At 62.6% G+C, this 57,671-nt stretch carries 49 protein-coding genes and 3 tRNA genes (1 of these 52 running past the window's edge); 19 read left to right on the top strand and 33 right to left on the bottom strand.

Translation table 11 applies throughout. The features are described 5' to 3' along the window. Window positions 1–409 precede the first annotated feature (409 nt). Genes SB659_RS09555 through SB659_RS09565 form a run of 3 tightly spaced genes read right to left on the bottom strand, consistent with a single transcriptional unit; the run spans window position 410 to window position 7,988 of the window. Window positions 410–4,105, bottom strand: a complete 3,696-nt coding sequence (locus SB659_RS09555; protein WP_284977279.1) for a 1,4-alpha-glucan branching enzyme — start codon at window positions 4,103–4,105, stop codon at window positions 410–412. Between the two features lies 1 nt (window position 4,106). After that, window positions 4,107–5,903 carry a maltose alpha-D-glucosyltransferase gene (gene treS / locus SB659_RS09560; RefSeq protein ID WP_284977278.1) on the bottom strand — a complete coding sequence of 599 codons (1,797 nt, stop codon included), beginning with the start codon at window positions 5,901–5,903 and terminating at the stop codon, window positions 4,107–4,109. After that, complete coding sequence (locus SB659_RS09565; RefSeq protein ID WP_410550240.1) at window positions 5,904–7,988, bottom strand: alpha-1,4-glucan--maltose-1-phosphate maltosyltransferase; 2,085 nt, start codon at window positions 7,986–7,988, stop codon at window positions 5,904–5,906. It abuts the gene before it with no gap. 135 nt (window positions 7,989–8,123) lie between these two features. Between SB659_RS09565 and glgP the strand changes: the two genes are divergently transcribed. After that, window positions 8,124–10,748, top strand: coding sequence for an alpha-glucan family phosphorylase (gene glgP, locus SB659_RS09570; RefSeq protein ID WP_410550241.1), 2,625 nt, complete (start codon window positions 8,124–8,126; stop codon window positions 10,746–10,748). 22 nt (window positions 10,749–10,770) lie between these two features. Here the strand turns inward: glgP and SB659_RS09575 are convergent, their stop codons facing one another. From SB659_RS09575 to glgX, 3 genes are read right to left on the bottom strand one after another with little or no spacing between them, the layout of a single operon-like run. Beyond that, window positions 10,771–11,130 carry a barstar family protein gene (locus tag SB659_RS09575; RefSeq protein WP_284979052.1) on the bottom strand — a complete coding sequence of 120 codons (360 nt, stop codon included), beginning with the start codon at window positions 11,128–11,130 and terminating at the stop codon, window positions 10,771–10,773. A 6-nt stretch (window positions 11,131–11,136) separates the two neighbouring features. After that, complete coding sequence (locus tag SB659_RS09580) at window positions 11,137–11,601, bottom strand: ribonuclease domain-containing protein (protein WP_284977274.1); 465 nt, start codon at window positions 11,599–11,601, stop codon at window positions 11,137–11,139. 44 nt (window positions 11,602–11,645) lie between these two features. Next, the gene (gene glgX, locus SB659_RS09585) at window positions 11,646–13,760 is read right to left on the bottom strand and encodes a glycogen debranching protein GlgX (protein WP_410550242.1); all 2,115 of its coding nucleotides are present in this window, start codon (window positions 13,758–13,760) and stop codon (window positions 11,646–11,648) included. A 120-nt stretch (window positions 13,761–13,880) separates the two neighbouring features. On the opposite strand from glgX, the gene SB659_RS09590 reads away from it, so the two are divergent. Next, the gene (locus tag SB659_RS09590) at window positions 13,881–14,690 is read left to right on the top strand and encodes a carbon-nitrogen hydrolase family protein (protein WP_284977272.1); all 810 of its coding nucleotides are present in this window, start codon (window positions 13,881–13,883) and stop codon (window positions 14,688–14,690) included. A gap of 57 nt (window positions 14,691–14,747) precedes the next feature. Here the strand turns inward: SB659_RS09590 and rlmB are convergent, their stop codons facing one another. The 6 genes from rlmB to SB659_RS09620 form a co-directional block, all read right to left on the bottom strand. Next, window positions 14,748–15,734: a 23S rRNA (guanosine(2251)-2'-O)-methyltransferase RlmB gene (gene rlmB / locus SB659_RS09595; RefSeq protein ID WP_410550243.1), complete on the bottom strand. Its 987-nt coding sequence runs from the start codon at window positions 15,732–15,734 to the stop codon at window positions 14,748–14,750. Between the two features lie 81 nt (window positions 15,735–15,815). Next, window positions 15,816–17,276, bottom strand: a complete 1,461-nt coding sequence (gene cysS, locus SB659_RS09600) for a cysteine--tRNA ligase (RefSeq protein WP_410550244.1) — start codon at window positions 17,274–17,276, stop codon at window positions 15,816–15,818. 35 nt (window positions 17,277–17,311) lie between these two features. Beyond that, window positions 17,312–17,668, bottom strand: a complete 357-nt coding sequence (locus SB659_RS09605; protein WP_410550245.1) for a hypothetical protein — start codon at window positions 17,666–17,668, stop codon at window positions 17,312–17,314. Continuing rightward, window positions 17,661–18,215 carry a 2-C-methyl-D-erythritol 2,4-cyclodiphosphate synthase gene (ispF, locus tag SB659_RS09610; RefSeq protein WP_284977268.1) on the bottom strand — a complete coding sequence of 185 codons (555 nt, stop codon included), beginning with the start codon at window positions 18,213–18,215 and terminating at the stop codon, window positions 17,661–17,663. The genes SB659_RS09605 and ispF overlap by 8 nt, the downstream gene beginning before the upstream one ends. Beyond that, a complete protein-coding gene (ispD, locus tag SB659_RS09615; RefSeq protein ID WP_284979057.1) occupies window positions 18,215–18,997 on the bottom strand; it encodes a 2-C-methyl-D-erythritol 4-phosphate cytidylyltransferase in 783 nt (260 codons plus the stop codon). Before ispD ends, ispF begins: the two co-directional genes overlap by 1 nt. A gap of 65 nt (window positions 18,998–19,062) precedes the next feature. Next, window positions 19,063–19,545, bottom strand: coding sequence for a CarD family transcriptional regulator (locus tag SB659_RS09620; RefSeq protein ID WP_011690592.1), 483 nt, complete (start codon window positions 19,543–19,545; stop codon window positions 19,063–19,065). 316 nt (window positions 19,546–19,861) lie between these two features. Between SB659_RS09620 and SB659_RS09625 the strand changes: the two genes are divergently transcribed. After that, window positions 19,862–20,446 (top strand): hypothetical protein, encoded by a 585-nt coding sequence (locus SB659_RS09625; RefSeq protein WP_410550386.1) that lies wholly within the window; start codon window positions 19,862–19,864, stop codon window positions 20,444–20,446. Window positions 20,447–20,562: 116 nt separating this feature from the next. Here SB659_RS09625 and SB659_RS09630 read toward each other — a convergent pair whose 3' ends face one another. Together SB659_RS09630 and SB659_RS09635 are read right to left on the bottom strand one after the other, a co-directional pair. Continuing rightward, entirely contained in the window at window positions 20,563–21,243 is a 681-nt protein-coding gene (locus SB659_RS09630; protein ID WP_284977266.1) for a response regulator transcription factor, read from the bottom strand. After that, entirely contained in the window at window positions 21,240–22,511 is a 1,272-nt protein-coding gene (locus SB659_RS09635) for a sensor histidine kinase (protein ID WP_284977280.1), read from the bottom strand. The genes SB659_RS09630 and SB659_RS09635 overlap by 4 nt, the downstream gene beginning before the upstream one ends. Before the next feature lie 197 nt (window positions 22,512–22,708). Between SB659_RS09635 and phoU the strand changes: the two genes are divergently transcribed. Then, window positions 22,709–23,362, top strand: coding sequence for a phosphate signaling complex protein PhoU (phoU, locus tag SB659_RS09640; RefSeq protein ID WP_284977265.1), 654 nt, complete (start codon window positions 22,709–22,711; stop codon window positions 23,360–23,362). Window positions 23,363–23,466: 104 nt separating this feature from the next. Here the strand turns inward: phoU and SB659_RS09645 are convergent, their stop codons facing one another. Then, window positions 23,467–24,213 (bottom strand): phosphoglyceromutase, encoded by a 747-nt coding sequence (locus SB659_RS09645; protein WP_284979059.1) that lies wholly within the window; start codon window positions 24,211–24,213, stop codon window positions 23,467–23,469. An 87-nt stretch (window positions 24,214–24,300) separates the two neighbouring features. On the opposite strand from SB659_RS09645, the gene SB659_RS09650 reads away from it, so the two are divergent. Next, window positions 24,301–25,122, top strand: coding sequence for a class I SAM-dependent methyltransferase (locus SB659_RS09650; protein ID WP_410550246.1), 822 nt, complete (start codon window positions 24,301–24,303; stop codon window positions 25,120–25,122). Between the two features lie 107 nt (window positions 25,123–25,229). Further along, window positions 25,230–25,610, top strand: coding sequence for a rhodanese-like domain-containing protein (locus SB659_RS09655; protein ID WP_284977262.1), 381 nt, complete (start codon window positions 25,230–25,232; stop codon window positions 25,608–25,610). A 27-nt stretch (window positions 25,611–25,637) separates the two neighbouring features. On the opposite strand, the gene SB659_RS09660 is transcribed toward SB659_RS09655, so the two are convergent. Together SB659_RS09660 and SB659_RS09665 are read right to left on the bottom strand one after the other, a co-directional pair. Then, complete coding sequence (locus SB659_RS09660) at window positions 25,638–25,979, bottom strand: DUF2516 family protein (protein WP_284977261.1); 342 nt, start codon at window positions 25,977–25,979, stop codon at window positions 25,638–25,640. Between the two features lie 9 nt (window positions 25,980–25,988). Then, the gene (locus tag SB659_RS09665) at window positions 25,989–27,173 is read right to left on the bottom strand and encodes a trans-sulfuration enzyme family protein (RefSeq protein ID WP_410550247.1); all 1,185 of its coding nucleotides are present in this window, start codon (window positions 27,171–27,173) and stop codon (window positions 25,989–25,991) included. Window positions 27,174–27,246: 73 nt separating this feature from the next. Here SB659_RS09665 and tmk point away from each other — a divergent pair, with 73 nt between their 5' ends. Genes tmk through SB659_RS09680 form a run of 3 tightly spaced genes read left to right on the top strand, consistent with a single transcriptional unit; the run spans window position 27,247 to window position 30,685 of the window. Further along, complete coding sequence (gene tmk, locus SB659_RS09670; protein WP_410550248.1) at window positions 27,247–27,921, top strand: dTMP kinase; 675 nt, start codon at window positions 27,247–27,249, stop codon at window positions 27,919–27,921. Next, window positions 27,918–29,069 (top strand): DNA polymerase III subunit delta', encoded by a 1,152-nt coding sequence (locus SB659_RS09675; RefSeq protein ID WP_284979064.1) that lies wholly within the window; start codon window positions 27,918–27,920, stop codon window positions 29,067–29,069. Before tmk ends, SB659_RS09675 begins: the two co-directional genes overlap by 4 nt. Window positions 29,070–29,077: 8 nt before the next feature. Further along, window positions 29,078–30,685, top strand: coding sequence for an alpha/beta hydrolase (locus SB659_RS09680; RefSeq protein ID WP_410550249.1), 1,608 nt, complete (start codon window positions 29,078–29,080; stop codon window positions 30,683–30,685). Here the strand turns inward: SB659_RS09680 and SB659_RS09685 are convergent. Continuing rightward, entirely contained in the window at window positions 30,675–30,857 is a 183-nt protein-coding gene (locus SB659_RS09685) for a hypothetical protein (RefSeq protein ID WP_410550250.1), read from the bottom strand. The two genes, SB659_RS09680 and SB659_RS09685, sit on opposite strands and share 11 nt — an antisense overlap. A gap of 59 nt (window positions 30,858–30,916) precedes the next feature. Between SB659_RS09685 and SB659_RS09690 the strand changes: the two genes are divergently transcribed. Together SB659_RS09690 and SB659_RS09695 are read left to right on the top strand one after the other, a co-directional pair. After that, entirely contained in the window at window positions 30,917–31,822 is a 906-nt protein-coding gene (locus tag SB659_RS09690; RefSeq protein WP_410550387.1) for an Ig-like domain-containing protein, read from the top strand. Window positions 31,823–31,958: 136 nt separating this feature from the next. Then, a tRNA-Thr gene (locus tag SB659_RS09695) sits at window positions 31,959–32,031 on the top strand. Window positions 32,032–32,107: 76 nt separating this feature from the next. Here the strand turns inward: SB659_RS09695 and SB659_RS09700 are convergent. The 6 genes from SB659_RS09700 to SB659_RS09725 all read right to left on the bottom strand — a co-directional run bounded on the left by SB659_RS09700 (window position 32,108) and on the right by SB659_RS09725 (window position 38,510). After that, on the bottom strand, window positions 32,108–33,211 hold the full coding sequence (locus tag SB659_RS09700; RefSeq protein WP_410550251.1) for an NADH:flavin oxidoreductase: 1,104 nt from the start codon (window positions 33,209–33,211) through the stop codon (window positions 32,108–32,110). 427 nt (window positions 33,212–33,638) lie between these two features. After that, entirely contained in the window at window positions 33,639–34,385 is a 747-nt protein-coding gene (locus SB659_RS09705) for an SDR family NAD(P)-dependent oxidoreductase (protein ID WP_410550252.1), read from the bottom strand. A 28-nt stretch (window positions 34,386–34,413) separates the two neighbouring features. Beyond that, window positions 34,414–35,181 (bottom strand): SDR family NAD(P)-dependent oxidoreductase, encoded by a 768-nt coding sequence (locus tag SB659_RS09710; protein ID WP_284979069.1) that lies wholly within the window; start codon window positions 35,179–35,181, stop codon window positions 34,414–34,416. Further along, window positions 35,171–36,559: an MFS transporter gene (locus SB659_RS09715; protein ID WP_410550253.1), complete on the bottom strand. Its 1,389-nt coding sequence runs from the start codon at window positions 36,557–36,559 to the stop codon at window positions 35,171–35,173. Before SB659_RS09715 ends, SB659_RS09710 begins: the two co-directional genes overlap by 11 nt. Then, entirely contained in the window at window positions 36,556–37,446 is an 891-nt protein-coding gene (locus SB659_RS09720) for a polysaccharide deacetylase family protein (RefSeq protein WP_284977250.1), read from the bottom strand. Before SB659_RS09720 ends, SB659_RS09715 begins: the two co-directional genes overlap by 4 nt. A gap of 44 nt (window positions 37,447–37,490) precedes the next feature. After that, window positions 37,491–38,510 carry an asparaginase gene (locus tag SB659_RS09725; protein WP_410550254.1) on the bottom strand — a complete coding sequence of 340 codons (1,020 nt, stop codon included), beginning with the start codon at window positions 38,508–38,510 and terminating at the stop codon, window positions 37,491–37,493. 245 nt (window positions 38,511–38,755) lie between these two features. Here SB659_RS09725 and SB659_RS09730 point away from each other — a divergent pair, with 245 nt between their 5' ends. Then, window positions 38,756–39,805 carry a LacI family DNA-binding transcriptional regulator gene (locus SB659_RS09730; protein ID WP_410550255.1) on the top strand — a complete coding sequence of 350 codons (1,050 nt, stop codon included), beginning with the start codon at window positions 38,756–38,758 and terminating at the stop codon, window positions 39,803–39,805. An 83-nt stretch (window positions 39,806–39,888) separates the two neighbouring features. Here the strand turns inward: SB659_RS09730 and SB659_RS09735 are convergent, their stop codons facing one another. The 5 genes from SB659_RS09735 to SB659_RS09755 all read right to left on the bottom strand — a co-directional run bounded on the left by SB659_RS09735 (window position 39,889) and on the right by SB659_RS09755 (window position 43,549). Further along, complete coding sequence (locus SB659_RS09735) at window positions 39,889–40,728, bottom strand: aldo/keto reductase (protein WP_410550256.1); 840 nt, start codon at window positions 40,726–40,728, stop codon at window positions 39,889–39,891. Window positions 40,729–40,851: 123 nt separating this feature from the next. Then, window positions 40,852–41,292, bottom strand: coding sequence for a hypothetical protein (locus SB659_RS09740; protein ID WP_284977246.1), 441 nt, complete (start codon window positions 41,290–41,292; stop codon window positions 40,852–40,854). A gap of 8 nt (window positions 41,293–41,300) precedes the next feature. Further along, on the bottom strand, window positions 41,301–41,912 hold the full coding sequence (locus tag SB659_RS09745; RefSeq protein ID WP_410550258.1) for a bacterial proteasome activator family protein: 612 nt from the start codon (window positions 41,910–41,912) through the stop codon (window positions 41,301–41,303). Between the two features lie 82 nt (window positions 41,913–41,994). Then, the gene (locus SB659_RS09750) at window positions 41,995–42,534 is read right to left on the bottom strand and encodes a PadR family transcriptional regulator (RefSeq protein WP_410550259.1); all 540 of its coding nucleotides are present in this window, start codon (window positions 42,532–42,534) and stop codon (window positions 41,995–41,997) included. 31 nt (window positions 42,535–42,565) lie between these two features. Continuing rightward, window positions 42,566–43,549 carry an NAD(P)H-quinone oxidoreductase gene (locus SB659_RS09755; protein WP_410550260.1) on the bottom strand — a complete coding sequence of 328 codons (984 nt, stop codon included), beginning with the start codon at window positions 43,547–43,549 and terminating at the stop codon, window positions 42,566–42,568. Between the two features lie 99 nt (window positions 43,550–43,648). On the opposite strand from SB659_RS09755, the gene SB659_RS09760 reads away from it, so the two are divergent. Together SB659_RS09760 and SB659_RS09765 are read left to right on the top strand one after the other, a co-directional pair. Then, window positions 43,649–43,739 (top strand) — tRNA-Ser (locus SB659_RS09760). Between the two features lie 142 nt (window positions 43,740–43,881). After that, complete coding sequence (locus SB659_RS09765) at window positions 43,882–44,667, top strand: VOC family protein (protein WP_410550261.1); 786 nt, start codon at window positions 43,882–43,884, stop codon at window positions 44,665–44,667. A 65-nt stretch (window positions 44,668–44,732) separates the two neighbouring features. On the opposite strand, the gene SB659_RS09770 is transcribed toward SB659_RS09765, so the two are convergent. Continuing rightward, window positions 44,733–46,685 (bottom strand): FAD/NAD(P)-binding protein, encoded by a 1,953-nt coding sequence (locus tag SB659_RS09770; protein WP_410550262.1) that lies wholly within the window; start codon window positions 46,683–46,685, stop codon window positions 44,733–44,735. 59 nt (window positions 46,686–46,744) lie between these two features. On the opposite strand from SB659_RS09770, the gene SB659_RS09775 reads away from it, so the two are divergent. Both SB659_RS09775 and SB659_RS09780 read left to right on the top strand, forming a co-directional pair. Further along, a complete protein-coding gene (locus tag SB659_RS09775; RefSeq protein WP_410550263.1) occupies window positions 46,745–48,970 on the top strand; it encodes a prolyl oligopeptidase family serine peptidase in 2,226 nt (741 codons plus the stop codon). Between the two features lie 214 nt (window positions 48,971–49,184). Then, window positions 49,185–49,272 (top strand) — tRNA-Ser (locus tag SB659_RS09780). A 344-nt stretch (window positions 49,273–49,616) separates the two neighbouring features. Here SB659_RS09780 and SB659_RS09785 read toward each other — a convergent pair. Next, window positions 49,617–51,062 carry an MFS transporter gene (locus SB659_RS09785; protein ID WP_410550264.1) on the bottom strand — a complete coding sequence of 482 codons (1,446 nt, stop codon included), beginning with the start codon at window positions 51,060–51,062 and terminating at the stop codon, window positions 49,617–49,619. A gap of 104 nt (window positions 51,063–51,166) precedes the next feature. Next, window positions 51,167–53,332: a RecQ family ATP-dependent DNA helicase gene (locus tag SB659_RS09790; protein ID WP_410550265.1), complete on the bottom strand. Its 2,166-nt coding sequence runs from the start codon at window positions 53,330–53,332 to the stop codon at window positions 51,167–51,169. Between the two features lie 140 nt (window positions 53,333–53,472). On the opposite strand from SB659_RS09790, the gene SB659_RS09795 reads away from it, so the two are divergent. The 3 genes from SB659_RS09795 to SB659_RS09805 are packed head-to-tail and all read left to right on the top strand — an operon-like array spanning window position 53,473 to window position 55,915. Then, entirely contained in the window at window positions 53,473–54,891 is a 1,419-nt protein-coding gene (locus SB659_RS09795; RefSeq protein ID WP_284979084.1) for a phosphomannomutase/phosphoglucomutase, read from the top strand. A gap of 12 nt (window positions 54,892–54,903) precedes the next feature. Then, window positions 54,904–55,440 (top strand): hypothetical protein, encoded by a 537-nt coding sequence (locus SB659_RS09800; protein WP_284979085.1) that lies wholly within the window; start codon window positions 54,904–54,906, stop codon window positions 55,438–55,440. 4 nt (window positions 55,441–55,444) lie between these two features. Then, window positions 55,445–55,915 carry an RrF2 family transcriptional regulator gene (locus tag SB659_RS09805; protein WP_284979086.1) on the top strand — a complete coding sequence of 157 codons (471 nt, stop codon included), beginning with the start codon at window positions 55,445–55,447 and terminating at the stop codon, window positions 55,913–55,915. Window positions 55,916–56,016: 101 nt separating this feature from the next. On the opposite strand, the gene SB659_RS09810 is transcribed toward SB659_RS09805, so the two are convergent. Continuing rightward, window positions 56,017–57,671, bottom strand: the 3' portion of a protein-coding gene (locus tag SB659_RS09810) for a phosphoenolpyruvate carboxykinase (GTP) (protein WP_284979087.1). The gene runs 172 nt beyond the window's last position; only the last 1,655 of its 1,827 coding nucleotides appear in the window; its start codon lies beyond the right edge, outside the window; its stop codon occupies window positions 56,017–56,019.

Below are 57,671 nucleotides of genomic sequence, written 5' to 3' on the forward strand. Positions count from 1 at the left end.
AACAATCGGCATCAACAAACTTGGCACACTATTGAGTTCTCAAACAACAGACACTAACCGGCACCACCCACACCCCACAGGGTCCAGGATCGCTCCGGAGCAACTTTTCAAACTTACCGGCTGGATTCCTTCGAGTCAAATCGGCACGCATGACGTAGATTTCCTTGCGGTTTCTTGTCAGCTTGCGATCTCAGCTCGTGGAGCAGCGCGGGTACTAACTATACCTCCAGTCCGGCGAGATGGCAAAGAGCCCCAGCAAGGCACCTTCCTGCCGGATCCGAAACCGCGGAATTGGCCCGGAAACAAAGGGAAGGAGGGCCCGGAGCACGCAGTTCCAGGCCCTCCCGATCTTGGCTATCTACTCAGACACCGAACCAAGTCAGTCACTGAACCTAGTCAGTCACTGAACCTAGTCACTCACCGAATCCAGTGAGCTACGGACCTCGTCCGCCACGGTGAACCAGGAAGCGCCGAGGGGCGGCAGCGTTACGGTCAACGCAGCCGGCTGGCCGTCCGTTCCGGGCGCCGTGGCTTTGAGGGCACCTGCGTTGAGAACGCCCGAGCCGCCATACGTTTCGGAGTCCGTGTTCAGGACCTCGGTCCACTCTCCCGCGGACGGAACGCCCAGGATGTAATCCTTGTGCGGGCCTCCGGAGAAGTTCACGGCGCAAACGAGGGGTTTGCCGTCGTTGCCCCAACGGATGAACGTCAGGACGTTGTGATCGGCGTCCCCACCATTGATCCACTGGAATCCGCCCGCCTCGTTGTCCCGTTCGTAGAGCGCCGGCGTCGATGCGTAGAGCTCGTTGAGATCCTTCACGAGAAGCTGGATGCCACGGTGGGAGGGGATATCGGCCAGGAACCAGTCGAGTCCGTATTGCTCGGACCACTCGGCCTCCTGCCCGAACTCCGTACCCATGAAGATCAGTTGCTTGCCCGGGTGTGCCCACTGGTAAGCGAAGAATGAGCGGAGATTCGCCAACTGTTGCCAACGGTCGCCGGGCATCTTCCGGAGCAAGGATCCTTTGCCGTGGACAACCTCATCGTGGCTGATGGGCAGCAGGAAATTCTCGGTAAAGGCATAGACCAAGGAGAAGGTAATGGTGCCGTGGTGCCATTTGCGGTTGATGGGGTCCTCGGAGATATATTTCAGCGAGTCATGCATCCAGCCCATGTTCCATTTGAGACCGAATCCCAGTCCGCCGTGGTTGGTGGGCGCCGTGACACCCGGGAAAGCCGTCGACTCCTCGGCGATGATGATGGCCCCTGGGTGGGACTTGTAGACCGTCGCGTTGACTTCCTGCATGAAGGAAATCGCCTCGAGGTTTTCGCGGCCACCAAACTTGTTGGGCCGCCATTGGCCTTCTTCGCGGGAGTAGTCCAGGTAGATCATGGAAGCCACCGCGTCCACGCGGAGGCCATCGATGTGGAATTCCTCCAACCAGTACAAGGCGTTGGCCACCAGGAAGTTCCGGACTTCGCTGCGGCCGAAGTCGAAGATCAGAGTGCCCCAGTCCGGGTGTTCACCCAAAGCCGGGTCCGAGTGCTCATACAACGGCTGCCCGTCGAACTTTGCCAAGGCCCAGGAGTCCTTGGGGAAGTGGGCGGGAACCCAGTCCAAGAGGACGCCGATGCCTGCTTGGTGGAGGGAATCGACCAAGAACCGGAACTCGTCCGGGTGGCCGAAGCGCGACGTCGGTGCAAAGTAGGAGGTCACTTGGTATCCCCATGAACCACCGAAGGGGTGCTCGGCAACCGGCATGAATTCCACGTGGGTAAAGCCGAGCCACTTCACATACTCAACGAGCTCCTTGGCCAACTCTTTGTAGCCAAGGCCCAGGCGCCACGACCCCAAGTGCACCTCGTAGACGCTCATCGGTGAATTGTGCGGGTCCCGTGCCGCGCGTGCGGTCATCCACGCGTCGTCTTTGAACCGGTAGCTGGGATCAACCACGCGGGATGCGGTCAGCGGCGGGACCTCGGTACCGAAAGCCAAAGGATCGGCTTTCTCCAACCACTCGCCGCCTTTGGTGAGGATCTCGTATTTGTAGCACGCCCCTGCTACAACGCCTGGAATGAAGAGCTCCCAGACTCCCGAAGAGCCCAGTGAGCGCATACCGTGCGAGCGGCCGTCCCAGCCGTTGAAGTCGCCTTTGACACGCACCGCTTGGGCATTCGGCGCCCACACGGCGAACGAAACACCGTCCACATCGCTGAGCGCGGAGCGATAGTGCTGGACGTGGGCGCCCAAGACATCCCACAAACGCTCATGACGGCCTTCACCGATGAGGTGCAGGTCCACCTCGCCGACGGTGGGCAGGTAGTGGTACGGGTCATCGATGGTGACGGGTTCGGCGTCGTACACCACTTCCAAACGGTAGTCCGGTGCGTGGCCGTGCTGGACCGGTTCCAGGACGGCAACCCAGACGCCGTGTGACTCGTGGGTCATCTCGGTGCGCCCTGCCTCCGTCACCACCGTCACGGATTTGGCGAGGTGCTTGACGGTGCGGATGGTCACGTGTCCGTGGTCATCAAGGTGGGCGCCGAGTACCGAATGCGGTGCGTGGTAGGCGCCGGCAGCCACGCGTTCCAAGGTCTCGGAGTCCACGTGCAGGGGAACTCGGGGCCGATCGGTGCGTGCAGAGCCAGTCATGTAGTTACCTTCCGCTGTAGCTGCCGCGTGCTTTCCACGGCTTGTTGTGTCCAGGATTCGTTGTGCTGCCTTGACCGGAATGGACAACCAGTCCGGCCGGTTTCGCAGTTCATAAACCACCTCGTACAGTGCCTTGTCCAGCCACAATGCCACAAAGAGCGGCGAGCGGCGGTCTATGGTTCCCGGATTGACCTCGCTATACCCCTCGAGGAACGCCGTGGCACAATCGTCCACCCAGGTGTCCGGCACATGGGCTTCGGCGTTTTCGCGCATGGCGGCACCGGCAGCGTAGTCAAACGACCTCAGCATGCCCGTAACGTCGCGCAACGGCAGATCTGGGGTATTGCGTTCGTTGATCGTGCGCAGTGGCTCGCCCTCGAAGTCGAGAATGGCCCATCGGCCGGCTCGCCCGTCACGGCTTGGCACCCTCAGAATCTGGCCCAGGTGCAGGTCCCCATGGACGCGCTGCAACTGCCCCACGTCCTGGGGGTTCAGGGCCGCCAGCAGGTGGTCAAGTTCGGCGCCATAAGGCCCGACGGCGGACGCTGCCTCGCCCCACGACTGCCGCATGCGACGATCCACCGTGGCAATGATCTCATCACCCTGGAGCTGGCCATCGGTGGTGCCGAAAGTTTCAGCGAGCCGGGCGTGGACCGTGGCGGTCGCTGCGCCGAGGCCGTGGGCCTCCTCGGTGAAGTCCTGACCGGCGGCGGCGGCCTCAACGGCCAACCGCCAAGCGTCCTGCCCGCCCGCGAGGAACTCATGGGCCACCGTCAGCTCGCCTGTCGCCGCTGCAGAAGCGTTCGACGCCGGGTCCGCCCAGGAGCCGGTAATCCAACCAAGCGTCGCAGGGACTTCACGGGTGCTGGCCGCGGTCAGGGCCGCGCCCAGTTCCACTTCGGGGTTCTTGCCTGCCGCCACCACCCGGAAGATCTTCACGATAGCTGCCGAATCGCCGTCGTTCACTATCACGGAGGTGTTGGACTGCTCACCGGAGATAACCCGGATGGAGGTGGGCTTGGCCGGAAGGGCCACACTGCCGCGGGTGACATGTCCGCGGGCAAGTCCATCCGGCAACGATGCTTCGCTGCGCATGAGCTCCAACCAGGCAGCCACGAAATCGGGATCGTAGACGGCGTCGTAAACCGCTCGGATGCCATGGTCAGGGTGCGTGTACTCCCCCAGCAGGGCGGCGGAAGCCTCAGCGGACTCGTGGCTCCGGTAGCTCAGCGGGACCTGCACCACGTCAGTCCGCTGTACGGCGTCGGCCGTTCGGTAGGTCACCGCCAGCAGGACCACCTCCAGGCCGGTACCGCCGCGCGCAACGGGAAGGCTGAAGCCGCCAACACGCTCCAGCGCAAAGTCGCCGCTTTTGACCGGGAACCAGCGTTTTCCTGGAAGCCAGTTCCTGAGAAGTCCTTCAATGGAGGGGTTCAAGTTTTCCTTGCTCATCTCATCCTTTGGACGTCACCACTGGGATCGCCTGCGTAAAAGGCGACGCGGGATTGGAAAAAGCCGAGCGAAGCCGCAGCCAGTAAAAGTTGTGGCTGCCCAGCATGACGGTCAACTGACCGTTGTCTCCGACAGCCGGGAACGGCTGGCCGCCGAAAATATCTCGCAGGCCACGGCCCGCAAACTCGGGGAGGTCCAAGGTTGCCGCCACAGGGTGTTGAGAAAGGTTGAAAACGCACAGGATGGTTTCTGCGTCCTCTCCTTCCACGTTTCCCGGCGCGAGCTCCCGAACGTAAGCCAACACGACCTCGTGGTCCGCCTCGATATGGCGGAAACCGCCCAATCCGAACACTGGATGGTTCTTCCGGACGCTCAATATTTGGCGCGTCCAGCGCAGTAACGAACCCGAGTGTGCCGATTCTGCTTCCACATTGGCCATGCCGTAGTTATAGACCAGGGACTGGATAACGGGCAGATACAACTTTCCCGGATCTGCGGCCGAGAACCCTGCGTTGCGGTCCGGTGTCCACTGCATCGGGGTACGCACCGCGTCGCGATCATCCAGCCAGATATTGTCGCCCATCCCGATCTCGTCTCCGTAATACAGGAACGGGCTGCCGGGAAGGGACAGCAGCAAAGCGTTGATCAGTTCGATTTCGGACCGTGAATTGTCCAGCAAAGGCGCCAACCGGCGTCGAATTCCGATGTTGGCCCGCATCCGCGGATCCGGTGCGTACCAGCCCAGCATGGCCGCCCGGTCGTCCGCCGAGACCATCTCCAGGGTGAGTTCGTCGTGGTTCCTCAGGAAGGTACCCCACTGGGCTCCCTTGGGTATGGGCGGGGTATCACGCAGCGTTTCGATGATAGGAGCGGCTTTTTGGTCCCGCAGGGCATAATAAAGCCGCGGCATGATCGGAAAATGGAATGCCATATGGCACTCGGGAGCTTCCTCCGTGCCGAAATACTCCACAACCTCGTGCGGCGGCTGGTTCGCTTCGGCGATGATCACCCTGCCCGGATAGTTCTCGTCGACCATCCGGCGAAGGTCCTGGAGGAACTTATGCGTGGCCGGCAGGTTCTCGCAGTTGGTGCCCTCTTCCTCGAAGAGGTAGGGAATGGCGTCGGCGCGGAAGCCGTCGATTCCCTGGTCCAGCCAGAACCGGACGACGTCGTATAACGCCTCGATCACCTTGGGGTTCTCGAAGTTCAGGTCTGGTTGGTGGCTGAAGAAGCGGTGCCAGAAGAACTGCCTGCGGATGGGATCGAAGGTCCAGTTGGACTCCTCGGTGTCCACGAAGATGATGCGGGCATCCTGGTACTTCTCGTCCGTATCGCTCCACACATAGAAGTCGCCATACGGACCGGTGGGGTCCTTACGCGACTCCTGAAACCACGGGTGCTGGTCTGAGGTGTGGTTCAACGGAAGGTCGATGATGACCCGGACTCCCCTGGCATGTGCCTCGGCCACCAGCCGTTTGAAATCGCTGATGGTGCCGAATTCATCCAACACGGACGTGTAGTCCGCGATGTCGTAGCCACCATCGCGCAACGGGGAATGGAAAAACGGCGGCAACCAAAGGCAATCCACACCCAGCCATTGGAGATAGTCCAGTTTGGCGATCAGGCCGTGGAAATCGCCGGATCCGTCCCCGTTCGCATCCGCAAAAGCCCGGACCAGCACCTCATAGAAGACTGCCTTGCGGTACCAATGCGGATCATGCTGGAGACCTGGCGCGTTCAGCTCGAACGTGTTCTTCGGGGTGAAGTACTGGGTGGGGTTCTGCGGAGAAAAACTCACTTAGGGCCGCCTCCGGATGCTCAGGACGTGTGCCGGTTCAACGTGGGCGTCCAGCCGCACGTAGTTGTGCTCGCCCCACTCCCAGCTTTGGCCGGTGATCAGGTCATCCACCCGGAAGCGTCCATCCTCGGTAAGGTCCGAAGGATCCAACTGCAGGGCTGCCAAGTCCAAGGAGACGGTGCTCTCCCGGGTGTTGTGGGGATCCACGTTGACCACAATGATCAAGGTGTCCTTGGTGCCGTCAGGAAGGGTTTTGTGTTTGGAGTAGACAATCGTGGAATCGTCCGTGCTGTGATGCAGCGTGAGGTTCTGCAGGTCACCCAACGCCACGTGATCCTTGCGGATGGTGTTGAGACGGGTGATGTATGGGGCCATGGTCCGGCCGGACTCTGCGGCACCGTCCCAATCCCTGGCCTTGTACTCGTACTTTTCGTTGTCTATGTACTCTTCGGCGCCTGGGCGGGCCACATGTTCATAGAGTTCGTAGCCGGCGTAAACGCCCCACAAAGGGCTGGCAGTGGCCGCGAGGACAGCACGGATCTTGAACGCCGCCGGGCCCCCGTACTGCAGGTACTCGGTGAGGATGTCCGGTGTGTTCACGAAGAAGTTAGGCCGGAAGTACGCCGGGCTGACGTGGCTGATCTCGTGGAAGTACTCTTCCAGCTCCGTCTTGGTGTTGCGCCACGTGAAGTATGAATAGGACTGCTGGAAACCGGCGCGGCCCAGCGCATGCATCATGGGCGGACGGGTGAAGGCCTCTGCCAGGAAGACGACCTCCGGGTTTTTCTTGTTGATCTTTCCGATCAACCATTCCCAGAACCAAACGGGCTTGGTGTGCGGGTTGTCCACGCGGAAAATCTTCACTCCGTGGCTGATCCACAACTGCACGATCCGCAGGATTTCCTTGGAAAGGCCCGCAGGGTCGTTGTCGAAGTTCAAGGGGAAGATGTCCTGGTACTTCTTTGGCGGGTTCTCCGCGTAGGCGATGGAACCGTCAACACGTGTGGTGAACCATTCGGGATTACTCGTGACCCAGGGGTGGTCGGGAGCAGCCTGCAGTGCAAGGTCCAAAGCCACCTCCAGCCCAAGTTCCCCGGCGCGTGCCACGAAGGCATCAAAATCCGCGAACGTACCCAGGTCCGGATGGATGGCGTCATGGCCACCGTCCTTAGAGCCGATGGCCCACGGCGATCCCGGATCCTGCGGTCCGGGGGTCAGCGTGTTGTTGCGACCCTTCCGGTGCTGGAAACCGATGGGGTGGATGGGTGGCAGGTAGATGACGTCGAAGCCCATGTCCGCGACGGCGTCGAGCCTCTTCGCAGCGGTGCGGAAGTTTCCGGAGGTCCATTCGCCCGTGGCGTGGTCCAGGACGGCACCTTCGGAACGGGGGAAGAACTCATACCAAGAGCCACGGCCGGCGAGGTCACGCTCCACCTGCAGGGGGAACCGCTCTGAGGTCGTCACGAGTTCACGGATCGGAACGCGCTCGACGGCGGCAAGCACCTCTGCGCTGAACCCTGCCCCGAGGCGCTCCTCGGCAGATTTCGTTGCGTCCGCGAGCGCGACTGAGGCCGCCCGCAAGGTGCGCTTCTCTGCGCCGGTGCGTCCGGCGTCGTCGGCTGCCGCTCCAAGGAGCGCCGCGCCCTCGGCGAGCATCAGCTCGACGTCGATGCCGGCGCCCACTTTGACTTCGGCGTTGTGGTGCCACGTGCCGTAACGGTCATGCCAAGCTTCGATAACGAACGACCACGCGCCGGTGCCGCTGGGGGTGATGAGGCCTTCCCAGCGGTCCAGGCCCCGCCACTGCTCGCCTTGGGCGGGCGTGAGGCGGACGCGTTGGCGTTCCCGGCCCCTGGTGTCGAGCAGCACGGCAGTGACACCGAGCTGGTCGTGGCCTTCCCTGAAGACCGTGGCGCCGACGGCGAGGTCCTCTCCAGGCAGGGCCTTCGCCGGGAAACGGCCACCGTCCACCACCGGCTGAACGGCCGTGATGGGGAACCGACCGAAGCGAAGTCCGTCGGTTATGTCCGTTTTCGTCTTGGATTTCAGAGCGGGTGTGGTTCGCACGGTATTCGTCACAAGCACGACGTTAGCGACAATCCCACAAGAATGCTAAGTACACGACCTATCTTTCGCGCATGTCCGCATTGAGGATGACTTTTACCTAAAAGAAACCCAAAGCAGTACCGGCTGGCAGGTCCGTCGGTTAGTGTGGCGCTCGTGAAGGCTATTCGAAGGTTTACAGTCCGTACCGTCCTCCCCGAGCCCATCCGGCCGTTGGCGCGTTTGGCGACCAATTTGCGCTGGTCCTGGCACCGGCCCACCCGGGAACTTTTTGCGGGCTTGGACCCCGCACTCTGGGAGGCATCGCAGCACGATCCCATCGCCCTTTTGGGTTCCATCAGCCGCGAACGCCTTCAGGAGCTCGCCAACAACGGTGAACTGGTGAACCGGGTGCAAGAAGCGGCGGCAGACCTGGACCGTTACCTCAGTGAACCGCGCTGGTACCAAAGCCTGGGCGACGACGCGCCCGCGTGCATCGCCTACTTCTCGCCCGAGTTTGGCATTACGGAAGTCTTGCCGCAGTATTCGGGTGGCCTCGGAATCCTGGCCGGTGACCACCTCAAAGCCGCATCGGATCTGGGCGTGCCGCTGATCGGCGTCGGGCTCTTGTACCAGGCAGGCTACTTCAAGCAATCCTTATCACGTGACGCCTGGCAGCAGGAAACCTATCCTGTGCTCGATCCCGACGGCCTGCCCCTGACGTTGCTTCGGCACCCGGGCAAGGACGGGGTCCCCGGCAAGCCGGTGCATATCTCCTTGCCGCTTCCCAACGGACGCGAGCTGCACGCGCATGTGTGGCGTGCCGACGTCGGCCGCGTTCCACTGCTGCTGCTGGACTCCAACGTTCCATCCAATGACGAAGCCGCACGCGGCATCACTGACCGCCTGTATGGCGGAGGAGGCGACCACCGCCTGCAACAGGAACTTCTGCTCGGCATGGGCGGCGTCAAGGCCCTGCGCGTCTACCAGGAGCTCACCGGCAACCCCGCCCCGGAGGTATTCCACACCAATGAGGGCCACGCCGGTTTCCTGGGGATTGAGCGGATCCAGGAAGCCATGTCCGATCCCAACAACGCTTTGACGTGGGAAGAGGCCCTGGCAGCGGGACGGGCGTCCACGGTTTTCACCACCCACACCCCGGTCCCGGCCGGCATCGACCGGTTCGAGACCGTCCAGATACGGCACTTCTTCGAAGCGGGGCTCGCCCCGGCCGTGCCCACGGACAAGATCTTGGAACTCGGCAGCGAGAACTACGACGGCGGTAACCCGTCAGTCTTCAACATGGCTGTCATGGGCTTGCGCCTTGCCCAGCGGGCCAACGGCGTGGCCAAGTTGCACGGCGTCGTGTCGCGGGAGATGTTCTCCGGCCTGTGGCCAGGATTCGACCACTCCGAAATCCCGATTACCTCCGTTACCAATGGCGTTCACGCACCCACGTGGGTGGACCCATTGGTTGCCTCCCTGGCCCGCCACCACTTCGGCGCTGAAGCCGAGGCGCAGGGCCGGTGGGACCTCGCCTACGATGTCAGCGACGAGGACGTGTGGGCGCTTCGCCGCAAGCTGCGCGCCCAGCTAGTTGAGGACGTTCGACGTCGACTCCGGGCCTCGTGGAAGAAGCGCGGCGCAGCCGATGCCGAACTTGGCTGGACTGACTCCGTGTTGGATCCCGATGTTTTGACGATTGGCTTCGCCCGGCGTGTGCCAACCTACAAACGCCTCACGCTCATGCTGCGGAACCCTGCCCGCCTCAAGGCACTCTTGCTGGACCCCCAACGCCCCATCCAGTTGGTCATCGCGGGCAAGTCGCACCCCGCCGATGACGCCGGCAAAAAGATGATCCAGGACTTGGTCCGCTTCACGGACGACCCCGAAGTCAGGCACCGCATCGTGTTCCTCCCGAACTACGACATCGCCATGGCACGGACGTTGTTCCCCGGTTGCGATGTGTGGCTCAACAACCCGCTCCGCCCCTTGGAAGCCTGCGGCACCTCCGGAATGAAGGCCGCGATCAACGGCTCGCTCAACCTTTCGGTCTTGGACGGCTGGTGGGACGAGATGTACGACGGCGAAAACGGCTGGGCGATTCCGACGGCGAACAACGGCGCTTCTTCGGACGAGCGCGATGACATCGAAGCTGCCGCGCTCTACGAATTGCTGGAGAACCAGGTAGCTCCGCGCTTCTACGGCACCACCGTTGCGCAGGGAGCCGGGGCCGCAGGGCCGTCCGAGTACAGCCAGGAAACGGTGCCAACCCATTGGGTGGCCATGATCAAGCACACGCTGGCCAATCTGGGCCCGGCTGTCTCGGCCGAACGCATGCTCCACGATTACGTGAACAACCTGTACTGCCCTGCAGCGTTGTCCGGACGGCGTGCCACGGCGGAATCGTTCAAGGAGGCCAAGGAGCTCGCGGCCTGGACCTCCAAGGTCCGCAGCGCTTGGCCCGAGGTTGTGGTGGAGCATGTGGACTCGGTGGGAGTGTCCGAGGAGCCCCAAGTGGGTGACGCCCTCCAGGTGAACGCCTACGTGGCCCTGGACAACTTGACCCCTGACGATGTGTGCGTCGAAGTGGCGTTCGGTCGCGCCGAGGAATCGGACGAACTCGACGATGTCCTGCTCGCCGAACTGGATTCCCAAGAGGACCTCGGGGGCGGACGCTACCTCTTCAGTGGCTCCTTGGTCATCAACCGCTCAGGTTCCTTTGGTTACACCGTGCGCGTGTTCCCGAAGCACTCCTCGCTGGCTTCCAAGGCTGAGCTGGGGTTGATCGCGAACGCCTAGCCAGGCTCCCCCGCTGGGCGGCTTAGTTCTGGAAGACTGCGATCACTGCGAGGTCCCGGCCGGCGTAACGCTCCGCGTCTTGCAGGATCTCGCAGACGACGCCGAAGGAACGGTCCGTGCGGTAGGCGGCAGGCACCTGCCAGAGCATGGTGACCGGGCCGTCGTCGTCCTCTGAGAGGGCATCCGCGAAGTCATGCAGGGAGTCGTTGAGGGCATCGAGGTTCACGCCGTAGTATTCGGGGAAATCAAGGACTTGCCCGAAAACCTCAAGGACTCCCTGTTTGGTGGCCGCAGGTGGCACGAGGACGGTCCTGCGGCCCGCGTCCGCGACCTGTTCCTGCAGTTCCTCAAGGGTCCAGGTGTCTGCCGAATAAATCTTCATGGGCTCCTACTTGTCTTCGACAATGAACTTGAACGATTGATAATGGTCTGCCGTGTAGTACTTGGCTGAGTCCTTGCCCGCAATGATCCTGCGCGCGCCCCGGTCGGTCTCTCCCGGCGTGACTACCGTGTACTCCGCGTAGAATCCGCTGGGTTTCTTGGGCAGCACACCCTCGAAGTTGCCGAAATTAATCCCATCCCGGCTATACGGGAAAGGCCCTCCCTTGACGATCAGCGCCAACGTCTGACGGGCTTCCTTGGGCAATTGTGACGCGTTGATCGTCGGCAGGCTGGACGGGTTGGCAACGGAAGCTACCGCAACCGATGCTCCGGCCGGTGCTGGAGCCGGAGCAGTGGCGGGCGTGCTGGTAGGCGCCTTCAGCGAACCGCCGCCCACCATGGCGACCACCAGCACGACGACGGCGATCACCAGACCCGCGAAGGCCACCCATTTGCTGCGGCTGCGGTTCATTCGGGGGACTCCCTCTTTGCTTTGGTACCTGAGTGGGCTGGAGGCTATGTGCGGTAGATATTGATCGTGTTGGCTTGCAGGATATCCCGCTCCCCCGACGCCACCAGCGCACCCTTTCGGCGATCATGAAGCACCGACGTCGTAAAACGGAGTTCGAACATCCGCCTGCCCACCCCGGACTCGCTGAGGATTTCGGGCAGCACCATCTTGACGTCCTGGTTGCTGCCGTTCACCACCACCAGGCCGCGGATCTCACTGTCCTCGTGACCCATCAGCAACTGGACAGAACGCACACTTGGGTCGTCCCACCGTGCGGGCGTCATCGGCTTACCTTTGTCGTCAAACCACTGAAGGCTCGAATCGTTCGCGGCCGCCGGGAAGCTCTCGGGCTGGTGCCGCAGGAACCACCTGCGGAGCCGGATCAATTCGCGGGTGGTCCTGAACATGGCGTTGGCTTCCTGGGTTCGACTCCAGTCCAGCCATGATGTGGGATTGTCCTGGCAGTAGGCATTGTTGTTGCCGTGCTGCGTCCGGCCGATTTCATCGCCGGACGTGATCATTGGGACGCCGAAGGAAAGCAGCAACGTAGCCATCAAGTTGCGGATTGACAGGGCGCGGGCGGCCACGATGGCCTCGTTCTCGCTCCTGCCTTCAAAGCCGTGGTTATAGCTGCGGTTGTCGCCATGGCCATCACGGTTCTGCTCGCCGTTGGCTTCATTGTGCTTACGGTCGTAGCTCACCAGGTCCTTGAGCGTGAAACCGTCGTGGGCTGTGATGAAGTTGAGCGAGGCCAGGCGCGTGCGGCCAGACGGGGCGAAGAGATTAGCTGAGCCGGCCATGAGTTCAGCCAACGAAGCTACCGACCCACCTTGACCGCCCGCTTCCATGGCCGCGCGATCAGAGAGCCAAAAGCGCCGGACGCCGTCGCGGAAATGGTCATTCCAATCCGACCAGCCCTGCGGAAAACGGCCCGTCTGCCACCCGCCGTAACCAACGTCCCACGGCTCCGAGATCAACTTGACCTCGGACAGCACCGGGTCCTCGGCGATGGCTTGGAGGAAGGGATGGTTGGGATCGAACTGGTTCCCGGCGTCCCGGCAGAGCGTCACGGCGAGATCGAAACGGAAACCATCCACGTGGTAGTCATTGACCCAGTGCCGCAACGAATCCAAGGCCAAGTCCACCACCACCGGATCGCTGAAGTCCAAGGTGTTGCCACAGCCGGTCGTATCCAAGTAACGGCCGTGGGCGTCATGGCGGTAGTAGCGCTTCTCCGCCAAGCCCCGGAAGCTGATGGGTGGCCCGTCCGGCCCTGCCTCGGCAGTGTGGTTGTAGACGACGTCGAGAATCACCTCAATGCCGGCGGCATGCAACAGCTTGATCATGCCCTTGAGTTCGTCCTGCACGGCGTGGGGTCCGGCATTACGGGCAGCTTCCGTGGCGTACGCGGCGTGGGGAGCAAAAAACGCCGCAGTATTATAGCCCCAGTAGTTGGTCAGGCCGAGGTCCTGGAGGTGTGACTCATCCAGATGGAAATGGATCGGCAGGAGCTGGACCGCGGTGATACCCAACTCAGTAAGGTGCTCGATCATCACCGGGTGCGCCATTCCGGCATATGTTCCCCTAAGGTGCTCAGGGATGTCCGGGTGCAGCATTGTTTGACCCCGGACGTGGGCCTCGTAGATCACTGACGTCCGCAGGGGAATACGGGGGGCGGTATCGTCCCCCCAATCGAAATCGCCCGCCATGTGGACGCTTGTCAGGAGTTCGCCGCGCTGATCCACACCTCGTCCATAGGGGTCGAGCAGCAGCGGATGTCCGGCGTCGTCCTCAAATTCCTCAGACTGGACAGGCAACGGCAGGCGATCGTCCGCTGCCGCCGATCGGAACCCGTAGCGCGTTCCGGGAGGCATCCCCGTGACGAGGCCAAAATGCACGCCGTCCTCGAGATTCGGAAGGGTACATGTACGCCACACTTCCCCGGGAGCTTGGTACACGACTTCCACGCGCTCCAGGTCCGGGGCGAAGACGGCGACGTTCACTTGATGGTTCGCGGCACTCCCCGCATCAAAGAGGCCGGCCTGGGGCGTGCTGAGCCCGAGTGGCCGTGGCCGCGACGCATCGACGGCAGTTGCTGTGTCCAAAATAGGCATAACCATTACTCGCAAGTTTAGTTCCACGGCCAGTATGTGCCGCCTTACCCTCCTGTGTGACGCGTTTCGACGTCCTGAAACCTTATTGTTGCCATACTGGAAGGAGAACAACGGGAGGTTCGAATCGTGCGTGTGGCGCTCGCCCAAGTCATCAGCGGCCGGGATGTGGCCCAAAATCTGCAGCTGCTCGAGGAATATGCCCGGCGTGCCAAGGACGGCGGAGCCGAATTGGTGGTCTTCCCCGAGGCGATGATGCGTGCCTTCGGAAACTCCTTGCTGGACATTGCAGAACCCCTGGATGGTCCCTGGGCCAGCCGTGTGCGCTCGCTCGCCCGCGAGCTGCAGTTGGTGATTGTGGCAGGGATGTTCACCCCCGGCACGCCCGCGAAATCCGGCCATCCCCGGGTCCGCAACACGCTGCTTGCCACAGGCCCCGGGGTTGAAGCGGCGTACCACAAGGTGCACCTTTTTGATGCCTTCGGCTTTGCCGAATCGGACACCGTTGAAGCAGGCACCGATCCCGTAACGTTCGACGCCGGAGGCCTCACCTTCGGGTTGGCGACCTGTTACGACATACGTTTCCCGGCTTTGTTCACCGCTAACGCCCACCAAGGCGCAGTGGTGAACATCGTTTCCGCGTCCTGGGGATCCGGCCCCGGCAAGGCCGAGCAGTGGCAGCTTCTGGCGCGCGCCCGGGCCGTGGACACCACCACGTTTGTTCTCGCTTGCGGGCAAGGCGACCCCGCAACCCAGGGTGTCGAAGCGAGAGGCTCCGCACCTACGGGCGTTGGGTACTCCGCCGTCGTGTCCCCGTTTGGCCAGGTGCTCGAAGCCCTGGAAGCGGAGCCCGGCCTCATCTTCGCGGATCTCGATCCCGCCGAGGTGGAAGATGCCAGGAGGAAACTCCCGGTCCTGGCCAACCGCCGCGAGTTCTAACTCCCCAGCGAAAGCGCTCCCGCCCGTCGGGAGCGCCCACGCCGTCTCGCTTAGGGACTACTTTGCGGAGCGCTGCCTTGAGACCTCGTACAGCGAGATCCCGACTGCCATGGACGCATTGAGCGATTCCATGGCGGAGTCGATGGGGATCGAGACAATTTGATCGCAATTCTCGCGGACAAGCCGGCTGAGGCCCTTGCCCTCGGAGCCCACCACGATGCATACCGGTTCGGTCGCTACGGTGAGGTCAGGCAGCGATACGTCGCCGTCGCCGTCCAGTCCCAGCACGTAGATGCCCATGTTCTTGAACTGCTTGAGCGCGTTGTTGAGGTTCGACGCGCGGGCCACCGGTACGCGGACAGCGGCACCAGCGCTGGTCTTCCATGCAGACGCCGTGACGCCCACGGAGCGACGCTCGGGGACGATAACGCCGTGACCGCTGAAGGCTGAGACGGAGCGGATGATCGCGCCAAGGTTGCGGGGGTCGGTGATGCCGTCCAGCGCAACGAAGATGGGGGCGTTGGAGATGTGCCCCTTCTTCCACTTGGCGAGGGTTTCCTCGGCGAGGTCGTACGCGTCCTGGTATTCATACGGAGGGATCTGCAGGACCAGGCCTTGGTGGACGGCTTCCTCGGTCATACGGTCCAGCTCTGGCTTGCCGGTTTCAAGGAGCGGGATTCCGCGTTCGGCCGCAAGCTTGAGGGACTCCTTGACGCGATCATCCATTTCGATCCGGATGGCTACGTGCAGGGCCTTGGCAGGGATGCCTGCGCGCAAGGCTTCAACCACGGAGTTGCGGCCGGTGACCAGTTCTTCAGTAGCACGACCCTTGGGGCCGGAGCGCGCACCGGTGCCGGGACGTGCGGCGCCGCGCTTGGCAGCCGAGCGCTCCGCGAGCTGTTTGCTCTTGTACGCCTTGTGGTAGGTGCGGTCCTCCGCTTTGGGCGTGGGACCCTTGCCTTCCAGGGCCTTGCGGCCGTGGCCACCGGTTCCGGTGGAGGGGCCCTTCTTCTGCTTGACCGACCGGCGACCGTTATTGGCCATGAGTTTTCCATCCTTGATTTCGTGAGTAAGTCTGGAATCAAGTCTACTGACCCAATGCAATTCGGCGGTCGGGCCCGTTTTTCAGCCGCGCTTGAGGCTCCAGGTGACGCCGTCCGCACCATCTTCGACTACCACCCCGGCTGCTGCGAGGGTGTCACGAATCGCATCGGACGCCGCCCAGTCCTTGGCGGCGCGCGCTGCTGCACGGGCCTGGAGTTGTGCTTCCACGAGAATCTTGAGGGCATTGTGTTCGCGGCCCTGGACAGCTTCGGGTTGTTTCACGGCGTCGAGCCCGAGCACTTCGGTCATGGAAAGCACGCTGTACAGGGCCGCTTTGGCTGCTTCCCCGTCGCCGGCGGCCAATGCGGTGTTGCCCGCACGCACTGTTTCGTGGAGGACTCCGAGCGCTTGGGGCACGTTCAGGTCATCGTCCATGGCGGCACTGAACGCCGGCGGTATGTTCGCTTGCGGAGCAACATCCAGGCTTGTCTGGAGCATGGCCGTTGCCTTGCTGATGAAACCGTCGATACGCTCGACGGCGGCCGCAGCCTCCTGGAGGGATGTGGGTCTGTAATCCAGAACGGACCGGTAGTGCGCCTGGCCGAGGTAGTACCTGACAACGCGGGGTGAGGCGAGCTCAAGCATTTCGGCCGGGCTCACTGTGTTGCCAATCGACTTGGACATTTTTTCGCCCTCGTAGGTGACCATGCCGTTGTGCATCCAGAAGTTGGCGAAGTCATCTCCGGCGGCCTGCGATTGTGCCATTTCGTTCTCGTGGTGCGGGAAGCGAAGGTCCAGTCCCCCACCGTGGATATCGAAGCGCTGGCCCAGATATTTGGTCACCATCGCCGAGCACTCGAGGTGCCATCCCGGACGGCCGGCGCCCCATGGTGAATCCCAGCTCGCCGAGCGCGGCTCCCCCTCTTTGTAGCCCTTCCACAAAGCGAAGTCACGGGGATCGCGTTTCCTGCTGATGAATTGAGCCTCGACGTCGGGCGCTCCCTGCATGTCGTCGATATTCTGCCGTGTCAGTGACCCGTACTTGCTCCAGGAGCGGACATCGAAATAGACATCACCGGAACCATCGGATGCCGGGTAGGCGTGGCCTCGGTCAATAAGGCGCTGGATGAGGGCATGCATTTCCGGGATGTGGCCCGTGGCGCGGGGCTCGTACGTGGGGCGCTGCACGCCCAGGGAATCGTAGGCGTTCTCGAATTCCTGCTCGTAGCGGTAGGCCAGGGCCCACCACTCCTCCGCCTGGCGCGCCGTTGGTTCCATTTCCCAGTCGGGTCCGAACGACTGCGCTGACTTGGCCAGGATCTTGTCATCAATGTCGGTGACATTGCGCACAACGGTGACCCGGAGGCCACGGAACTCAAGCCAACGGGTCAGCTGGTCGAACGCGATCGCGGACCGGACGTGGCCCACGTGTGGCATCCCCTGGACGGTGGCCCCGCAGTAATACACGCTCGCTTTGCCGTCTTCGAGGGGAACGAAGTCCCGGACTTCGGCGGAGGCAGTGTCATAAAAGCGCAAGGTCACCGCTCCAGATTAGCCGATGACGAGGCCCGCTCCGCCTACTTGCAGTATTGGCCTATCTTGTCGAATTGCACCTTCAGCTGTTGTTGCTGCTGTTGGGTGGTCGCTCCCAGCGAGGACGCCGCTGCCTGGTCCATGATCCCGGCCATAACCTTGATGGGCTCGCCTATTTCCGGCGCCAGTTTGCCTGCAATGTCATGGTAGTGGGCTGCGATCTGCGTGGACTGGTGCTGCTGGTTACCGTCCGGCTTGAAAGTGTCGTTATTCAGGAACTCGCAACTCGCTTTGACGTCCATGGTGGATGCTCCCGCGCAGCCACCGAGGAGGAGCGCCACAGCAGCTCCTGCTGACAGAATCGAAGTAAAGCACACGACGCCGGTACGCGACTCAGGCATGCGGGTCACCTTCCGTTAAGGTCTGGTTGGTAGCGACGGTAACGGGATTCACAGGGTAAACGAGGGCCGTGGCCATGGCAGAAATCCCTTCGCCGCGTCCCGTAAATCCTAAACCGTCGCTGGTGGTTGCCGTGACGCTGACGGGCGCGTTCGCAGCTTCCGTCAGGACGCGCTGCGACTCTTCGCGGCGGGGCCCGAACTTCGGCCGATTGGCAACGAACTGCACTGCGACGTTCCCGATCTCGAAGCCTGCGGCGCGGACGATCCGTGCGGCTTCCCCAAGAAGGCTCACTCCGGAAGCGCCGGCAAACTCAGGGCGGTCGGTGCCAAAGTGGGTGCCAAGATCGCCTATTCCCGCCGCGGAAAAGAGTGCGTCGGCTGCCGCATGGGCTACGCAATCGCCGTCGGAATGGCCGGAAAGGCCTTGCTCGCCCTCCCAAAAGAGTCCGCCCAACCACAGCGGCTGCGGGTCTTCCGCGGGCGCAAACGCATGGACATCGATGCCAATGCCCGTGCGGGGCAGCGGCAGGTTCGCTGGGGAGTTCATCAGCCCTCAACCCAACGGATGCCGAGCGGTCCTTCAAGGAGGCCCTCGGCGATGATGAGGTCCAATGGCGTTGTGATCTTCAGCGACTGGCTGGCACCCTGTACCGCGTGCACCGGGACGCCAAGGAGTTCCACGAGCATGGCGTCGTCGGTGACCACTGCGGTTTGCGCCTCGCTAAAAGTCCGGGCGGCCTCGTGTGCACGGCGAAGTGTTCCCAACTCGAACCCTTGCGGCGTCTGCACTGCGCGAAGCTCCTCCCGCGGAGCTGTGCCGGTGACCACCTCGGGGGCTATGGAGGCATCCGGACCGCTGGTTCCCGTCACCGTCTTGATGGTGTCGACCACCGGAATGACAGGGATGACAGACAACGCGCCGGAGGCCAAGGCATCGGCTACCCGCTGGAAAACCCGCTCGGGAGCCAGCGCGCGTGCAGCGTCGTGAACCAGGACCAGTTCAGTTCCGTCCTCCAGGGCCGCCATGGCAGCGCGGACGGAGTCCGCCCGGGAGGCTCCGCCGTCGACCACCGTTATTTCGGGGCCACCATCCACAAGGTCGATGGTGAATTCGGCAATCAACTCGCGCAAGGCTGTGTCGCCTTGGGGCACTGCGACGCATACCTGCCGCGCGACGTCGGCAGCTACCACCCCCCGCAGTGCGTGCATCAGAATGGCCTCACCACCCAAAGGAACTTGTGCTTTGGGTATGCCGTAACCGAGGCGCTCGCCAGAACCGGCGGCAACAACGATCACGGCCGAGACGGCGCGCTTGGAAGGAATGCTCATGGCCACAAGCCTACTTGTGGCAAAAAGAAACCCGGCGGCGCTTCCGCACCACCGGGACTCAATTCTTAGGAAGCCAAGACCTCGTCAAGAACGCTTGCAGCCTTCTCTTCGTCCGTCTTTTCAGCCAAGGCAAGCTCAGAAATCAGAATTTGCCGAGCCTTGGCCAGCATCCGCTTCTCGCCTGCGGAAAGGCCGCGATCGTGATCACGACGCCAAAGATCGCGAACGACCTCCGCCACCTTGATGACATCGCCCGAAGCGAGCTTCTCCAGATTTGCCTTGTAACGACGTGACCAGTTGGTGGGCTCTTCGGTGAACTCGGCACGGAGAACGTCAAAAACGTGCTCCAAGCCTTCTTTGCCCACTACGTCCCGAACCCCAACCAGGTCAACGTTCTCTGCTGGAACTTCAATGGTCAGATCACCCTGAGCCACCTTGAGCTTGAGATACATCTTCTCTTCGCCCTTGATGGTGCGCATCTTGATTTCCTCAATTTTTGCTGCACCGTGGTGAGGGTAAACTACTGTTTCGCCGACCTCAAAAACCATGTGGACTTTCCCCTTTCCCGCAGATTAGTCTATCACGTTTAAGGCATACGACTGGCACCCGGAACAGCGCTTCGCCCGCGCCATTACTGGGAAGCAGGCCCACAAAGGGTTCCTCCAAGGTCTTGACGTAGCGGAAGAAAGATGCATCAAGTCGGATACGCTCCCGACCGATTCATTCCCGCTATCGACCGTTTCTGGCCGGACGAGCGCGCCATAAAGGCCGCCCGAATCCTTCTTTTGAGGCGTTTGCCGATAGGCTATGGCTGAAAAGTGTTCCAATGACTCTTGAGGAGTAGGTGTCGTGCGCAATACTGCGATGAACCCTGTCCAGCGCGGCAAGCTGGCAATTGCGGCGGCTGCAATCGGCGTCGGTCTTCTGTCCGTTACCGGCTGTGGATTTACCAACGCCCAGCAGACTTCCCACCAGTACTCACCATCTGACGGGCTCAGGGCTGATCTCGGCCAGTTGCAACTGCGCAACATGTTGATTGTTGCCGCAGGCGAGCACCAGCCGGGCCGTGTGATCGGCGCCGTCTTCAACCAGTCCACCTCCGATGCCACCCTGACCATCAGCGGTGCCGACGGCGGCCAAGCTGAAATCCCGGTCAAAGCCAAGTCCGAGACCTACCTGAACGAAGACTCGACCGCCGTCATCTTGAGCAACGCAGGCTCAGCTCCCGGCGGCCTGGCCCAAGTGACGATCCGCAGCGGGTCGGACACGGCCAAGATGAACATCCCCGTGGTCAATGGCACGCTTCCTGAGTACAAGCAGTACTTGCCCACGAGTTCTGCCAGCCCCAGCAGCACCTCGTCTTCTTCAAGCGCGTCCTCTTCAAGCACGTCCCCCTCGAGCACGTCCCCCTCGGCAGGCACGACGCCTTCCGCAACCGCCAAGCCGTAGCTCTCGGGTCCTCGCCTGAGAGGACCTCGTCTAAGAGGGAAGTAAGGGATACAGCGCACAAAAGGGTCCCGCCGTTGTGAAGTTCACATCGGCGGGACCCTTTTTGCTGTCTATGGTTAGGGCTCGAACTTGTAGCCCAAGCCCCGCACCGTCACCAAGTACCGGGGAACGGAGGGGTCCGGCTCAATTTTGCTACGAAGCCTCTTCACGTGGACGTCCAGGGTCTTGGTGTCGCCAACATAGTCCGAACCCCATACCCGATCGATCAACTGACCACGGGTCAGCACGCGTCCGGAGTTGCGGAGAAGCATTTCGAGCAGTTCGAACTCCTTCAACGGCAAGGAAACCTGCTCGCCATTGACGCTGACCACGTGGCGTTCGATGTCCATCCGAACAGGACCCGCCTGGACCGTGGCGGTGATCAGTTCTTCCGGCTCGCCTTGGCGGCGGAGGACCGCACGGACGCGGGCCACCAGTTCCCGGGAGGAATAGGGCTTGGTGACGTAATCATCGGCGCCGAGCTCCAGCCCCACGACCTTGTCGATCTCCGAATCCTTTGCCGTGAGCATGATGACGGGAACACTGGATCGCTGGCGTAACTGGCGGCAAACTTCAGTTCCAGGGGTTCCGGGCAGCTGCAGGTCAAGCAGGACAAGATCTGCACCGTTGCGGTCAAACTCGACGATGGCATCGGTGCCGTTGTCCACCACTTCGACGTCGAACCCTTCTTTGCCCAAAAGGTAGGACAGGGGGTCGCTGAAGGACTCTTCGTCCTCCACAATCAAAATCCGGCTCAAGCGCTGGCTCCTTGCTCTTGGGCGCTACTGGCGCCCCCTTGTTGGCTTTGCTGCAGGTTTTGCTCCACCGGGCGGGTGGACCGACCCGGCTCCTGGGTGCGCGGACCGCCGTCGTGCTCCCTGTCCTGTGCCTCTGCACCGTCAGGCTCTTGGCCTTCCATCTCCGGGAGGCGAATAGTGAAAGTGGAGCCTTGGCCCGGCTGGGACCAGACGGTCACCTCGCCGCCATGGTTGGATACGACGTGTTTGACGATGCTCAGCCCCAGGCCCGTGCCGCCTGTATGCCTGGAGCGTGCCGAATCCACGCGGTAGAAACGTTCGAACACACGTTCTTGGTCCTCGGGCGTCAGGCCCTCGCCTTGGTCCGTGACCGAGATGGCGACGACGCCCTCCCGGGTCCTGACCCCCACACCGACACGCGTGTTCTCGGGAGAGTATCGGATGGCGTTGTCGATCAAGTTGCGGAGGGCAGTAACCAGGAGGTCGCGGTCCCCGAAGACCAAGGAGTCCACGCGACCGCCCACCACGATCTGTATGTCTTTGCTTTCGGCCGGCAGTTGGGACCTGTCGACAGCCTCGTTGATCACCATGTTGATATCAACGGCATTTCCCTGCTGCGCAACGTTGGTTCCCTGCAGGCGGGAGAGCTCGATGATGTCCTGGACCAACGCTGCCAGGCGTCCGGATTCCTTGTGCATGCGTTTGGCAAAACGCCTCACGGCTTCCTCGTCATCCGGAGACGCTTCAAGGGCCTCGGCAAGGAGGGAGATGGCGCCGACGGGGGTTTTGAGCTCGTGGGACACGTTGGCAACGAAGTCGTTACGGATCTCCTCGGTGCGGGTGATCTCGGTGCGGTCGTCCGCCAGTAAAACGATGTACTCCCAGCCGAGCATGGCCGCCCGGACCTGGACCACGATGGTCCCCTTGCCGAGCGGACCGCGCGGGAGCTCGTACTGTTCCTCCAGGATCACGCCATCGCGGCGGACCTTCGCTGTCATGTCCAAGAGTTGCTTGTGGACCACGGTATGCCCGCGAACCAAACCGTAGGCGTAGGCCGCGGGACTGGCCCGGACGACGCCGTCGACCGCATCCACCACCACAAAAGCGCGCCCGACGACGGCGAGCACTTCCGCTGCACCTTCAGGCAGCAGTGGCTCGGTCACGTCAAGGTCCACGATGCTGCGCTGGCGTTCACTGATCCTGAAAGCGAGCACGCCAAAGACGCCCAAAGACAAGCCCACCAGGCCTGCGACGACACCTATAAGCAACGGATCCACGTGTCCAGCTTATGCTGTGTACAGAGGCCGAAGTCATTGATCCGAGCCAAAAACGGTGGGTTCAGCTAACGTTCACCTAAAGGTGTCGAACAGTTCACTGGGCCCTGACACAGTTACTCGTTGGACTACCCATGGTTTTTGAAATGCGGCCCGGGACGGGACCGGATTTCCAAGGAAAGGACGCCTTAGTGCGCAAGGTTTTTCAGGAGGAGCTCACCCAGGTAGGTGACGACCTCATCGAGATCTCCAAGTTGGTTCATGAAGCCATCACGAAAGCCACGACGTCCTTCGAAGGCGCCGATGTGGACTTGGCCCAAGATGTCATCGCCGCAGACGCGCGTATCGACTTCCTCCAGAACAGCCTGGATGAGCGGGCAATCGACATCCTGGCCCTGCAGGGCCCGGTGGCAAGCGACCTCCGCATGATCGTTGGTTCGTTGCGTATGAGCGCATCACTTGAGCGCATGGGTGACCTGGCACGCCACGTGGCCCAGCTGGCCCGCCTCCGTTATCCGGCAACCGTTATCCCCGCCTCGCTGACCCAGACTTTCAAGGCGATGGCGCAGCACGACATCGACATCACGGCCAAGGTCACTGAGCTTCTGGAAACGCGTGACCTTGAAGTTGCCCGTGACGTCCTGAAGATCAACATCGCCGTGGATGACCTCCACCTCAGCGTCTTCAAGGCCATCGCCTCCCCGGACTGGAGCGAATCCCCTTCCACCACGGTGGATGTGGCCCTGGCCAGCCGCTACTTCGAGCGCTTCGCAGACCACGGCGTTTCCGTTGCCCGCAAGGTCACGTACCTGGTCACCGGAGAATGGCAGCCTGAGGGCTTCTAGCCTTCCGTATTACAGGCTTATGCAGCCTTATACGGGCTTAACGACGACGACGGCGGCCGGTCACCTTGGTGACCGGCCGCCGTCGTCTGGCTTACTTTTTGCCCTTATTTTTTGCCTTGGTTGGCCACGGCGAGGATGGCCTGCTCTGCTGCTTCGGGGTCCAAGTAGGTTCCACCCGGGTTGACCGGCTTGAAGTCCTCATCCAGTTCGTACACTAGCGGGATGCCCGTGGGAATGTTCAGGGAGGCAATCGCTTCGTCGCTGATCCCGTCCAGGTGCTTTACCAGCGCGCGCAACGAGTTGCCGTGGGCAGTGACCAGGACGGTCTTGCCGGCCTTGAGATCTTCCTTGATGTCCGATTCCCAGTACGGGAGCAACCGGACCAGGACGTCCTTAAGGCACTCGGTGCGTGGCAAGGCGTCGCCGAGGTCTGCGTAGCGGGGGTCATGTGCCTGGGAGAACTCGCTGTCATCAGACAGGGGCGGCGGCGGGGTGTCGTAGCTGCGGCGCCATTCCATGAACTGCTCTTCACCGAACTCGGCGAGGGTCTGGGCCTTGTCCTTGCCCTGCAAGGCGCCGTAGTGGCGCTCGTTAAGGCGCCAATCCCGCTTGACCGGGATCCAGCCGCGGTTGGCCTTATCAAGTGCCATGTTGGCGGTGTTGATGGCACGCTTCAGGAGCGAAGTGTAGAGGACGTCCGGGAGGATGTTGTTCTCAACCAGGAGCTCTCCCCCGCGCACTGCTTCTTCGCGGCCTTGGTCATTCAGGTCAACGTCCACCCAACCGGTGAACAGGTTCTTGGCGTTCCAGTCGCTGTGGCCGTGGCGCAGCAGAATCAGCTTGTAAGTCATGCTTTTCATCCTATCCGAGCGTCGCTATGCGCCGCCGGGCGTTACGTCGGGCAACGGAATCCTGCACCCGGCGATAATGTTGTGGTTGTGGTGCAAAAAGCGGAACGGGTGGGCTCTCCCCGCAGTCGGGGCGGCAAACCGGTTGGAAACATCACCCGCGGAACCACCAACCCCAACCGCATGCGCAGGCTGGACCGCTGGCTCGCCGGTCCGCAGGCGTGGCGGCTGCGCGCCGCCGTCGACCCTCTTGTGGTGGATCTTGGCTACGGCGCCTCGCCGACTACCGCCGTCGAACTTTTTGAACGTTTGCGTGCCGTCCGGGCGGATGTCCGGGTGTGTGGGATCGAGATCGAGCCGGACCGGGTCCGCAGTGCACGAGCCCTTGAACGGCCCGGACTCAGTTTCCATCTGGGCGGCTTTGAGCTTCCGGTGGCAGGGAGTCCGGTGCTGGTGCGCGCGTTCAACGTGCTGCGGCAGTACGAGGAAGCGGACGTCCAAGGGATCTGGAGTTTGGTGCAGTCCCGCTTGGCGCCGGGAGGGCTGTTCATCGACGGCACCTCCGACGAGATCGGACGACGCGTCACGTGGGTAGCGCTGGATCCGGAACGCCCGTTGAGCCTTAGCTTCTCGGTGCGGTTCGGCAGCTTCGAACTGCCCTCCGAGGTTGCTGAACGGCTGCCCAAGGCGCTCATCCATCGCAACGTACCGGGAGAACCGATCCATGCGTTCCTGCAGGCCATGGACAAAGCGTGGCTGGACGCGGCCCCCTTGGCATCATTCGGGAACCGACAGCGGTGGACTGGAATGTGCCGTTCACTGCACGACGCCGGATGGCCCCTTCAGGATGGCCCCGCCCGGTGGCGCCTCGGTGAACTGACGGTGGCGTGGGAAGCGGTAGCGCCCCGGTAAAGGTGGCGAACGGGAGCTTCTCCGCAATAGGCCGAACGAGCCCCTCACTACGCCGTATGGTGGAACGAAAGACGCTAATACCGGGCAAGCGAGGAAGCGGTGAAGCAGTGCCACATCTGACCATCGACGAATTACTGGCAGAGAGCCGCATAGGGCTCGACCGCGTTCACCCGTCCGACCTTGAACGGGAGATGGCAGCGGGCGCCCTGGTTGTTGACACGCGGCCGGTAGATCAACGGAACCGGGACGGCGAGCTTCCGGGGGCGGTGGTCATCGACCGCAACGTCCTCGAGTGGCGACTCGATCCCTCCAGCTCCCACCGGCTGCCGATTGCGGACGACCCCGCTCGGCGCATCGTTATCGTCTGCAATGAGGGATACAGCTCAAGCCTGGCGGCGCACACCTTGCAACGGCTGGGGCTGACACGTGCCACCGACCTTATCGGAGGGTTCCAAGCCTGGGCAGCCCTGCGGAAGCAGTCCGACTAAACGCTGTTACCAAGGGCCGAGCGCTGTTTACCACGGGCCGTAGGGACCAACATTGCGGTTGCCGCCGCTGCCCGCTTCCCGCAGTGCCGGGCGGACATCGGCGAGGTAGACGCTGGCCGCGGTGACGGCGGCAATACCGAACAGCCCCAGGCCGTTGCCCCCGGTCAGGACCGTCAAAGCCCCGACCGCCATCGAAAAGCCGGTAAGGGCCAACCAGAAAGTCTTGGTGCGCTTGGACGCCGCCACGTACAGCGTGGGGCGGTGGCGCAAGCAATCCACGAACGCCCACAGTTCCAAGGCAAGGGCGACCAGGCCAAGGATGAAGTAGATCCCGTTGGTGACATAGGCGATCAAGAGTTTTCCGTCCACGCCCCAAGCCTAGCCGTCCAGCGACTTCAGCGCCTGCTCGAGGTCTGACCAGAGGTCCTCCACGTTCTCGATCCCCACGCTGAGCCTGACCAGGTTTTCAGGAACGCTGTGCGGCTCTGCCGCGTGCCGGCGTCGTCGTTCAATGAGTGACTCAACGCCTCCCAAGGAGGTTGCCGGCAACCACAGCTGCAGGGCGCGCACCACGTTGTCGGCAGCATCGGCGCCGCTGCGGTGTTGGTCCCCGGCGATCTGGATGCAGAGAATGGAGCCGAATCCCTTCATCTGCTGCTTCGCCCGCTCATGTCCCGGATCTGTTGCCAGCCCCGGGTAGCGAATGGCCTCGACGCGGGGGTGGGTGCTGAGCCGTTCAGCAAGCGTTGCCGCGGAAGCCTGCGAGCGCTCAATCCGGAGCGCAAGCGTACGCAGGCCGCGGAGGGCCAGCCACGCCTCGAACGGCCCGGCGATACCACCGTGGATGATGCGGTGGTGCAGCAGTGTGGCCCTCAGCTCCGGGTTGGATGTCACCAAAGCGCCAAGTACGACGTCGGAATGCCCGGCAAGGTACTTGGTCACCGAGTGAAGTACGACGTCGGAACCTAGTTTGAGGGGTTGTTGAACCAAAGGGGTGGAGAAGGTGTTGTCCGTGACCACGATGGCGCCAACTGAGTGCGCGGCATCTGTCAGCGCGCGGACGTCGGCGATGCCGAGCATCGGGTTTGTGGGGCTCTCCAGCCACAGCAAGTCCGCTTTCTTGCCATTGTCCGGTGCAAGCAGCGCCTTCACGGCGTCCGTGTCCGCGATATCTACGGTGCGCAGCTCCAGGAAGCCTTTCTCGGCGAGCTCCGTGGCCATGACCAAAGAACCTGCGTAACTGTGGGAGGGCATGACCACCACGCCTCCGGCAGGGACCAGCGAGAGTGCCGAACTGACAGCCGCCAAGCCGGACGCGTAAAGCAGGCCGGGAAGAGCCGCGCCCTCCAGGGTTGCGAGGGCTTCTTCGAAGGGGTCCCATGTGGGGTTGGCATAACGTCCGTAACCGCGATCACCGTCACCCAGCTGCCCAGTGCCGAAGTATGTGGAGGACAGGACGATCGGCGGGTTCACCGGTTCATCGTGGGAACGTTCCGGCCGCCCAGCCGCAACCACAACGGTTTCCGGGGACAGTTCGGGGGCTTGCTGCTCGGAGAGGCTCATGTTGCCAGCGTAACCGCGGGCGCGCCTGTGGACGAAAGCCATGACAGACCGTCCAACTCGGTAGTCTAGACGAGTGAGTATTCAGAGCGCAGGTCTTTTCATCGCCTTCGAAGGCGGGGACGGTGCGGGCAAGTCAACCCAGGCCGCCCGGCTCTCTGAAACCCTCGAATCGCGCGGACTCAATGTGCTGCGGACGCGGGAGCCCGGCGGAACGCCCATCGGGGAGAAACTGCGGTCCCTCGTGCTGGATCACGGGCATGGAACCATAGATGCCCGCACCGAGGCCCTCATGTTCGCGGCCGCCCGGGCTGCCCACACGCACCAAGTAATCCGGCCGGCCCTTAAGAACGGCACTGTGGTGATCACCGACCGCTACATAGATTCGTCGGTCGCCTATCAGGGCATTGGCCGCGGGTTGGGTGCCGAGGGCGTCTCCACGCTCAACCATTGGGCCACCGAGGGCCTTCACCCGGACCTGACGGTGCTTCTCGACGTCGACCCTGCCCACGGGCGCCAACGCCGCACCGCCGGCGACGCCTCCGAAGACCGGTTGGAATCCGAACCTGATGCTTTCCATTCGGCCATACGGCATGCGTTCTTGGACCTGGCTGAGGCAAACCCTTCCCGCTACTTGGTGCTTGCAGCAGATGATGACATGGGGACGCTCGCGGCGCAGATCCTTGCACGGGTGGACTCGCTGTTGTCCGAGCTGGCGCCGCGTGAACACGTTCCGGGCGGGTGCCCATGAGTGTCTGGGACGATCTCCAGGGTCAAGCACCTGTGGTGGAACAACTCCGCAAGGCAGCCCAAAGCGAGTCCGGCCTCACGCACGCGTGGCTTTTCACTGGACCGCCGGGCTCCGGGCGTTCTAATGCCGCCAAGGCCTTTGCCGCGGCGCTGAATTGCGAGAAGGATGATGTCACGCAGCGCGGTTGCGGCGAATGTACGGCGTGCCACACGATCCTGGGCGAGACCCATCCTGACGTGACGTTCGTGCGCACCGAGAAAGTCACCATCACCATCGACGAAGCCCGGTCGCTCGTTTCCAAGGCCGGCGACCGCCCTGCCACCGGCAGGTGGCGGATTGTAGTGGTTGAAGACGCGGACCGCATGGCCGAGCGCACCACCAACGTCCTGCTCAAAGCGATCGAGGAACCCACACCACGCACCATCTGGATGCTGTGCGCGCCCTCGCCGGCGGACGTCCTGGTGACGATCCGTTCCCGGTGCCGTCCGGTGAGCCTGCGCCTCCCGCCAGCCTCCGACGTCGCCGATCTTCTGGTGAGGCGCGACGGCGTCGATCCTGGACTGGCGCAGCAGGCCGCACGAGCCGCCCAAAGCCATATCGGCATCGCGCGGCGACTGGCCCGGGACGCCGAGGCCAGGCAGCGCCGCACGGAAACGGTCCGCATACCGCTGGGCCTCAGGGGCGTTACCGCAGCTGTGATGATGGCTGAGAAACTCGTCAAGATCGCCACCGACGAAGCCAACAGCTCCAACGATGAACGCGATGCTGCCGAGAAGATTGCCCTCCTGGCCAACTTGGGCGCACCCGAGTCAGGAACTTTGCCGCCATCCATGCGCAGCCAGGTCAAGCAGCTCGAGGACGACCAGAAGCGGCGCGCCAAACGGTCCATCACTGACTCCCTGGACCGGACCCTGACCGATCTGTTGTCGTTTTATCGGGACGTGTTGATCATCCAGTTGGGGAACGCCGTAGACCTGGTCAACGCTGACCTCGGCGCCGAGCTGGCCGACTACGCAGGCCGTTCTACGCCGGAAACCACCCTCGCCAGGATGGATGCGATCAACAAAGCCCGGGTCCGTATTACCACCACTAATGTGGCCCCGCTGTTGGCAGTCGAGTCCATGGCCACAAGCCTGATCCAGCAATAGGAGAATCCATGACGTCCGCACGACGCCGGCCTACCGGCAACCCCTTTCGGGGCCGGCCTGGCCAGTCCGAAGGCGCCAGTGGGCGCCGCAGGACATTGGCTGCCGTGGTCATTGCGCTTGCTTCTGCGCTGGTGTTCAGCGCTTGCTCGCTGCCGTTCCTGCCTTCCCCTACTGCGAAGCCGACCACCAATACTGTTGATCCTTCCGTCGCGGCATCGGCTCCCAAAGGCCTTGAAAGTTTCTACTCCCAGACAGTGGAGTGGACATCCTGCGACAACGGCTTGCAGTGTGGAACAGTGCGGGTTCCATTGGATTACGCCAACCCCGGCTCGGGCGAGATCTCATTAGCCGTCAACAAGCTGCCGAGCACCGGGAAGAAGCTCGGATCCATCCTGGTCAACCCAGGCGGCCCCGGTGGTTCCGGAGTTGATTTCGTGCGGGACGCCGGCAGCACACACTTCACCGCAAAGCTCCGGTCCAGTTATGACCTTGTGGGTTTTGACCCCCGGGGAGTTAAGCGGTCGGCCCCGGTGAAGTGCATGAGCGACGCCGAGCGGGATGCCGCCCGTGCAAAGGTCTTCCACGAGAACACTGATGAGGGACTCGCAGCTGCGCTAGCCTTCAACAAGTCCACCGCTGAGCAGTGTGCCCAGCAGACAGGGGCCGTGCTGGGACACGTTGATACGGTCAGCGCAGCCAAGGACCTCGACATTTTGCGGGCCATCACCAACCAGTCCAAACTGAACTACCTCGGCTTCTCGTACGGGACGTTCCTGGGCTCCACCTACGCCTCGTTGTTCCCTGACAATGTGGGCCGTGTGGTTCTGGACGGCGCAGTGGACCCGTCCATCAGCAACGCAGAATTGACCGCCGGACAAGCCCGAGCCTTCGAACAAGCCATCCACACCTACGTTGCTGACTGCCTCCGCCAGAGTTCATGCCCGCTCAGTGGTTCGGTGGATAACGGAGTACAGGAAATCAGGGACCTCATCCAGTCCATCAACCAGAATCCGCAGACCGCCAAGGACGGGCGCCGGGTGACCGTCTCGGACTTCATTAACGGCATCATCCTGCCCCTGTATGACAACCAAAGCTGGCCCGCGCTGACCCAGGCACTCCAGGGCGCGCTGTCCGGTGACGTGTCCCAAATGATGCGGATTGCCGATCTCGGCGCTGACCGTGATCCTAATGGGAGTTACACCTCCAACTCGGCCTTCGCGTTCCAAGCTGTCAACTGCCTCGACTATCCGATGATCACGGACACCCCCGGGATGCGCGCGGAAGAAGCAAGCCTCCTGAAGGACTCCCCTACCTTCGGCGAGTTCTTTGCTTACGGCGGGGTGACATGCAAGGACTGGCCCTACAAGAACACGCGGACCCCCGCGCCCGTGAACTACGCAGGCTCGGCCCCGATCGTTGTGGTTGGCACCACGGGTGATCCCGCAACCCCTTATGAGTGGGCGCAGTCATTACGCAAGCAATTGGGAAACGCTTCCTTGGTCACCTGGCAAGGCGAGGGGCACACAGCCTACGGTCGCTCGAATTCCTGCGTCAGCTCCGCCGTCGACAACTACTTCATTGACGGAACCCTCCCGCAGGACGGCGTCAAATGCTAGCTGGCGCGGTGGTCCCCGTTCCATAAGGAACCGCGTTGGGGGCACTGGTGACACTGGCAGCAACACGATACCGGCACCATTTCCAGTCGGGAGCAGCGGGAGCCGCATCCGGGGCGCCGTCGGTGAGCTTCTCTTCGACGTCCGCCGGTTCATTAACCTGAATCGAAGTCACGCCCGGGGGCGGCCAGCCCGCCACCGCCCCCGCAAGACACCACTCCGCCCAGTGTCCAGATCACCAACCCGACCCCTGGACAGACCGTGTCCGGCACCATCACGGTAGCTGCGAATGCCACCGACAATGTCGCGGTCTCGTCAGTGCAGTTCCTGCTTGATGGCCAGCCCTTAGGTAATCCCGTCACCGCCGCGCCTTATGCCGCCAGCCTCAATACCACCACGAGTACCAATGGAGCCCACACCTTATCGGCAAAAGCGACCGACCCGAGCGGCAACGTGGGCTCAGCTGCCGGGATCGCCGTCACTGTCCAAAACCCGACGCCGCCCATGACCTGCTTCGTCCTGCAAACCAGCGTCACGGCTCGTGGAACAGGGACAGTTCAAACGGGGGCTTTCAGCACTGTTATTTCGGGAGAGGTGCTCCTTGCATTCGTGTCCATGGATGGCCCCGGCGGAGCGGCTGGCCAGTCAGCAACGGTCTCCGGAGCGGGCCTAACCTGGAGGCTCGTGGGCCGGGCCAACTCCCGGTCCGGGGACGCTGAAATCTGGACCGCAACGGCCTCCACGGTGCTCCACAACGTGACGGCGAGGTCAGCACCCGCCAAGGGTGGTTATGCGCAGGACCTGACCGTTGTCGCTTTCGAGGGTGCCACCGGAACCGGGGCAGTCTCCACTGGTGGTGCAGCCAGTGGGGCGCCGACCCTTACCGTCACTACGACGGCGGCCACCTCACTGGTACTGGCCGTGGGCCATGATTGGGACAAGGCTGTAGCCAGGACCCTTCCCACGGGCTTTGCCATGCTGGATCAATGCGTGGATACCGCCCATGGCGACACCTCATGGAGCGAGTACACCAATCAAGCAACAGGTCCTGCCGGGACTCCAGTGAAAATCGGGGCTACCGCGCCAACATCGGACCAATGGAACATGGCCGCAGTGGAGCTGCTCAATTCCGGCTCCTGAACCTAAACGCCGAACGATCCGTAGCCGGCTCCCCGGGGGCCCCGAACACCCGCCGGGCTCGTTTTGACCCGGGCGGCGTAGCTCTATTACAGTGGTGTCTTGCGTGATCAGCCGGGAAACCGGGGAAAAGCGCGGTGCTTCCTTAGCTCAGTCGGTAGAGCGTTTCACTCGTAATGAAAAGGTCATCAGTTCGATTCTGATAGGAAGCTCAGAGAAAAAACCCCGCAGGTTCAGATGAACCTGCGGGGTTTTTTCTCTGGGAGCCCAACGGCCCCCGGAAGCCTGCTACGCCGGATCTGCCAGTTCCCAGTCCTTGACGTCCGCCAGGGGAGCAAACACGGAGGGGTCCAGTTCCCCCAACCCCTGGTTGCTGCGGACCAACTGCGGCCAGTTTCGATTAGCCAAAGCGGCTTTGCCAAGGGCAATAACGTCGGCTGAGCCGTCCGCCACCATGGACACTGCAGTGACCGGATCATCCAGCTGGCCATTGGCAATCACGGCTACGCCCGAGTATTTCCTGGCCAACGCAGCGAGTGTTTCCGCTGAGTCCGCGAACGCCGGTTCAGTGGCGCGATACTCGGTGGTATGGACGAAATCGATGCCGGTGTCCCCCAGCGTCGCGAAGATGACTTCGGCTTCCTCCACCCCTCCGCGCCACTTGTGGGCGTGGTCACTGACCTTGGACTGGGAGATTCGGATGCCCACTGTCATGGCCGGGCCAACAGCTTCGCGAACGTCGCGGCAGATCTCGGCGGCAAACCGCACCCTGTTTTCCGGGGAGCCGCCGTACTGGTCCTCACGCTGGTTCAAATAGTCGGTGAGGAACTGATCCAGCAGGTACCCGTTGGCACCATGGATCTCGACGCCGTCGAAGCCCGCCTCTTGTGCGTGCAGTGCCGCCTGGACGAAGCCTTCCCGGACTTCCTTCATCTGGGCCAGGGTCAACGCCGCGGGAACGCGGTAGGGACCTTCACCGCGGTAGAAGCCCAGCTGCTCCCCCTTCGGGGCCACAGCCGAGGGCCCCACGGAGGAGCCAACAAACCGGTTTCCCTGGCTCTGCGCTCCGGCATGCATCAGCTGGGCGAAGATCTTCGAGCCCGCAGCGTGGACGCCGTCGACAACCCTGGCCCAAGCCTGTGCCTGCCCTTGGGTTGCGATGCCCGGCTGGTGCAGGTAGCCCTGGCTGTGGGCAGTGTCCGGATAGATGCCTTCGGTGATCAGCAGGCCGAAACCACCTCGGGCGAACCGCTGGTAGTAGGAGGCCATCCTATCCGTGGCATGCCCGTCCTCCGTTGCGCTGATTCGCGTCATGGGTGCCAAGGCAACTCGGTTGTCCAGCTCGGTGGTGCCGATCCGGATAGGTGACCAGAGAGGGGTGTAATCAGTCATAAAGTTTTCCTTCGGAGTGATCGGGTGATGCTGCTGCGTCCGGAGAGGCACCAAATGCCCGGGCTACGAGCGCAGGCAGGCCCGCGTTAGCTGAATCGGTTGCGTATGCCTGCCCGCGCCTAACCAAGTGGTGGATAACCGAAGCATTGGTGAAACAGCCGAGCACAGCGGAACACAGTTCTTCCACGGTCCGGCACTGGGCGGAGGTTCCTGAGGGACCCGTCATCATCCAGCCGTCCGCAAGGGCAGTAACTTTTGGAGCCCCCGGGAGGCCGGTGCAGACCGCGCTGATCGTAGCGGCCACAATCAAGTGTTGCCGCATGGTCCGCACCGGCCCGAGGATCGGGTCGGCAACGGTTGTCCTTCCACAGGCACCGCACATATCGTTTCCTCCAGTTTTCGATCGCGCCTTTTTGAGGTGACGGCCCTATGGCATGACGTCGCCGGAGTTGGGCCCCAGCGTTTGTCCGACGAAAAGATTGCCGCCCGGATCGCTTGCCAGCAACAAGGCTGCAGGGGCTACTTCCTCTGGCGTCCCAAAGCGACCGAGGGGAAGTTCGGCGCGTTTAGCTGCTTTCCAGCTTTCCGAGATGCCCTCCACCAACGGCGTTTCGATCGGGCCCGGGGCGATGCAGTTGACGAGCACATTGTCCGCCGCTGTTTCCAAGGCCAGGGCTTTGGAAAGACCAACCACACCAGCCTTCGCAGCACTGTAATGGGTCAGCCCCACCCCGCCCTTGATGGCCAGCTGGGAGGCGATATTGATGATGCGGCCCCACTTTCGCTGCCGCATCTCCCCCACCACCTCCCGGCAACAGAGGAATACCCCGGTCAGGTCCACCGTCAGGGTCTCATTCCACGTGGCCAAGGACATGTCCTCAAGGGGAGACTCCGTCAAAAGTCCTGCGCTGTTCACTAGGACATCGATTCCGCCCAGCGTCTCCCGTGCCTCGGCGAAGGCAGACCGTACGCTGGCTTCGTCGGCCACGTCCACGCGGATGACGCCTTCGCCTCCGGCCCTGTCCAGCACCGCCACCCGGTCCCCGTTGGCCATGAAAGCCTCGGCGATGGCCTTACCGATCCCGCTGGAACCGCCTGTGACAACCACTCCCCGGCCCTTGCCGTCCGGGACGCTCCCGGACGGCCGGCCAGCACCGTCAGTCAACGTGTCCATGCTGTCCTTTCCTTTTCGGGTCACGCCGTCAGGCCCGCATCTTGACGGTGAGTCCGCCGTCGACCACCAGTGCCTGACCCGTGATGTAGCGGGAGTCGTCGGAGGTGAGGAAAGCGATCACGCTGGCCACTTCCTCCGGTGTTCCCACCCTGCCCCACGGGATATCGTTTCCGGCCCGTTTCAGCCCCTCCGGACCCAGCGAATTCACAGGGTCCAAGGACTGGGGGGTTTCGATGAGTCCCGGGATAACGGCATTGGCCCGGATCTGCCGCGGACCGAGCTCCACGGCCACGCTCCGGACCAGCCCCAGGACGCCGGCCTTTGCCGCGGCATAGTGGGCGTGCTCCTCCCACCCATAGACGCCGCCGGCGATGGACGAGACGGCAACCAGCGCTCCGCCGTCGGACATCCTCTCCGCACCTGCGCGCAGCGTGCGCAGCACGCCGGTGAGGTCCACGTTGAGCATGTCATGCCAGCGCTCGTCCGACATCTCGCTGAGCGAGGAATTGCGCAGGATTCCGGCGTTGGCGATGGCGATGTCCAGCCGGCCGTACTCGTCCACGGCCCGTTGCGCCAGGGCGTCCACGGACTCAGTGGTGCGGACGTCCACTTCATGGATCACGGCTTCACCGCCGGCTTCCTTGACCAGGCGGAGGGTTTCCTCGGGATCGTGGGGGTCGCCGGGGAAGGTGCCAATGACGGACACTACTTTTTGGCGGGCGTAGTGGACGGCCAGGGCCCGTCCGATGCCGCTGGCAGCGCCGGTGATAATGGCGGCTTTGTGGTTAGACGTCATGCGGGTGATCCTCGCTCAAGGCTTCAACGGGTGGCTTGGCTGCGATCATCAAGAGTCCGGAAACCAAGGTGCCGAGGGCACCGACCCAGAGGGCCGCACTGCCGGTACCGGCGACGGCTGCGATGGCGGTAAAGATCGCGCCACCGATGATGGTTCCGGGCTGGCTCATGGCACCAATGAAGGCGGTACCCGTGGCCCGGCAGCTTACCGGGTAGCACTCGGCCATGAAGTACTGGATGGCAGCATACGGGCCCACCAGGAAGAACAGCCCGGCGCCGTAGGTCAGGATGATCATGAAGGGGCTTGCCGCGAGGGGGCTTAGCATGATGGAGAAGCAGATGCCGGAGATGATCCAGCCACCGATGATGGTCCGCTTGCGGCCGATTTTGTCCCCGATCCAGCCGTGGAAGACGTACCCAAAGTAGGCCAGGAGGTTGATGACGATCAGCATCCAGAAAGCATCCGAGAGCTCCACGCCCTTGGCGTTCTTCAGCACCGAACTGCCGAGGACGCTGAAGATGGTGATACCGAAGAAGTTCACGATCCACGCGATCGAGAAAACGATGGTGTTCCGGCGCAGTTGCGGCTCCCAGATGCGCTTCAGCGGGGCTGCTGAGGAATGCTCGACGCCGTAGGCCTTGGCGAGTGAGTGCGCTTCTTCGGACCTCCCGCCCTTTTCCAGCTCGGTGAGCTTGTGGTGCAGTTCAAACTGCGGGGTTTCTTTGAGCTTCCGGGCGATGGTCCAGACGATGATGGCTGCGGGAATGGTGGCCATCAGGTACAGGGCGCGCCATCCCAGGGAAGGCAGGAAGGCAAGTGCCAGCGCGCTGGCCAATAGGAAGCCCAGGGGCCATCCGCCCTGGATGAAGGAGTAGTGGAACCCGGGGCGCTTGCGCTTATCGGCAACCTCCGTGACCTGGTAGACCTCATTCATGTAGGTGGCGTTCACGGCTTGTTCGGAGAAGCCCAAGCCGCCGAAGGACCGGACTACTACCAGGAGTGCGTTGCTGAGAACCGGAATGCCGGTGGGAATCGCAGCAGTCAGGGCGGAGACGACGGCGGTTCCACCGATGGTGCTCATCATGCCTTTGCGGCGTCCGAGCCTGTCGATGACGGGGCCGATACCAAAGCAGACGATCGCGGTACCGACGGCGATCCATGTGTTGATGGCATATGCCTCCGTGGCCGACCAGCCGAATTCCTGCTGCATGGCCGGCAGCAGGGTGCCGAACAGGCCGTAGTCGAAGACGGCCACTGTCCAGGCCAGCAGGGCGAGGACTGTGGCGGTGGTGGTGTGGCGCTTGGAGAAGATGGGGAAACGGCGCTTCTCGTTGGGGCGGGGCTGCGAAAGGTCAACAGCTGGTTCTTGGATGGTCATGACTTGCTTTCCTTACGAGGGCTGCGGGAGATGAAGGAGTCTGCGATCTGGTCGAAGGTGAGCCAGCTGACGCCGTCGTGCGAGTTGATGTGTTCAATAAGGCGTTCGAGCATCAGCAGGACCTGGGGGCGTCCCGATACGTCCGGGTGAATGGTCATGGTGAACACGGCTTGGTCCATTTCGCGGTAGACCCAGTCGAACTGGTCACGCCACATCTGCTCGATATCGCGGGGATTGACGAACCCGTGGGAGTTCGGGGACGCCTTGATGAACATCATGGGAGGCAGGTCATCGAGGTACCAGTTGGCTGGTATCTCCACGAGGTCCGTTTCCTGTCCGCGCTTGAGGGGTTCCATCCACGTCTCGGCGTCCTTGGTGTAGTCGATCTTTTTCCAGGAATCACCTACCCGGACGTAGTAAGGCTCAAAGTCCCGGTGCATCAGGGAGTGATCGTATTTGATGCCCCGCTCGAGGAGGATTTCGTTAGTGACAGGCGAAAATTCCCACCACGGCGCAACGTAGCCTGTGGGCCTGCGACCGGACACCTTCTCGATCAGTTCGATCGAGCGGTCCAAGATGGCGGTCTCTTGTTCCCGGGTCATGGCAATCGGGTTCTCGTGCGAATACCCGTGCACGCCGATCTCGTGACCGGCGTCGACGATCATCTGTGTCAGTTCCGGGAACGTCTCGATCGAATGACCGGGCACGAACCAGGTTGCCGGGAGGTTGTATTTCTGGAACAAGCGGATCAGGCGAGGTCCCCCCACTTCGCCGCTGAACAGGCCGCGGCTGATGTCACACGGGGAGTCCTCCCCTCCATAAGATCCGAGCATGCCCGCCACTGCGTCTACGTCAACGCCGAAGGCGACTTGAATGTCCTTAGCCATGAGATTTTCCTTTCAAAGTGTTAAGTCCGGGAGCTTTTGGGGTGTCAGGCGGAAGGTTTGGGGGGCCTCCCTCGGTGGGTGAAGATTTCGCCGATCCGCTCCGGGCCGGTGTTGATGCTGAGCAGGAGGTTGAGCAGAATCAGGGCCTGCGACGGCCGGAGGTGGCCAGAGCCGATCGCCCCGGCGGCCCGGAGGTCTTCACCGCCGCCACCAGCACCGTAGATCGGGACCACAGGTCCGGCGTCCACGCGGGTGCTCGTGATAACCACGACGCCGGACGCCACGGCAGCCGCGACTTCCGAACAGAGGCTGGGGTTGGCATTGCCGCTTCCGGTGCCTTGCAGGACGATGCCTGTCGCGCCGGCCCGAAGGGCGGCGCGCATCAGGGTGGCGTCGGCGCCGGGATAGGCGGCCACGAGGTCGACGCGCGGGCAGGTTCCGCCGGGTTCCGGCAACGGCAAAGGCTCAGGCCGGCTGCCGCCGTCGAGCATTGCTACCTCTCCTTGGGCACTGACGCGACCGAGTGACCCGAAATCGGGGTTGGCGAAGGCATCAAGCCGAAGGGTCTGGCTTTTGCGGATCCCGGCTGCGGGAAAGATGCTGCCGGCAAAGTGAACCATGACGCCCTTACCCCTCCCCTCCTTCGAACCTGCAACGGCGATGGCGCGGGCCAGGTTGTCCGGCCCGTCGGGGGCTTCCGAGTCGGCAGCACGCTGCGAGCCGGTGAAGACGACCGGGCGCACGTCGTCATGGGTCAGGTCGGCGAGGAAAGCTGTCTCTTCCATGGTGTCCGTTCCGTGGGTCACCACGACACCCAAGACGTCGGGATCTTTGAGGACATCCTTGATGGTGGCGCAGATCCTGAGCATGTCCTCGAAGGTGAGCAGATACGAACCTTTCTGGAACACATCCAATACCCGGACTGGGTGGGAGGTCGGTGAGCCCATGGCTTTGAACACCTCGGCACCCGTATCGGATGCGACAGCCCCGCCTGTGCGGGAAGAGCGCGACGAGATGGTGCCTCCCGTGGCCAGCAGCACGACGTGGGCGCCGGTAACAGTCATTTCAGCTCCATTGGTTGCTCTGCGGCCAGCAACCCAATCGTTTGGGTACCTTTCCGCATTAGGGGAAGAGGCAAGAGTGGTGAATGGCGCCGGGGGTGTGGCGCCTAGTGGTTTGCCCGTTACCCAATCGTTTGGGTAACACTGAAAAACGACTATAGAATGTGAAGGGGGTCACGTCAAGGGGTGCCCTAAGACCTTCCGTAACAGACCTGGGCTACAGTGATGCCGGTGGGCAGGAGAGGGACATGAAAGAAAAGGCCGACGGCGACGCTGCGGTCACGTTGAAGGATCTGGCACGGGAGCTGGGCGTTCATCCGTCCACGGTTTCCCGGGTCCTGCACTCCGGGTCCGACGTAGCCAAGGGAGCGGCCTCGGCTGCGACGGCGGAGCGCGTCCGTGAACTGGCCCGGAAGCTTGGCTACTCCCCCGATCCGCAGGCCGCCAGCCTTCGGACCAGGCGGACCAAGTTGCTCGGCGTCATCGTCCCGCGACTCTCGGACCTGGTCCTCGCAATCATGTACGAGGGCATCGACGCGGCCTCAGCGCAGGTGGGTTACTCCGCTTTCGTGATGAACTCGCGCGACGACCCCGAAGAACAGCGACGGAAGATTGACCTCATGCTTGCCCGCAGGGTGGACGGCCTGATCATTGGCGACGCCCATCTGGACAGCAGCCTCCTCCAGGAACTTACTGACCGCAAGGTTCCCTTCGTCCTGATGAACCGTCGGGTGCCCGGCTACCCATCTGCCACGTGTGACGACGTCGTTGGCGGTGAATTCGTCGCTGCTCACTTGTGGGAAATGGGCCACCGGCAAGTGGCAGTTATTGCGGGCGAACCGTATGCGAGTACCGGCGTCGACCGTACAGCCGGATTCCTGAACCGCTGGCGGTCACTGGGTGGCACCATTTCCGACGACGACGTGGTGCTGTCCAGGTTCGATACGGCCGGCGGCCGGGAGGCCGCAGAAAAAATCCTCGCCAACAGCAAGATCTGCCCTACCGCCATCTTCGCCGTCAACGATTTCGCAGCCATTGGAGCCATGGGCGCTTTGCGCTCCCGCGGCCTCACAGTAGGAGAGGACGTCGCGGTTGTGGGCTACAACGACACGTCCCTGGCGGCCGAGCTTCCCGTCCCGTTGACTTCGGTCCATTCCCCGATGGAGGACATCGGACGGACGGCAGTGCAGCTCATGCAGGCCGTGCTCAGGGGCGAAAAACCCGAGCCGGCAAGGTTAACGCCAACGCTGCGGGTGCGGGAAAGCAGCGCTGCAAAGGCGCCGTCGATTGCCGGTTAAAGCCGTCGTCACTTAACCAAAAGCGCCCCGCGCACAACCGAATGGTTGCATGCGGGGCGCTTTTAGTTAGCGCTGAACAGTGCTTAGGCGAAGTCGGAGACTGCAGGATCGGGGCCGATGCGGCCTTCGGTGCCGCGGTCCAGACTGCTGATGGCCTCGACGTCGGTTGCGTCCAACGTGACGTTCAAGGCGGCGAAGTTCTCCTGGATCCGTGACTCGGTGACGGACTTGGGGATGACGACATTGCCAATCGCCAAGTGCCATGCGATGACAACCTGTGCCGGTGTGGCACCGTGCTTCTCAGCGATCTCGGCAATAGTGGCGTTCTCCAGAAGTTCGCCACCCTGTCCGAGGGGAGACCAAGCCTGGGTCAGGATGCCCTTGGAGGCGTTGAACTCGCGGAGGTCGGCCTGGTTGAAGAACGGGTGCAGTTCAACCTGGTTGATGGCCGGAACGACCCCGGTTTCGTCGATGATGCGCTGCAGGCCCTCCTTTGTGAAGTTGGAGACGCCGATGGACTTGACCCGGCCGCGCTTCTTGAGCTCGATCAGGGCCTTCCAGGTGTCGACATACTTTTCCTGCTTGGGCTGCTGCCAGTGGATGAGGTAGAGGTCCAGTGTCTGGATTCCGAGGCGGTCCATGGACGCTTCGAAGGCCTCCAGCGTGGACTCGTAACCTTGGTCGGCGTTCCACAGCTTGGTGGTGATGAAGATTTCCTCAGCAGACAAGCCCGAGGACGCGATGGCACGGCCGACGCCGGACTCGTTGCCATAGATCTTGGCGGTGTCGATGTGGCGGAAGCCGGCTTCGAACGCTTGACGCACCACTTTTTCGGCTACATCGTCTTCAACTTGCCACACCCCGTAGCCGAGCTGGGGAATGGTGTTGCCGTCGTTGAATGTAAGTGTGGGAGAGGAAGTCATGGTCCCATAGTGCCAGCAGTGGTTGCCTCAGGCACCCAGGATTGTCCTTATCAGCTATCCGCTTAACTCCTTGTAAAAACGGAATAACCGCGCACGCCCGTAGTTGCTGACGCGGCCTTTACCCTAGCCTCGGAGTTGGCGCTCAGCGTCCTCGACTTGTTCGTAGACCGACTCCAAGCGACGCCGGACAGACAATGCGCCCACGGGCACCGGACCCACCGCAAGCCGCAACATGGCGGCAGCCTCTGCCGTGGTGGCCAGCGAATTTCCGGCTTTGGACAGGGCCCGGTGCACACCGGCGAGCGGCCCCGGGACGTCCAGCCCATCACTCGGAGAGCGCTTCTGGGCCTCCACACAAATAGACCTGACACGTGGGGATAATTCAGCGAGCTCGTTGGCGATTACTAAAAGTTCGCCATAGAGCTGTTCGTCGTCTACGCCCTCAAGGACCTGGTGATACCGGTCCAACCCGCGGTGAAAGCGGTCGTGGGCCCTGCGCCAAATACCCTTGCCGAGCTCAAGATCATCTCTCCGCCCTTGCCGGACGGCCCCAAAGAAACCCATGCGCCAGCTCAGAGGTACTGGCCGGGACCGTGGTCCGGATCTTCCGGGCGCCCCCGCGGCGCGGTTCCCGGAGCGCCGGGAGCAGCTGCGCGCTGGGGCTGGCCGTTCTCGCCGATGACGATTCCGGGTGCGATCACCGTGCCCGGCGGGAGCTGGCGGAGTTGCATTTGGGCGGCTGCGTGCTCCTTGGCGGCCTGCTGCGCCGCTATGGCCGCCTGGATTCCGTGGAAAAGCCCTTCGAGCCATCCCACAAGCTGGGCCTGTGCGATGCGCAGCTCTGCGTCGCTGGGGGTGGTTTCCTCGGGAAACGGCAACGTGATCCGCTCCAGCTCTTCGATCAGCTGCGGAGCGAGTCCGTCCTCGAGTTCCTTGATGGAGCGTTCGTGGATTTCGGCCAGGCGACCCCTTGCGGCGTCATCCAACGGGGCACTCTTTACCTCTTCAAGGAGCTGGCGGATCATGGTGCCGATCCGCATGACCTTTGCCGGCTCGTCCACGAGTTCTTGGAGGGTAGCGCCATGCGGCGGCTCCGCGGGTGCTTCGGCATCCACGGGAGTGCCTTCCACGGGGGTGTCGTCCGAAGCCTCATCCGCAGGCTGAATGTTGTTCAGATCGCTCATTGGTTCATACTCTCATGTGGTTCGCAGGGTCCCGGAGCCGAGGGTCAATTTTGGACTTCGTCCGTAGCGAAAAGGCCCGGAACTACTGGTTGCCTCCCGCTTGGAATTGGACCATCCGCGCCTCGCACAGATCCAGCCAACGCACCTCAGCCTCGGCTTGGAATATCAGCGAATCCAGGACGAGGAGCCATGCCGTATCCGCGGGTCGCTGGTTCGCACCGACCGACTTCCTGGACTGCGTATGTTCCTGTAGGGCCCTGAGGGATGCCTCGCGTTGGGATTGGATGACGGCCGAAACATCCACTCCGGGCATCGTCACAGCGAGCGCGAGTTTGATGGCGATCTCGTTCCGGGGCGGATTGCCCCGGTCCACCGCCCCTGAAAACCACGTCCGGACTTGCTCAGCCCCCGCCTCGGTGAGGCTGTAGATGACGTGGCCGCCGCCGTCGTCGCCCTCTTTGGTGACTAAGCCGTCCCGCTCCAACCGGTCCAGAGTGGTGTACACCTGTCCGATATTCAGCGGCCAGGCTGCACCGGTCCGATCCTCGAACTCGACGCGTAGCTCGTAGCCGTAACGCGGTTGGCCGTGAAGCAGTGCCAGCAGGCTGTGCCGGATAGACATGGTGCTCCTTTGCTGCCTTGGGACGGACGGATCAGAGAAGCAACAGCACCTTGCCCATGTGCTCGCCGCTATCGAAGTATTCGTGGGCCTGCCGGACCTGCTCCAACGGGAACGTCTTCGCTACGAGGGGCTTGATGCGCCCGTCGGTGAGCATTGGCCATACAACCTCGCGGACGGCAGACATGATGATGCCTTTTTCGGCCACCGGGCGCGGACGGAGGGCGGTGCCGATGACGGCGGCGCGCTTGCTGAGGAGCTGCCCAAGGTTGATTTCGGCCTTGGTCCCGCCCTGGAGGCCGATGATGACCAGGCGGCCGTAGTCGGCGAGCGCATCGATGTTTTGTTGCAGGTATTTGGCGCCCACGACGTCGAGGATCACGTCTGCGCCTTTGCCTCCGTTGGAAGCTTTGAGGCTTTCCGGGAAATCCTCCTCGGTGTAATTGATGGCGATATCGGCCCCGAGGAAGGCTTTGGCCGTACTGACCTTTTCGTCTGTCCCGGCCGTTGTTGCCACGGTAGCTCCGTACGCTTTGGCCAGCTGAATGGCCATGGTGCCGATGCCGCCGGTGGCACCATGAATGAGGACGGTCTCACCGGGCTGCAGCTGGGCTGTCATGATGAGGTTCGAGTACACGGTCGCTGCGACTTCAGGAAGGGCCGCCGCCGTGATCAGGTCCACGCCTTCGGGAATCCGGAGGACCTGTTCGGCCGAGACCGCAACCTGTTGGGCGTACCCGCCACCGGCCAGCAGGGCCACCACTTTATCTCCGAGGGAGAAGGCCTTGGTCACGCCGGGACCGAAGGCCGCGATCCGGCCCGATACTTCAAGTCCGGGGATGTCCGAGGCGCCCGGAGGCGGCGGGTAGAAGCCGCGGCGCTGCTGGACATCGGCCCGGTTCAGGCCGGCGGCGACGACGTCGATCAGCACCTCGCCGTTGCCCGGCACCGGAGCAGGGACTTCCCGGATGTCGAGGACCTCGGGCCCGCCAGGCTCTGAGATGTAGACGGCTTTCATGACGAACTCCCGGTTTCTTGCTTGTGCTCCAGCCCCGGGGCAGGGACTGGTACGGGCTGTTTTGGTACAGCCAACTCCCTATGAAAGACTACTAGGCAGGGAAGGTTGTCCGAGCGGCCTAAGGAGCTGGTCTTGAAAACCAGTGTGCGGTAACCCCGTACCAAGGGTTCAAATCCCTTACCTTCCGCCAATGCAGTGCCCCGGGTTCCAGCCCGGGGCACTTTTGCGTTTTCATTGAAAGTGTCAGACCCCCCGCATAGTCTTCTCAGTGTCTCCACCATCTTCGGATACCGCCGAATCTTGGCAGCAGAACAACAACGGGAGCTTGACGTATGCCTACCCCTGATATCACCCCCGGCGCTCCATGCTGGATCGACCTCATGACCACCGATACGGAGAAGGCGAAAGCTTTCTATACAGCCCTCTTCGGCTGGACGTATGAAACAGGCGACCAGGAAACCTACGGCGGTTATATCACCGCTTCCAAGGATGGCCGTTTGGTTGCCGGCATTATGCAGAAGCAGGAAGACATGGGCGGCATGCCCGATCTCTGGTCCACCTACCTGCGCACGGACGATATCAAAGCCACCACCGAAGCTGCCGCCGCGAACGGCGGCCAGGTGTATATGGAACCCATGGATGTCCCCGAACAGGGCGCCATGGCTATGTACGCTGATTCATCCGGAGCCTCCGTTGGTGCGTGGCAATTCGGGCAGATGAAGGGCTTCCAGCTTGCTGCGGAGTCCGGCGCTCCGGCGTGGCATGAACTCCTCGCCAAGGACTATGAGTCTGCTGTGGCGTTCTACCGGAACGTCTTTGGGTGGGAAACCGCCGTCATGAGCGACACCCCGGAGTTCCGTTACACCACCTTGGGCTCCGGCGACGACGCCAAGGCAGGCATCATGGACGCATCCGGATTCCTTCCGGAGGAAGTTCCCTCCATGTGGAGTGTGTACTTTGCCGTGGACGATGTAGGCGCCACTGTGGAGCGGGCCGTGGGCCTCGGCGCCTCGGTGATCCAGCCTGCCGAGGACACGCCTTTCGGGCGGCTGGCCACCGTATCCGATCCCACCGGCGCGGTTTTCAAGGTGGTACAGGCCCTGAACCCGGGCGCGTAGGGCTGTAAAGCTCACATCTTAAGGGCAGGGCCGCTCAGTGAGTGATGGGCGGCCCTGAACCGCTGTTAACAGCCGAGTATGCCGCGCGCGATTTCATCAGCGTCGCGGAGGGTGCGCTGCCCACTTGAGTAGACCGGCCCGGCGAGCGGCCGCGCCTCTGCGGCAATCGCAGTCCCCCATTGCGACGCCGAAAGTTGCAGGCCCAGAACATACAGACCCTCGGTGACGGAGCCGTTGGCAGCAACCGGGCGGTACGGATGTGGCTCCACGTCCAAACCTGTGGTCTGCATGGGCATTCCTTCAACACTCATCATGATCTTGGGCCGCACCAGCCCATCAGCGAGGAGCTGTTCCAGCAGCGGGGAAACATTGACGCCCACCCTGTTTGCCGGGGACATCGCCTCAATCAGGGTCCTGGCTTCGGCTGGCGAATCGCGTACCCACGGCGACGTCGCCCGAAACACCCGCGCGCCCCGGTCCACTGTGAATTTGGGGTCGGGCCCGACAAAACTTACGACGCCGGCACGCGCCAACGCGGCCAACTGTTCCGAACGGATGGCGGGCGGACCACTGGCCAACCCTTCGACGAACGATTCAAACCAACCCCGTAGCCCCGCCAGCCAGGATTCGTCCGTTATCCCGCCGTCGGCTACTACGGATTTGAGGATGGCGCGGCCCGTGTGGAGGGCTCCGATGGCCATCTTTATCGGATCCGATTCACCCAATGCGGAGCGTCGTGCGTCGTCGTCCAAATAGGCTGTGACCGCTGCGTCCAGTTCCTTACGGGAGCCGAACGTGCGGCCGGCCAGCGGGGCGGCAAGGGCTCGTAAGTTCAGCCGGCGGCAGGCCAGCACATGCTTTTCAACCAGGTCCCCTACATCGTGTTCCCAGTTCGCGGTGGTGTGCGCGTGGGGTTGGAGCGCATCCGCAAGATCAGTCAGGAATTGGGCCGCATCACGGATAGCAGCGGGCTGGGAGGCCGCCAACGTCGAGTAGTAGGCCCACAACGCGTCCCGGTGCAGCAGTGGCCACAGGTCATGGTCAAAACCAGGCTGGATGCCGGCAGCGCGGAACCGGTCCACGGCATCTTCGGTCAGGTACCTCATAGTGATGCTCCGCGGATAGTACCCAGCCAAACCCGCTTTGGCCCGATACGGCGTTCCGCGGCGTGAGGCGGCTATGATCTTGGGCTCCCGGCCGGACGCACGGTATTCGAGTACCCCGGCACCCGGCAGGCCGGCGTCGACGAACTTGCCACCGCGGCCCTCAGTCAGCTGACCCATGACGTCGAAAAAGTTAAGGCCCATGCCCCGCACCAGGACCGGTTCGTTGTCAGGCACGGCCTGCCAGTCGACATCCGCCGGTGCTGCTGGGGGGAAATAACGCAAACCGCGCTCTTCCGCGGCGCCCTGGAAGGACCGCTGCTCGGGATTCAACCGGGATTCGATGTGGCCCAGGGCCAGCACCACGGAGTCGACGGTGAGCCTCGCGCCGTCGGCCAGTTCGACGTCGAACATCCCATCCCGGCGTCCGGCGGGGCGGACCGCAAGCGCTGTCGTCTCCCTAAAGGTGACCGCGACGCCGTCGGGTAGTCGCTCAAGGACCGACTCCAGGGTTTGGCGCAGGTACCGCCCGTACAAAGCGCGGCTGGGGAAATCGTGGGACTCGAGGGTGGCCAGCTCCGCCTTTTCGGCGTCGTTCAAACCGATGCCATCACGACGCCGAAGTTCGCGCCACTGGTCAAAAGAACCGCCGGCCAAAGGGGGTGCCAGTTCGGCGTCTTCGGGGATGAGCGTGGGATAGAACGCCTGGGTGTTCATCAGGTACAGCCGGGATTGTTCCGGCTGCCACACGTGTCCCGGGCCCGCTTGGTAAGGATCGACGACGTCGATCTGCAAGCGTCGCGCGCCCACTGAACGTCCCATCGACGCCCAATTCGCGAGCAACCGCTCAAGGACGCTGGTGCCCCGAGGGCCTGCCCCGATCAGGGCAACACGGTTGGTTTCGGATATAGCCACGCTCAAGCTTAACTTCCTGTGACTTGCTTACCGCTGAACAGTGTTGCTTGGATGGGCCCATGACCACCACAGAAGCTGATCACACGCCACTTCCCGGGGATGGCGATGCCATCGACGGTAAACCCAGGGGCCGCCACGCTGCGGACATCGCCCCCATGCCAACGGATGAGAACATCTGGCTTGAAGACATCCACGGCGATCAACAGCTTGCTTGGGTCCGTGAGCAGAACGCCCGCACCGAGGAATTGTTGGAGGACTCCGATTACGCGGCAGTCGAGGCCGGAATCCTCGAAGTCCTTGATTCGACGGACCGCGTCGCCATGGTCAACAAACGCGGAAACTTCTACTACAACTTTTGGAAGGACCAAGAGCACCCCAAGGGCCTCTGGCGACGGACCACGTGGGAGAGCTACCTGACAGACGCTCCCGAGTGGGACGTGCTGCTGGATGTCGATGCATTGGCCGATGCGGAAGGGGTGGAGTGGGTCTTCCACGGCGCCGGTTTCCTGCGCCCTTCAGACGGTGCCGCCTACCGTTTGGCCATGGTCTCCCTCTCCCCCGACGGCGGTGACGCTGACCGCCACCGCGAGTTCGACGTCGAGACCCGCACTTTTGTCGAAGGGGGCTTCGACCTGCCGACGGCGAAGGGGAACGTTAGCTGGCTGGACGCTGACACACTCTTGGTATCCAGCACCGCCGATGGCCTGCCTGCGACCTCATCGTCGTACGCCCGCACTGGCGTGAAACTCTGCAGAGGCCAGGCCCTTGCTGATGCTGAGCGGCTCTTCGAAATTCCCGAGGACCACATGCTGGCCATGGTGGCCCACGATTCCACCCCAGGTTATGAGCGGACCTTCGCCGTTGATTACATCGACTTCTACAACAGGAATACCTGGCTCCTGCGCGAGAGTTCGTGGGTGAACATTGACGTGCCCACGGATGTGAATATCAGCGCCCACCGGGATTGGTTGTTGTTCCGTCCACAAAAAGACTGGCAAGTAGATGGCCACACGTACCCGTCCGGGTCCCTGCTCGCTGCGGACTTTGAAGGGTACCTGGCCGGTTCGCGCCAGTTTGTGGTGCTCTTTTCACCTGACGAGCACACATCGCTGCAGTCATGGAGTTGGACCAAGGACTACCTGCTCCTGAACTTGTTGCGCGACGTTTCCTCCGAGATCCGAGTGCTCGACCCGTCCACATCCGGCGCCAACGGCGGCTGGCGCTCCACCGTGTTGGGCGCGTGCCCGCCCCTCCACGACGTCAACGCCTACGCCGTGGACGACGAGGATACCGATCAGACCGGTGCAGGCAACGACTTCTGGCTCGTGGCCACCGGGTTCACGACTCCAACCACGCTCACTCGCGGGACTCTCACCCCGGGTCCGGACGGCGAGGTCATGAGCCAACGCGCAGAGATCAAACGGTCGCCGTCGTTCTTCAACGAAGCCGGGTACGAAGTGCAGCAGCATTTCGCGGTCTCTGCGGATGGAACACGCATCCCTTATTTCCAAGTGGCATCCAAGGATTTGGTGCTGGACGGCCAAAACCCCACCCAGTTGTCCGGCTACGGGGGATTCGAGATCTCCCGCACGCCCGCGTACTCCGGAACGATCGGACGGGCTTGGCTCGAGCGCCGCACGTCGTCCGACGGCGGCGACGCTCCCCACGCACGCGGCGGGGTCTACGTTGTGGCCAACATCCGCGGCGGGGGCGAGTACGGACCTGCTTGGCATCGCGCGGCGTTGCAGGAAAACCGGCACCGGGCCTACGAGGACTTCGCCGCAGTGGCCAGGGACCTCATGACGCGCGGGGTTACCAGCCGGCGTCGCTTGGGTTGCGTAGGCGGCTCCAACGGTGGACTCTTGGTCGGCAACATGCTCACCCAGTACCCGGAACTCTTCGGCGCAGTGTCCTGCGGGGTGCCGCTGCTGGATATGCGCCGCTACACCAAGCTCTCCGCGGGATACTCGTGGATTGCCGAGTATGGAGACCCGGACGTGCCCGAGCAATGGGAATTCATCCGGACCTTCTCGCCGTACCACCTGCTTCGGGACGGCGTGGACTACCCGGAAACGTTCATCTGGACGGCGACATCCGATGACCGCGTAGGACCTGTGCAAGCGCGGAAAATGGCGGCACGAATGCAAGCAATGGGCATTCCCAACGTCTGGTTCCACGAGGCCCTCCAAGGTGGGCACGCCGGTGCCTCGGACAACCGCCAAGCCGCTGCCCTGCAAGCCCGGAGCAACCACTTCCTGTGGCGTTCGCTGGCGGGCGCCAAGTAGGGCGGGCCACTTCAGGCACCCGGCTTGGGCCGGACTCGGGCGGCCGGCTTGGGCCGGGTTCGGGCCGGGGTTCGGACCCGACTCGATGGTTCGCTGCGCAGGAGGCCGGGCGCACGGCACAGTTGGCAGGGAACCACCGAATCGGGCGCTTCCCGGGCTGTTTTGCGCTAGACCACAGGTTCTGCGTATCCTTGGTGGGCTAGCAATAGCAAACGGAGACGTGCCAGAGCGGCCGAATGGGCTTCACTGCTAATGAAGTGTGGGGCACAACTCCACCGGGGGTTCAAATCCCCCCGTCTCCGCGTGTGTGATGAGTCGAGACATCCTTCACGGATGAGTCGAGTCATCGGTTACACCCCGGTCTTCGGACCGGGGTGTTTTACTTTTGTCCGGATTCTCTGGATTCTCTGGGTTGGTAGTTCTTGGTGGGGTCGATGGTGAGTTCGCGGATGATCTCGCCGGTTGTTGCGTTGCTGATGGTGACGTCGGTGTCCCGGACGAGCAGGATGACGTGCGTGCAGGCGATGGCCCGCCCGCTGCCGAGACTGTCAACGATGTCTCGAAGTGGTCCCGGCTTTCAACCGGACCACCTGCGTTTAAGGGGTTCTGTCCCTGGGCCGGCGCCTCATTCCCGGGGAGGCAGCGGCTAGGGATTTGCCTGCTTTCGCTTGGCCCCTCCGCTGACTTCCGCACCGGCGTGCCGGTGCAGAGTAACGCTGTCGGCTGTGCTGATGAGCATCAGCGCCGCCATAGCAAGGAACGCCCCTTTGTAAACCCCCACGTGATCGGGACCGAACAGATGTGACGTCTCAAAAGATCGAAGGAACAAAGCGGCTATGGCGATTCCACCAGCGGCGGCCAGCTGAACCAGCGTTGCGGAGATCGCGTTGGCCGAAGGGAGCTGGGCCGGAACGATGTCCGCGTACTGCACTGAGGCATAGGCCGAGAAACCGATGGAACGGAACGCGCCACTGAAAAGTAGAAGAGTGAAGATGAGCGGTTCAGGTGTCTGGGCCGTCAGGAGAGCGCACATCGCGAACGTCAGGGCTGACGCCAGCGACGCGAAGACAAGGACTGGCTTGAACCCAAAGCGACGTATGAGTGGAGTCGTAGCGGGCTTGATGCCGATATTACCCACGAAGACTGCGGCGACCATGACCCCGGCCTTCAACGGGTCCCACCCGAACCCGTCTTGGAACATCAGGGGCAGCAGGAATGGCACCGAACTGATAGTCAGACGGTAAACGAAGCCGCCAGTCGACGTCGTACGGAAAGTCTTGGTCGCAAAAACAGCGAGGTTGAACAGCGGAACCCTCGCCTTGGACATCCACCAGACAGCTCCCCCGAGGGAAAGCACACCGCCGACGACCGTTACACCGGCCAGCAAGTTGGACCCGCGCCCGCCGAGGGCTTCAAGGCCCACCACCAACGCGCCGACCCCCAGGGTGGTGAGCGCCAAGCCAAACCAATCGAGTCGACGATCGGAGTCGAAGTTCGTTCGTGGAACCAGGCGCAGGGCTGTTATGAGGGCAGCGATTCCAAGCGGAACGTTGATGAGAAAAATCCAGTGCCAGGACAGGAAGGTGGTGAGGGCACCGCCTACCATCGGAGCCAGCACGGGCGCTAGGAGGCCCGGCCACACCAGATAGGCGGTGGCTCGCAGCAGCTCGGACTTAGGGGTGCCGCGCAAAACCACCAGCGTTCCGACGGGGACCATCATGGCACCGCCCACGCCCTGGGCCACACGGCTGAGCGTAAGCACCGGCAAGCCCGTGCTGAGCGCGCAAAACAGCGACGCGATGGTGAATATCGAAATAGCCAGGCAAAAGACCCTGCGGGCACCGAACCTTTCAGCGAGCCAGCTGCTAAGAGGAATTCCCATGGCCACCGTCACCAAGTATGCGGTCATGGTGACATTGATATCAGCCGGGGCCGCATGGAAATCCGAGGCGATGCTGGGGATCGCTGTGGTGAGGATTGTTCCATCCAGGAACTCCATGAAGAACGTCGCTGCAACCAGAAGGGCCAGTTGCGGCCGCCACGACCTCTCCGCGGCGTCGACGGTTTGGATATCTCTGGGATTTGAGGTCATGGCTCCGGTCCAAGGTATGCCTGGTCCAACCGTGGGGCGGACACGGACGGGTTTCTCTGATCCTAGCCGGAACGCGTGAGAGCGCTCACAAGATGACGTGCCAGCTAGCCTGCCTGGGCCAGGGCCAACGGGAGCACCGCTCCTACGCCGGCTTGACGCAACGCCCGGGCCGAAACAGTCATGGTCCAACGGCTGTCTATGAGATCGTCCACCAAGAGGACCGGCTGTCCATCGATCCCGGTAAGGCCTTGGGCTAACTCCGGGCCCACCACGAGGCGGTCCCAGGCTCCCGCGAGCCTGTACGCGCTGTTGCCCCCGCGGGAGCCCGCCGGGCCGCCGTGAGCGATCTGCAGTTGGCCCAAGTAGGGCATACGACCAATACCGGCAATTCCTCGGGCAAGCGAGTCAACCAGCAAAGGCTTACTCCGCGAAGGGATACTGATCACGGCCGCTGGCCGTCCTGCGCCACTCCACGCGGGACCCCCTTCAGCGCCCGACCATTCGCGCAACACCTGCACACACGCTGTCAGCATGCCCGGGTCTACGGAGCGGTCGGGGGCGCCCGCCGCGAACAGGTCCCGGAGGGCGCCACCCCAGCCCAAGTCGGTGAGCCTCGCCAAAGCACGCCCTCCGGCCGCATTTTCGTCTGGCTTGATCTTGCCTTTGACGGCAACGCCAAGACGATCCATCCCTGAGGGCCACTGGAGTCGTGGTTCGATCACAACGCCGGCCCGGCGCAAGGTTTGCCCCGCGGCGTCGGCGGCGGACGCCGCTATGTCCACAGGAAACCATCGACCTGCACAATTATCACAACGACCACAGGCGGTAGCGCTCTCGTCATCCAGCACGGAGGTGATGTACTCCATGCGGCAGCCCGCCGTGTCTTGGTAGATCACCATGGAGTCCTGCTCATCGACACGGGCCTCCGCGATACGCGCGTAACGCTCGGCATCATAGGCCCAGGATCGTCCAGTTGCTTTCCACCCGCCGCCGACGCGTTCGACAGCTCCGTCCACGGCCAAGACTTTCAACAGGAGCTCCAATGGCGTTCGTCGAAGATCCACTCGCGCCTCCAGGGCAACCGTGGAAAGAGCTGCCCCTGCCTCACCGAGAACCGACAATACGGCGGCTGCTTTCTCAGCTGATGGCATGGACGCCGTAGCAAAGTACTGCCAGATTTCACGGTCCTCAGCTCCTGGGAGGAGCAGTACGTCAGCGTTGGCCGCTCCACGCCCGGCACGACCAACTTGCTGGTAGTAAGCGACCGGTGATGAGGGCGCACCGAGGTGGATCACGAACCCCAGATCCGGCTTGTCGAACCCCATACCCAAGGCGGAGGTGGCCACAAGGGCCTTCACCTTGTTCTCCTTAAGTAACTGTTCAGCCCGCTCCCGGTCCGCCGGATCGGTTCGCCCTGTGTAGGAAAGGACGTTATGGCCAGCCTCGACCAAAAGCCGGGCTGTGTCCTCCGCCGCTGAAACAGTGAGAGTGTAAACGATCCCGCTGCCGGGCATCTCAGCCAGGTGGGTCAGCAACCAGCCCAACCGGTCCCGGGAGTCGGGCAGGCTGAGCACCCCGAGCCGTAGCGACTCCCGGCCAAGGGCCCCGCGGATGGTCAGCACGCCCTCACCGAGCTGCTCCTCGATATCATGCACCACCCTTGAGTTCGCCGTTGCAGTGGTAGCAAGGACCGGAACCGATGCCGGCAGTTGGGCTATCAAGTCGGCGATGCGACGATAATCGGGGCGAAAGTCGTGCCCCCAGTCGGAAATGCAATGAGCCTCGTCAATAACCAAAAGGCCCGTCCTGCGGATGAGCTCCGGAAGCTGGTTTTCCCTGAAAGACGGGTTGGTGAGCCGTTCGGGAGATACAAGGAGCACGTCGACCTGGTCCGCAGCCAACTGACCCAGCACGCTATCCCAGTCAAGCGCATTGGCAGAGTTTATGGCGACAGCCCGCACACCTGCGCGGGCTGCTGCGGCCACCTGGTCCCGCATGAGCGCGAGCAAGGGCGAGACGATCAGCGTCGGACCTGCTCCCCGCCGGCGCAGTAGCAATGACGCCACAAAGTAAACAGCGGACTTTCCCCAGCCGGTGCGCTGGACCACCAACGCGCGCCGCCCCTCGTCGACCAAAGCCTCAATAGCCTCAAATTGGCCGTCGTGGAACGCGGCTTCAGGGTGCCCCACCAATTCGCGGAGGCATTGCAGGGCGTCCTGTCCGGTAGGTGATTGCACTGAAACTGAAGCGTTCGGGGAGTTGTTGGCCATCACTCCAGTATTCCAGTCGGTCATGAGGGCCGGAATCGCTGGGCCTCCTATGTGGACAACAGCAGCCAAGGCCCATCGGCTGTCCACAGACAGCGGCCGGCATAGGTGCCGAATTGCGCGTCCACAGTAGGATTGAGCCCGTGACTAAAGAGCAGAACAAGACATTCGACCTCTCCGCTTCCTTCAAGGCGTATGACGTCCGTGGCATCGTGGGTGAGTCCATCACGGCCCAGATCGTCGAGGCCGTCGGTGCTGCGTTCATTGACGTCCTGGGCCTCGAGGGCGGCACAGTGCTGGTTGGGGGCGATATGCGCCCATCTTCACCGGAGTTCAGCGAAGCCTTCGCCAAGGGTGCAGCAACACGGGGAGCCAACGTGCAATTGCTGGACCTGATCTCCACCGATGAGCTTTATTACGCATGCGGGGCCCTCAATGCTGCAGGCGCCACGTTCACGGCGAGCCACAACCCTGCGCAGTACAACGGCATCAAAATGGCCAAGGCCGGAGCGCAACCCATCTCTTCTGAGTCCGGACTTAAGGAAATTCAAGCCCTCGCCGAGCAGTACCTGAACGCCGGCGTTATCCCCGCCGCGGCCAGCCGCGGGGAGATCGGCGTGCACGATGTCCTCAAGGACTACTCTGTGTACCTGCGTCAACTGGTTGATCTCTCCGGTTCCCGTCCGCTGAGGATTGTGGTCGACGCGGGCAACGGAATGGCGGGCCTGACCACACCGGCGGTCCTGGGCGACAGGTTGCTTCCGGCCCTGCCGTTCGAGATCATCCCGCTGTACTTCGAACTTGACGGCTCGTTCCCGAACCACCCGGCCAACCCGCTGGAACCGGAGAACCTCCGCGATCTCCAGGCCGCCGTCATCAAGCACGGCGCCGACATCGGCTTGGCGTTCGACGGCGACGCTGACCGCTGCTTTGTGATCGACGAAAACGGTAACCCGGTTTCCCCTTCCGCCATCACTGGCATGGTCGCCCGCCGCGAGATCGCCAGGGCACAGGCAGCGGGCGAACAGACCCCCGTCATCATCCACAATCTCCTGACGTCCAAGGCCGTTCCGGAGCTCGTAGCTACAGACGGCGGTCGCGCAGTCCGGACCCGCGTGGGGCACTCGTTCATTAAGGCCGTCATGGCCGAGGAAGGAGCAGTCTTCGGCGGGGAACACTCGGCCCACTTCTACTTCCGCGATTTCTGGAACGCGGACACCGGAATGCTTGCCGCCATGCACGTCCTCGCCGCCTTAGGAGAGCAGGACCGTCCACTGTCCGAGCTCGGACGCCAGTACGAGCCCTACGTCTCTTCCGGGGAAATCAACTCGGAGATCGAGGACAAAGCCGGAGCGGTGGAGCGCGTCCGCGTGGACTTCGAAAATGAAAACGTAGAAATCGATCATTTGGACGGCAGCACCTTCACTGCCAAGGACGGTAGCTGGTGGTTCAACTTGCGTCCATCCAACACCGAACCATTCCTCCGGTTGAACGCAGAGGCCACGGACCAGCCCACCATGGAAAAGATCCGTGACCGTGTCCTCGCCCTGGTCCGGGCTTAGGAGCCGGACAGTATGAGCGAATTGGGCACCGGCGATGCCATCCCGGACAACGGAAATTCCGGCGATACCCCGTCCGGGGAACCAGCTGCGTCAGCGGAATTTACTGGTCCGCAGGAGTCGGTTCAGGATAGGGAGTTACGGGAAACCCTGGGAACCGGGCTAGGCACGGCTCAGGAGCATCTCCAACAGAACGGCGGATTCTTTCCCTTCGGCGTAACGCTCTTAAATGATGGAGAGCTAAGGGTTCTCCTCGTCACCCCCGGCGAGCCCGATGAGGACGGGGAAGTCGATGCCGGAAAGATGCTGGACGATCTTCATGAGCTGCTTCGCCAAAGCCGTGACGAGTTCCGGGCCGCAGCAATCATTAGCGATGTCAGCCTCCCGGAACACGGCTCCGACGGCATTCATGGTGCGGCCGAGCACCGGGATGGAAGCGTGCGCGCCGCCATCATTCCCTACACCCCGGGTGCTGAGGGCTTCGTCTTTCAGGCGATGGAACCCGACACCCACGAGCCATCCATTTGGGTGGACGAGAGCTACCTAGGCTGAATCCATGAAGATCAACGCCTTCGCCGATGTCAGCCTTCGCGCCATCATGGTGTTGGCGGCGGTTCCTGAGGGCGCCCTGCTGACCACTCAGGCGGTGGCCGACGCAGTCGGAACACCGTACAACCATGTCAGCAAGGCAATGGTTCGTTTGCGCTCGCTCGGCTTTATCGACGTTGAACGTGGCCGTCTGGGCGGTTCGCGGCTTAGCGAATCCGGGCGTAAAGCCACCGTTGGAACGCTCCTCCGCCATTTGGACAGCCGGCAAGACCCCGCCGAGTGTCAGTCAAGCACTGGGGATTGTCCGCTCATCACCGAATGCGCACTGCGCCATGCCATGAGTCGCGCACGTGAGGCTTTCTACCAGGAGCTCGACGGAGTAGTCATCTCATCGCTCCCCCATGCTCGACAAATGAACCCGGTTTTCCAGTCCATCGGCCTCCGGCCTGAATTCAGGAAGCCCGCGGCGCAACTCTGACCAAAGCACTCTGACCAAAGCACGACGGCGGCCCGTCACCCTTCAACCGAGGGTGACGGGCCGCCGTCGTTCACTTAAGAACGCCGTTGTTCCTAAGAGGTCTAGGCCAGTCGGGCCTTAAGGCCATCCAGCTCGGACTGCAGTGCCGCCGGGAGTGATTCGCCGAAGTTGGCAAACCACTCCTCGATGGATGCCAGCTCGGTTGCCCACTCGTCCGGATCCACCCGAACAGCGGCTTCAACCTCGGCCGGAGTCATGTCCAGGCCTTCCAGATCGATGGCTTCACCGGTCGGAACAAAACCGATCGGCGTCTCCACCGCCTCAGCCTTGCCTTCGAGGCGCTCGATAGCCCATTTAAGGACGCGGGCGTTGTCGCCGAATCCGGGCCATGCGAATCCACCCTCAGGTGTGCGTCGGAACCAGTTGACCAAGAAGATCTTGGGCAGACGGGCGGGGTTGGCCTTGGCGGAAAGGTTCACCCAGTGGTTCAGGTAGTCACCCGCGTCGTAACCGATGAAGGGAAGCATCGCCATTGGGTCGCGGCGTACAACCCCGACGGCGCCGGCAGCCGCAGCGGTGGTTTCCGAGGACAGCGTGGAGCCCATGAAGATGCCATTTGACCAATCGCGGGCTTCGGTCACCAGCGGGATGGTGGTCTTGCGGCGGCCACCGAAGAGGATTGCGGAAAGTTCCACACCATCCGGGCTGAAGTACTCCTCAGCGAGCATGTCGATCTGGTCGATCGGCGTGCAGAAGCGCGAGTTGGGGTGCGCCGCAGGTGTATCCGAGTCCGGAGTCCAGGAGTTGCCCTGCCAGTCGGTCAGGTGCGCTGGAGTTTCCTCCGTCATACCCTCCCACCAGACACCGCCGTCATCGGTGAGGGCCACGTTGGTGAAGATGCTGTTGCCCTTGGCGATGGCGCGCATGGCGTTCGGGTTGGTGCCCCAGCCGGTGCCGGGAGCAACCCCGAACAGTCCTGCTTCAGGGTTGACGGCGCGGAGCTCACCTTCTTTGCCGAAGCGCATCCACGTGATGTCATCACCGAGGGTTTCCACCTTCCAACCCTTAATGGTGGGGTCCAACAGCGCAAGGTTGGTTTTTCCGCAGGCCGACGGGAAAGCAGCGGAGACGTAGTAGGTCTTCTGCTCAGGGGACGTCAGCTTGAGGATGAGCATGTGCTCAGCCAACCAGCCTTCATCGCGGGCCATGACAGAAGCAATGCGCAGCGCAAAGCATTTCTTGCCGAGCAATGCGTTGCCACCGTAGCCCGAACCGAAGGACCAGATGGAGCGTTCTTCGGGGAAGTGCACAATCCACTTATCCGGGTTGCAGGGCCATGCGACGTCGGCCTGACCGTCTTCCAGCGGAGCGCCGAGGGAGTGCAGAGCCGGAACGAAGAATGCATCGGTCTGCGTAATGCGGTCCAGGACGTCGGTGCCGATGCGGGCCATGATGCGCATTGAGGCAACCACGTAGGCGGAGTCAGTGATCTCGACGCCAAACTTGGGATCCTCTGCATCAAGGTGACCCATGACGAAGGGGATGACGTACATGGTGCGGCCGCGCATGGAGCCCGCGAACAATCCGCGCAGCTTCTGCTTCATCTCGGCCGGAGCCATCCAGTTGTTGGTGAAGCCGGCGTCGCGCTTGTTTTCGGAGCAGATGAAGGTCTGCTCCTCTACGCGGGCAACATCGGCCGGGTCAGAGAACGCCGCGAAGGAGTTGGGGAACGTTTCCGGGTTCAACCTCTGCAGGG

This window comes from Arthrobacter sp. SIMBA_036 (assembly GCF_046535135.1).
GTDB lineage: Bacteria > Actinomycetota > Actinomycetes > Actinomycetales > Micrococcaceae > Arthrobacter.

Bases quoted from the DNA above. Each gene is read 5' to 3' on its own strand.
- SB659_RS09700 (WP_410550251.1), bottom strand. From the start codon at position 33,211: ATGACTGATTACACCCCTCTCTGGTCACCTATCCGGATCGGCACCACC.
- SB659_RS09740 (WP_284977246.1), bottom strand. From the start codon at position 41,292: ATGGGTTTCTTTGGGGCCGTCCGGCAAGGGCGGAGAGATGATCTTGAG.
- SB659_RS09580 (WP_284977274.1), bottom strand. From the start codon at position 11,601: ATGAACCGCAGCCGCAGCAAATGGGTGGCCTTCGCGGGTCTGGTGATC.
- SB659_RS09620 (WP_011690592.1), bottom strand. From the start codon at position 19,545: ATGGTTTTTGAGGTCGGCGAAACAGTAGTTTACCCTCACCACGGTGCA.
- glgX (WP_410550242.1), bottom strand. From the start codon at position 13,760: ATGGTTATGCCTATTTTGGACACAGCAACTGCCGTCGATGCGTCGCGG.
- SB659_RS09790 (WP_410550265.1), bottom strand. From the start codon at position 53,332: ATGGCCAACAACTCCCCGAACGCTTCAGTTTCAGTGCAATCACCTACC.
- SB659_RS09785 (WP_410550264.1), bottom strand. From the start codon at position 51,062: ATGACCTCAAATCCCAGAGATATCCAAACCGTCGACGCCGCGGAGAGG.
- SB659_RS09750 (WP_410550259.1), bottom strand. From the start codon at position 42,534: ATGTCTATCCGGCACAGCCTGCTGGCACTGCTTCACGGCCAACCGCGT.
- SB659_RS09765 (WP_410550261.1), top strand. From the start codon at position 43,882: ATGCCTACCCCTGATATCACCCCCGGCGCTCCATGCTGGATCGACCTC.
- ispF (WP_284977268.1), bottom strand. From the start codon at position 18,215: ATGAACTCCCCAGCGAACCTGCCGCTGCCCCGCACGGGCATTGGCATC.
- SB659_RS09625 (WP_410550386.1), top strand. From the start codon at position 19,862: ATGAACCCTGTCCAGCGCGGCAAGCTGGCAATTGCGGCGGCTGCAATC.
- SB659_RS09705 (WP_410550252.1), bottom strand. From the start codon at position 34,385: ATGGACACGTTGACTGACGGTGCTGGCCGGCCGTCCGGGAGCGTCCCG.
- SB659_RS09555 (WP_284977279.1), bottom strand. From the start codon at position 4,105: ATGAGCAAGGAAAACTTGAACCCCTCCATTGAAGGACTTCTCAGGAAC.
- SB659_RS09680 (WP_410550249.1), top strand. From the start codon at position 29,078: ATGACGTCCGCACGACGCCGGCCTACCGGCAACCCCTTTCGGGGCCGG.
- SB659_RS09755 (WP_410550260.1), bottom strand. From the start codon at position 43,549: ATGAAAGCCGTCTACATCTCAGAGCCTGGCGGGCCCGAGGTCCTCGAC.
- ispD (WP_284979057.1), bottom strand. From the start codon at position 18,997: ATGAGCATTCCTTCCAAGCGCGCCGTCTCGGCCGTGATCGTTGTTGCC.
- SB659_RS09745 (WP_410550258.1), bottom strand. From the start codon at position 41,912: ATGAGCGATCTGAACAACATTCAGCCTGCGGATGAGGCTTCGGACGAC.
- SB659_RS09715 (WP_410550253.1), bottom strand. From the start codon at position 36,559: ATGACCATCCAAGAACCAGCTGTTGACCTTTCGCAGCCCCGCCCCAAC.
- SB659_RS09735 (WP_410550256.1), bottom strand. From the start codon at position 40,728: ATGACTTCCTCTCCCACACTTACATTCAACGACGGCAACACCATTCCC.
- SB659_RS09605 (WP_410550245.1), bottom strand. From the start codon at position 17,668: ATGCCTGAGTCGCGTACCGGCGTCGTGTGCTTTACTTCGATTCTGTCA.
- rlmB (WP_410550243.1), bottom strand. From the start codon at position 15,734: ATGGCCAATAACGGTCGCCGGTCGGTCAAGCAGAAGAAGGGCCCCTCC.
- SB659_RS09645 (WP_284979059.1), bottom strand. From the start codon at position 24,213: ATGACTTACAAGCTGATTCTGCTGCGCCACGGCCACAGCGACTGGAAC.
- SB659_RS09725 (WP_410550254.1), bottom strand. From the start codon at position 38,510: ATGACTGTTACCGGCGCCCACGTCGTGCTGCTGGCCACGGGAGGCACC.
- SB659_RS09805 (WP_284979086.1), top strand. From the start codon at position 55,445: ATGAAGATCAACGCCTTCGCCGATGTCAGCCTTCGCGCCATCATGGTG.
- SB659_RS09575 (WP_284979052.1), bottom strand. From the start codon at position 11,130: ATGAAGATTTATTCGGCAGACACCTGGACCCTTGAGGAACTGCAGGAA.
- SB659_RS09800 (WP_284979085.1), top strand. From the start codon at position 54,904: ATGAGCGAATTGGGCACCGGCGATGCCATCCCGGACAACGGAAATTCC.
- SB659_RS09775 (WP_410550263.1), top strand. From the start codon at position 46,745: ATGACCACCACAGAAGCTGATCACACGCCACTTCCCGGGGATGGCGAT.
- SB659_RS09730 (WP_410550255.1), top strand. From the start codon at position 38,756: ATGAAAGAAAAGGCCGACGGCGACGCTGCGGTCACGTTGAAGGATCTG.
- SB659_RS09675 (WP_284979064.1), top strand. From the start codon at position 27,918: ATGAGTGTCTGGGACGATCTCCAGGGTCAAGCACCTGTGGTGGAACAA.
- SB659_RS09665 (WP_410550247.1), bottom strand. From the start codon at position 27,173: ATGAGCCTCTCCGAGCAGCAAGCCCCCGAACTGTCCCCGGAAACCGTT.
- SB659_RS09710 (WP_284979069.1), bottom strand. From the start codon at position 35,181: ATGACGTCTAACCACAAAGCCGCCATTATCACCGGCGCTGCCAGCGGC.
- SB659_RS09720 (WP_284977250.1), bottom strand. From the start codon at position 37,446: ATGGCTAAGGACATTCAAGTCGCCTTCGGCGTTGACGTAGACGCAGTG.